Genomic DNA, 47,692 nt, shown 5'->3' on the forward strand with positions numbered 1-47,692 from the left:
CGAAACCGGGCGATGTGCATCAATTGGAGGCAGATTGACCTCAACTGCTCCAACCGCCCGGTGCGGACCCGCATGCCGGGTGGTGTGGCAGGGGTCGGCCAGAACATCTGGTCGCCCCTATGCCGATTTAGTGGGTCTGGGCTTAGTTTTTAAAACGGTTCTCTGCCACCCTATCTGCTACTACGCTTGTAGGTAGATTTTCATGGTCGGCCTGTTTAAATACCTCCATCAGCGTCTCGCCAATTTTACGGACATGGCCGTCTACTTCGCTTTCCGGCTTATTGAGGTATTCGTAGCAGACCTTGATGATGCCCCCAGCGTTGATCACAAAATCGGGCGCGTACAACACCCCCTTATCACGCAGCGCTTGTCCAATTTCGGCAGTGGCCAATTGGTTGTTTGCGGCGCCGGCGATGATTTTGGCTTTCAATCGGCTCAGGGTATTGGGGTTTAACGTGGCGCCGAGGGCGCAAGGTGCATAGATATCGGCTTGTACGTCATAGATGCTATCCACAGGTACAACCTCGGCATTGAATTCTGCCCGAGCCTGTTCCAGCGCAGCTTTGTCGATATCGGCGACCACCAGCTTGGCGCCGGCTGCGTGCAGGCGACGGGCGTAGTCATACCCTACGTGGCCCAGGCCTTGTAAGGCGACGATCAATCCTTCCAGCGAGTCACGTTTCAAATGGTGCTTTACAGCGGCTTGTGCACCTACGAAACACCCTAATGCAGTAAATGGAGATGGATCGCCACTGGTACCTAGGCCTGCAACGTAGCTTGTCTTCTGGGACACGCTCGCCATATCGAGAGGGCTGGTGCCTACATCTTCGGCAGTTACATAGCGACCGCCCAGACGCTCAAGCGCTTCGCCTAACGCCTCAAATAGCGCAGGTGTTTTGTCGGTTTTTGGATTACCGATAATCACACTCTTGCCGCCCCCAATGGGTAAGCCAGCCACGGCATTTTTATAAGTCATGCCGCGCGCGAGGCGTAACACATCAGTAACTGCTTCGGCCTCGTTGGCATAGTTCCACATCCGGCAGCCTCCCATAGCTGGACCAAGATGGGTGTTATGCACAGCGATGATGGCTTTCAAGCCAGATTTTGGCTCGGAGACGAAAACCACTTGTTCGTGGTTATCGAAATTGGGTTCGCTGAAAACGAAGGCAGTCATGGCTGTGTGGCTCCGGGCGGATTTTGCGCCGCATAGGTATGGCTCTGGGGCGGGACGCATTCCGCAAAATCGATTTTACGATTGGGCAGCGCTGCTGGTTAGCAACACTGCGGCTAGGCCAGCAATTGTGTCGCCGGTTGGGGCCGCATCGTAATGCGGGTAAGCCGCCGTGGCTAGCTACTACCTTTGGATTAGAGGCCGAACCGACAATCGGTTGGTAGCTAGCCACAAGTGGAGCCTTGCGACTTTATGTAGGAAGCCTGTATTGCTTTTGGCTCACTCACTATCTCTCGCTATTGGCCGACATCGCTGGGACTGGGGTCAGCGAAATAGCGCTGAAGCATCGCACTTTATTGATATCCAAGATTTGAATACGCCGGCCGTACCGATGTGCGGTGCGGCCCGGTAACATTTCTAATCAGGCGCAACTTATCGCTGTAGCGAGCAGACGGAGCCAATAGTTAAGTCGCCAGTAGCGCTACACACTGTCATAGCTGAGTTGTAGGCAGATAGAGAAGTGGGACGCGATAGTTCCGGGCGCAGGCCGATGCAGCCATTTCAATACTGTGAGAAGGCCCCTGAGATTTTAAGTAGCGGTCAGGCAGGGTGCCATCCATTCGGGTCTGAATAAACACTCCCAGTAGCCGCAAGTTACCGGTCATGCCATGAGGCAATGGCTGGCCGGCAATACCGCAGACAACAATCTCGTTGTGCTGCGTAAGGGCTGTGCCGGCACAGTGTTGCATGGCCCCCATCGTACCTTGATGCATGACGACTTGATCGGGAGTCAGTAATCCGCCCAGCATGAGGTTTTTCTCAGCGATGTGTTTTGCCATCGACTGCCCGGGGGCTTTTGTGCTTTGGCTGGTGCCTGCATAGTTGTCGAACCACTGGTCTGTAGGCGAAGTGGACAGCACATTGTTTTGCGGCACTCCAAGGATTAAACCGTGATTGCTGTAGGCAATAGGCTTTGTGCTGCCGAGTACGCTCATGCTGATGGCTGTCCACCCGGACAGTGTCGAGATAGGCGCGTCTAGCACGGTCGAGGGGTGCTTCAGTGTATGTACAAACAACTTATACGACGGGATTGCTCTTGCCCTCCAATCAGTGGCTCGGCTAAAAGCATTCAGCATTGCTACGTTCGTGAAGTTGTGCGGGCCCCATGCGACACGATTACCGTTATCGATAAAACTCGGAACCAAGTGTGTGAATGCTTGCTTTAGAGATTCTAAGGGTAATGACTTGTATTGCTCGTGTAATCTAACAGCCAGGGTAGTAGGCTGGTTTTTGAGTAGAAAATTGGCGAGTAGCACGGCGCGCAGTGCATGGCGGGTTCGTTTGTTTGCCTCGGTATGCACTACATAATTACCGAGCGCGAGCGCATCATCGATACTTTGCTGGTCTGGCCGGCTATTGAATGCATTGGTTAATAGCGCAGCATATTTATTGCCGATTGATAGCCCAAAAAACCAATCGGCTGAGAGTGCATCGGTAGTTGCATTCAGGTGCTGTATCGGCATTGCATTTCTTCTCTCTGATTATCACATCTATGGCTATATAGGCCGCTCTGAGGCCCAGCGGCAGTGCCTCCATTATCACCAGCAGAATTTAGCGCGGCTAGATTGTATTTCCCCTACAGGTTTGAAGTGGGTGTGGGGTATGGAAGATTAAATAACTTGTATCTCAATATATTTCTATTTTCTACTGTATATGGTAAATGGGATTTTTGGGCCTATATTTAAAGCTTTGTTGATTAATTATTATGCTTATTTGTATGTCGGAATATTTTACGGCTTGCTGTGATTTTCCATATTGATGATGATTTTTTCTTTCTAAATCAGCAGCTTGTTTTTTTGGCATATGCATTGCTTTATTTCCGACCGCATCAAATTGAATATGCTTTGGGAAAATGCCAAGCATTAAATCTAAAAAAATATGTAAGTTCTTAGGAGGAATTAGCGATGCAAATCAAAAAACTCGTCATGGCGCTCGCTTTGGCTGGTGCGGCAGCTATGGGGCCGGCCGCCCATGCCATGGTGGTCCAGGATGCCTGGACTATGAGCGCTGCAGGTACAACTACCAACAATATCGGCCACCTTGGCCTTAATGGCGGTGAAGCTACAACCCATCAGCAAGTGGGCCCTGGTGGGACGCCATTTGTCGGCGCAAAGTTTGAGGAATTTGGCCAGATTTTTAATATCAATTACGTGCTGGAAAACGTCCCAGGGTTTGGTGACTTCGGTTTCCCACAAAACTTTGCTCAGCCACTAGATGGCATGCGCTTTGTGTTTAGTGGGCTATCTGGCGTGGTTACCAATTACGATGCGCTTACCGGAGCGATTAATTACAGCTTCACACCGGGTGTAGGCTCAATTAAGTTGCAAGCTACGGCAGATAGCGCAGCGACATGGGTTGATATGGCCACAATGTCTATGCGTGGCCCTTCGGGTGGAGATTTGGCTGACTTTAATGGCCAAGCTCAAACACTCGGTCAGTCGACGCTGCTGTTGCAATTTGATGCTTTTTTGAATGGCTTCCAATTAGATCTGTTGGGGCCAGGCCTAGGTTATAACTCGATTTCAGATCTCTGGATGCAGGTCCAAACAACCAATAAGATTTCCAACCCATTTGTGTTTTCAGGGGCTTGTCCTTTTGACAATGCCTTAATGTGCGCAACGGGTAAAATCACCAGCGACGGTAGTGCCGACTTGTTGAGCGTGCCGGAGCCTGGTTCTGTGGTACTGATGGCGCTAGGGTTGCTTGGCCTCGGTGCAATCACACGCCGTCGTGCCAAGTAGTTTTCGGTATTATTGGTGGTTATTCGAAGGAGGGGAAAATCCCCTCCTTTTTTATTATTCCTGTGCCTACGGCATAAGAGGCATTAGATGGCGGTATTGGGCGTCGGTAGGTTAATAAGGCAAGTGTCGAAATATTTTACGGTCTGAGCATTGAAAAGGTTATGCCATCAATATTGGCGCACGGCGTGTGAAATGAAAGCCTTCAACCGAGCAATGCCATGGAAAGCTTCCCACGCCATTGTCGCTGCTATCTGAGATGTAGCGGGCCTGGTGTCGAAATATTTTACAAACGTAAGGAATATGAGCTGTCAGAAGTGCTTACAGCTGACGTTGGCACCAAAATACTTCAGTGCGGTAAGGCACCACTATTTCCTGTTTTCCTGCCAGGGCGGCGTGGTGGGCAATAAGCGCACGCAATTCTGTGGCTATGGCCTCACGTTCTGGCTCGGGTAGCGCTGCAATAAAGCTGACGGACATGCATCGGTCAATGATGACCTGCTCGGCCGGCCCGGTATGTTGATGCGGAAAGCTGGTTTGTTGTAGCGGCCCAAAACCTGCGGCAGGAAAGACTTGCTTCCAGCTACCCTTGCGATAACGGGGCGTATTACCTTCATGGCGCACCATAATCTCGGTAAGCTTCGCTACCCAATCCTCTGATTCATCCCGCACGTTCCAGATGAGCCCCAACCAGCCGCCGGATTTGAGCACGCGTGCAATTTCAGCCATGGTGGCATCGGTTGCGAACCAGTGAAATGCGGTTGCAGCTACAACAACATCCAAGCAGGCATCCGGTAGGGGAATGGCGTCTGCAGTACCGTCAAGTATCGCTATTCCCTCGATCGTGGCGAGTTTTCGCGCATTGCCGGAATGGGTTCCAATGCCGTTATTTGCGCAGCTGTCTGTTGCAGGAGGCGTGTGAATTTGCCTGTGCCCGCACCAAGGTCGAGGACGGCCTTCCCTGCTTGTAGGCCTAATACTTCCTGCATCCAGGGCAGGATAGCCAGTGGATAGTCTGGGCGTCCGCGTGCATAGGCGTCCGATTGTTGGGTAAAGCCGATAGCGGCTGCAGGGTGGATTGCAGGCATCGTGTCTTCTTCCTATCTTGGTGCGGGAAGTAAAGTGCTAAGCCATAGGTTCAAGGTCGCTTGCAGCATGCATTGAGTGCAGTAAGAACCTGTCTAAAGTCTCGCGAGCTAAGGCAAGAGAAGGCGGAAACAGCCGAGGAAGCGGAGTTTACAAGTGGTAAATGAGCATTCCGAGGGTGTTTTCAACGCCATATTGCCGACGCGCAGCAGACTTTAGACAGGTTCTAAGGCAGTGCTCCTTATCTAACGGCGGAAGCTGCCCAGTATCATTCCCGCGCCAACGAAGGCGCCCCCGGCTATTCGATTGAACCAGCTCATACGGCAGCCTTGTTGAAGCCATAGCGCTAGCTTGGCCCCCCCGCTGGCGTAGATACACATCCAGCCGGTTTCGATAACAGCGAATGTCAGCAACAAAATGCTGGCTTGACCAGCAATCGGTTGATCATTGTCGAGAAATTGGGGGAAGAAAGCCACGCCAAATAGAATGGCTTTGGGATTGGAAAGTGCGACCAGGAAGCCGCTGCGAAAGCGAGTCCAGTTTCCATAGGTATCGGGCTGATTCTGAGTATGCAGGGTCGTATCGGTACTGCGCCACGTTTTTACGCCGATGTAGATAAGGTAGGCAGCGCCGATGTACTTGATGACATCAAAAGCATGGCTGGAGGCCAGTAATATTGCGCCCAGCCCACCAAGCGATATGGAGAATATCAATACCAGCCCCGCCAAAAGGCCAAGCATGGTGCTGATCGTGTGGCTAAAACCGTGACGGATGCCGTGGGTCATGGCCAGTAACATATTGGGCCCAGGTGTCCCTGAGATGAGAAAGACGGTGGCTACATAAGCGAGCCAGAGTTGCAGGGACATCAGCGTCTCCAAAGACGGGGTTGTTGGTTTTGGTCTGCGTTATTTCTGCTTGGAAAGGAAAATAGCGATAAAGCTTCCCCAATTTGGGCTTTACTGCAAACTACATAATGTCGAAGGCATGGGGTGCCATAAACTTCGAGTAGGTGCTTAGAAACCAAGGTTGTCCATAAGTTTCTTCGAATTTGCAAAGCTTTTCTCTACCTCTTGGAGCATTACCGTGAAACTAAAATTATTGCTGTCTGCTGTTTTGGGTTTAGTTTTGCTTGGTTCCGCATTTGCTGATGACCTTGATGAAATCAAAAAACGCGGTACATTGATTGTGGGTGTGAAGGACGCTACCCCACCGTTTGGCATGCGCAATCCCAAAGCCAAAACCATCTCTGGTTATGACGTTGATTTCGCCATTGCCATCGCCAAGCATCTTGGTGTGAAGGTTGTGGTCAAAGAGGTGGAGTCGGCTCAGCGGATTCCAAGACTGCAAGCCAAGGATGTGGACTTGATCATCGCCACCATGACCAAGACAGCTGAGCGTGAGAAGCAGCTTGATTTCAGTTATGGCTATTTTGTCACCTGGCAAAAATTTGCTGCCCCGAAAGGCAAGATAAAGACCGTTGAAGACTTGGCTAATGCCAATATTGGTACGGTTACGGGCTCTACTTCAGAAAAGCATCTGCGCCAGGAATTGCCCGGCGCCAATCTGGTGCTGTTTGCCGACTATAAGCAGGCATTCGCTGCTTTGAGCAACGGTGAGCTGGATGCTGTCAGTACCGAGGAGCCTATCTTGGCTGGCCGTTTGGGCAAAATGCAGAACAAGGATGAGTTTGAAATTCCGGACGTGAGCATTTCCGTCGAGGTGTACGGTATTGGCGTGCGTAAGGGCGAGAAGCGCCTACTCAAGGAAGTCAATACGACTATCGTGGGAATGGAAGAGTCGGGTGAGGCGGAAAAGATTTTCGACCGCTGGTTTGGCCCAAGCAGCCAAATGCCGTTGTTACGTACATTCAAGATTGGCGCCAAGTAGGCTACTGAGTTAGCGCTGCAGCATTTCGTGGAAGACCAGACCCATAGTTTCCATGGGCCTGGTCTCTCAATCGAAACAGGAAGCTGTGAAAGCGCACGCAAAGAAGCCAGTCGTGTTACGGACTGGCTTTGCTTTGAACTGATGCCATTAGGCTTTAAGACCCTGTAGCAGGGTTTGCAGTTCTCCATTCTGGTACATCTCGCTCATGATATCGGAGCCACCGACGAACTCGCCCTTGATGTAGAGCTGCGGAATCGTGGGCCAGTTGGCGAACTCCTTGATGCCCTGACGGATGTCATCGTCAGCTAGTACGTTGACGGTAGCGAAAGGCACTTCGCAGGCTTTGAGAATGCTGGTGGCTTTGGCAGAGAAACCGCATTGTGGAAAGGTAGGCGTACCCTTCATAAACAGCACGACTGAGTTTTCGCTGACGAGTTGGCGGATTTTTTCTTGGGTATCCATGACATTTCCTTGCTATTGCTGGCCGATGGGAAGGCGGCCGGTTTGGCAGTATTCGAGACGCATGGCTCGAATAGTCGATCAATTCAGTCAGGAATTTTACGGCTTGGTTGGCGAAGAGTCCATGTCGGTAAAATGTAGTACCGGGTTATAAGAATGGCCATTTGCCCGACGAATTCACGGTGTTCTCTGCTTGGTGCTGGAAGGGAAAGCGCATCACAGGCAGCGAACAGGTTCTAGGGTAGGCGCCCTCCACTTACTCGCTCGATACCCGCAAGATCACGCCAACTGCACACGGCCTGAAAGCCTGCTTGGTTTAGCAGGTGCCGGCTGGTTTCGGCTTGGTCATAGCCGTGCTCGAACAGCAGCCAGCCTCCTGGCCGTAAGTGTGTGGCTGCGCCAGCAACAATCTGTCGGATATGCAGCATGCCATCTGCGCCGTCGCTCAGTGCGCCTGCAGGCTCAAAGCGCAGGTCGCCTTCATTTAGGTGTGCGTCGCCAGCGGCAATATAGGGTGGGTTTGAGATGATCAGGTCAAAGCGTTCATCGGCCAGCTCCGTATACCAGTTGCTGCGGGCAAACAGAATGGGCGTACTGTGCCGTTCCGCATTTCTGGCAGCCACCTCCAGGGCATCGTTGGAGATATCGATGGCATACATAGCAAGCTGTGGCCGATGCTTACGTAGCGAAACCGGGATAGCGCCTGACCCCGTCCCAAGGTCAAGGGCTCGCCTGGGTTGATCCAGCGGTAAGCGTTCTAATGCCAACTCAACCAGTAATTCGGTTTCAGGACGGGGAATCAGCACGGCGGGGCTGACTTCCAGTTCCAGGCTGAAGAATTCACGTGTGCCGACCAAGTAGGCAACAGGTTCACCCGCTGCACGCCGATTAGTCAGCACCTGAAACCGCTCTGCGGTGGTGGCGCTGACTTCGGCTTCAGGCCAGGCCGCTTGACGTGTACGGCTGATGGCGCTGACGTGCTCAAGCAGCAATCGCGCTTCCAATGAAGGCAGGCCACATTGGCGAGCTTGGCTGATCAAGCTTGCGACGGTGTGCTTCATGCGGTCCTCATGCGGGGCTGTGTTTTTGCGATCGAGATGAAATGGTCTCGGTAGAGAAAACCTTGTACACAGTCCACTCCAAGGGCACGGGCCAGCGCCAGATCATGCTCATGCTCAACGCCCTCTAAAATGACTTTGCCACCGCATTCGTGCGCAAACGCAATCAGGTGCAGCAAGGCTGCGCGAGCCCTGCTGTTGTGGGCACGTGCCAGCCATGATCGGTCGAATTTGAACCAGTCCACTTTCATCATGACATCAAGCGAAATCACAGAATTGGGTGCGCCAATATCATCCAACGCCAAGCAAATACCGCGTGCAGCAAGGGCACGGACCAGTTGCTGAGAGAGATGTGCATCGGAAACATCGGTATCTTCAATGATCTCGACCACCATACTGTTGTGATGACTAAGCAGTGTCAGTAAGGGTTCGTCCGCCTCATCGGCAGTGACCGCATAGGCGTCCGGATCGAGATTGACGAACAATGTGCCGCTGCCGGGTGCATTTTCCAGCTGTAGGCGTTTGATATCGAATTCGACCTGATACAGCGAGAGTGGGCTGCGATGCAATGCATTGAAGACCATTTTGGGTGCGAGCGGCTGGCAGTCTGCTGAATAGAACCGTGCGAGTGCCTCGTGACCCATGATTTCTTGGGATTTAAGTTCAACGATGGGTTGGTACTCCACCCCATAACGTTGCTGGCGCATCAGATCTAACAGCAAGGTAGATGCAAGGTGTGTTGGGTGCACGTGAATCTGGCGGTCAAAGATGGAGCTGAACATTTTGTAAATATTACCATGCCACTTTAGTGAGGCTGTCGCTGACCCTGTGGCCCAGTTGGCTGCGGGATCGCTGACTTGGGTTTGGGAGGCTGCTTGTAGCGCTTGTTGTGGTAATGCGCTTTTTTCTTCCACCATCTGTACTCAGCTAGATGTGCTGGAGGTGGGGGGTACTTCAGTTTGTTTTGGAAACATATCTAGAGCAGGAACAAGGTCGCCAAACCGAGGAAGATGAAGAATCCCATGCTGTCGGTGGCGGCGGTGAGGAACACGGAGGAACCGTAGGCAGGGTCGCGACCCAATTTATTCATGGTAAGCGGCACCAACAGGCCAACTAAGGCGGCTACCTGTAGATTAAGAATCATCGCTGCAGCCATAACGACGCCCAGATGAACGTCACGGTAGAGCAGAAAGGCGATAAAGCCCAACACGCCTCCCCATACGACGCCATTGAGCAGGGCGATAGCATGCTCCTTGGCGATCAGTCTGCGGGCACTGGAAGCGTTGATCTGGCCCAGCGCCAAACCACGCACTACCAATGTGACAGTCTGGGTACCCGTATTTCCGCCGATGCCAGATACGATGGGCATGAGTGCTGCCAGTGCAACCAGCGCTTCGATAGTATGTTCGAAAGCGCCAATTACGCGGCTTGCCAGGAAGGCCGTGCAGATATTCACTGCCAGCCAGGGCCAGCGATTCTTGGCGGACTCCCAAACTGAGCTGAAAAGGTCTTCCTCCTCCTTCAGACCACCCAAGCTCAACACTTCGGCGTCGGTTTCCTCCCGGATCACATCCACCATCATGTCTACGGTCAGTCGGCCGATGACTTTATTGGTTGAGTCCACGACTGGTGCAGAAACCAGATCGTAGCGCTCGAAAGCCTGGGCCGCGTGGCCGGCATCGTCATCAGGACGGAACATGACCATGTCGCGCGCCATGGCCTCCGATACTTCAAGCTCTGGGTCGCTGACCAACAGCTTCTTGATCGACAGCACACCTTTGAGGCGCTGGTTGTTGTCCACGACAAATAATTTATCGCAATGGTGCGGAAGCTCTTCAAAGCGGCGCAGATAGCGCAGTACGACCTCTAGCGTCACATCGTCGCGGATGGTGACCATGTCGAAATCCATCAGTGAACCGACCTGATCATCGGCATAGGACAATGCAGATTGCAGTTCGGCGCGTTCTTCTTCTTCCAAGCCGCCGATCAGCTCATGCATCACATCCTGGGGCAGGTCGGGCGCGAGGTCGGCCAGTTCGTCGGTATCGAGGTGCTCGGCCGCTGCAATGATTTCCGCCCGATTCATATCGGCCAACAGCGACTCACGCACTGTATCCGACACTTCCAGCAGGATATCGCCCTCGACTTCGGTCTTGATCAGACCCCAGGCCATTAAACGCTCTTCGAGCGGCAGGGATTCGAGAATGAAGGCGATGTCAGCCGGGTGCAGCTGTTCCAGCTTGTGTTCCAGCTCAACTAGGTTCTGCTTGTGCACCAAGGATTCGACAGGGTCGTGCTTGGGCATTTCCTGCTTATGCGCGAGCGATTCCACCAGCTTGTGCCGGTTCAGCAGGCGCTGCACTTGCTGCAGGCTCTCTTGCAGACTTTCCTTGGGCTTGGGGGCGGCTTCGGTCATGCCGGGACCTCGTCGTTGACTGGGGAGGACAAGCGCAGCAAGCCATGAGCAATTGACCGGGCGGCGGCGCGGCGCGAGTTTAGCATGTAGGCTGCTTGAAACCGGGCACGACCACCCCTATCTATTTGCGCAGGCCATCATCGCAACTTTCCCAAAGCGGTTTGAAGTACAGCTTCAAAGTCGTAATCTGAGGGGTATAAAATGCTTACCTTCTCTATACCATTGTATGTAACCGGATGTTGGCGCGATTCGTTGAAACCTGTTTAATGTCTTGCCGCGGCTCGGGATAGATTGAACAGGTTCTTAAGACAGTTGGATTTATCTCTGACTTGGAGTTGTTGATAGACTGGGCAGTAATCGTGCTCTACCGATGTTTTAAACCAAGCCCGTGCCTGTTTCTTATGCCCGTGCTTGGGTGTTTAGTGGCCCAGGCCGGGCTCCAACCGCTGCATACGATAGGTTTCGCTATGAAAGTACCTCATCTCGCCACCGCGCTGACTGGCCCCTTGCTCGATTTGGAGCGCAAGATGCTCACTGCCCAATGTGAGATCGAAGGCTGGTTTCGTAGTCAATGGTTGGAACATGCTGTCCCGTTTTATGGCTCGGTGGATCTACGCAATTCGGGCTTTAAGCTCGCGCCGGTGGATATGAACCTGTTTCCGGGCGGGTTCAATAATTTGAATCCCGACTTTACGCCACTGTGCGTGCAAGCTGTGCAGAGCTCGCTTGAAAAGATTTGTCCCGATGCTCGCCGGTTGCTGCTGATTCCAGAAAACCACACGCGTAACCAGTTTTATCTGCAAAACGTTGCTGCCTTGGCGCGTATTCTCAAGTTGGCGGGTTTGAATGTACGGTTGGGTTCGCTCAATCCGGAAATCGTTGGGCCGACTACTTTTGACTTGCCTAATGGTGCATCCCTTGTGCTGGAGCCGATTCAACGTAATGGCCGGCGGGTGGGTCTGCCGGGTTTTGACCCCTGCGTGGTGCTGCTGAATAACGATCTGTCAGCCGGTATCCCCGACATTCTGCGTAACATCGACCAAAATCTGCTGCCGCCATTGCATGCCGGTTGGTTTACCCGCCGCAAGACCAATCACTTTGCCCTATACGATGGCGTGGCCAAAGAGTTTTCCGACCTGCTGGGTATCGACCCTTGGTATATCAATCCGTATTTTGGCCAGGTCAGCCAGCTCGATTTCCAAACCCGCGAAGGTGAGGAGCGTCTGGCGGCTGAGGTGGAACGTGTGTTGTCCCTGACGGCAGTCAAGTATCGTGATCTTGGCATTGATGCTGCGCCCTTCGCTATTGTGAAGGCAGATGCCGGCACCTATGGCATGGGGGTGATGAGTGTCAAGTCACCAGAAGAGGTAATTGGCCTCAATCGCAAGCAGCGCAACAAAATGGCGGTGGTCAAGGAAGGGTTGGAAGTCAGCGATGTGATCGTGCAGGAAGGGGTGCCGACCTTCGAAACCATTGAGGACGCCGTGGCCGAGCCCGTGGTTTATATGATGGATCGTTTCGTGGTGGGGGGTTTTTACCGAGTCCACACCGAGCGTGGTATTGACGAAAACTTGAACGCCCCCGGTGCTTACTTCCAGCCCTTGGCCTTTAACACACCGCTTTCGACACCCGATTGTGACGGCAGCCCGGATTGTGCGCCGAATCGTTTCTATGCCTATGGCGTGGTGGCCCGGCTGGCGCTGCTGGCGGCCGCGCGGGAAATCGAGGTTACGGAGCCTGCGCTGATGGCGGAACTGACGGCTTAGATGTTTAGTCCCGGCCCTTGCCGCTTTCAGCGTGGTGCTTCACCTCGTTAAAAGTTGCGCACTACAGGCTTTGTACAGATCTCAGAGCCTGTCTAAAGTCTCGCGAGCTAGCGTAAAGACAAGGCGAAAACAGTCGAGGAAGCGGAGTTTATGCGTGGTAAATGAGTATTCCGAGGGTGTTTTCAACGCCGTATTGCTGGCGCACAGCAGATTTTAGACCGGTTCTCAGGATTGTGCCTTTCACCGGTATTGCCACTGAGCGGCCGGTTTGCTGCTATGGCGCGGTCGGTTGGAATAACTTCTATGCTTAAGCGGTGTCCTCATCGGTCGTCGTTTCGGGCCAGGTTTGCGAGGACCCGCCTCCACCTGACATCTTAAATCCGGCCTGCTCTGTCCGGCGGCCGGCTTTACTCCCGAGGAGTCACGCTATGACGCTGGAAGAGATTTTTGACAAGGCTGCTGGTCGTTTACCGATGGTGCCCAAGGTAGTGCAAGAGTTGCTGGCGAGCTTTGAGCGAGCCAATACCGATGTGGATGAAGTGGTAACTCAGGTCTCACATGATCAAGTGTTATCTGCAAAGGTATTACGGCTGGCAAACAGTAATCGCATGAGTGGTGGTAAGGCGGTTGCCAGTATCGAAGATGCAGTGGTGCGGCTGGGTTTTGACCACCTCCGTCTCTTGGTGGTGTCGTCGGGCATGTCTGGTATGCAGATAGCCAGCGAAAGTTTTGATCGTAAAGCCTTCTGGCTGAAAAGTTTCAAGACCGGCAATTTGGCGCGTTGGGCTGCCAAATTGGCTAAGTTGGATGGCAACACAGCCTATACCTGCGGCTTGTTGCATAACATTGGCGAGCTGCTGATTCATATCGCGGCACCCGGTGAAATGGCCAAGATAGATCGCATGGTGGTGGCGGGTACCGACCGTGCCCAGGTGGAGAACATGGTATTGGGCGTGGATTTGGCGATGGTTGGGGGCGAGCTGGCTCGGCGGTGGCAATTTCCAGTCAATATTCAGCGCGCTATCACACAGCATCCCAACCCTGCCGCCCACGAGCAATTTGAACCTTATGCCGGTCTGGTCGCGCTTGCCAGTTTGTTAGCTGCACAATTTGATGCAGAGTTGAGTGATGCCGATATAGCTGAAATGTTGCCCGCCAAGTTGCTCGATAAACTCGCTATCACCCCTACCGAGATGGTGGACGAACTGCCCAAAGCGCGTGCCAGCTGTGAGGGGTTGCAGGAACTACTATAAATGCTCGTCCAGTCGGATCGGGGTGCGATAGTCACTCCATCCGGCTGATTCTTCCCACTTTGCTGACCTCCCGCCCATGCATCTCGCCTTCCTTGCTGATCCCCTCCATAGCTTTAAGACTTACAAAGATTCCACCTTCGCCATGATGCGTGAAGCCGCAGCCCGTGGCCATGTGCTGTATGCCTTCGAGCAGTGCGATATGCGCGGGCTGGCCGGCCGGGTGTCGGCCGATGTACGCAGAATCGAACTGACCGGCGATGCGCATGACTGGTTTGCTGCCAGCCCGGTGCAAGCGCGCGAACTGACAAGTTTTGATGCAGTCATCATGCGTAAAGATCCGCCCTTTGACAGCGAGTACCTCTACGCTACCCATCTTCTTGAACAGGCAGAGCGCCAGGGCGCGCGCGTATTCAACAAACCACGTGCTTTGCGTGACTTCAATGAGAAGCTCGCCATTTTGCGTTTTCCCCAGTTCATTGCACCCACGCTGGTCAGCAGCAGGGCTGATGATATCCGCGCTTTTTTGCAGGAGCATCAGGACATCATCCTGAAGCCGCTGGATGGGATGGGTGGTGCAGGCATCTTTCGCTTACGCCCGGAGGACCCCAATATCGGCGTTATTCTGGAAACCCAGACACTGCATGGCAAGGTCACGCTGATGGCGCAGCGCTATCTGCCAGCGATCAAGGAAGGTGATAAACGCATTTTGGTGATTGCAGGCAAGCCGGTTGAATGGTGCTTGGCCCGTATCCCGATGCAGGGCGAAACACGCGGTAATCTGGCGGCTGGCGGAACCGGTGTAGCCCGCCAGTTGACCGAGCGTGATCGTGAGATTGCCGATACGTTGGGGCCGCAGTTTGTCGCCGAAGGGCTGCTATTGGTAGGGCTGGATGTCATTGGAGACACATTGACTGAAGTGAATGTCACCAGTCCAACGTGTTTTCAGGAAATCAGCGCCCAGTCGGGTATCAATGTGGCGGGTGTGTTTATTGATGCGTTAGAGGTGGCAATTTAGGCAGAAAAGCTAATCCAGTTAAACATTTGCGTTGTGACCAGGACGGGTTGTCTGCCAGTCGCTGTTAGAATCGATGTAACGCTGTTTTTAGAGTTTGATCATGGTTGGAATTCTGCTTCTCACGCACTACGGTCTTGGTGAAAGTTTGGCTGAGTGTGCAGCGCATGTACTTGGCCGCCCTTTGCCGCAACTACGCTACCTTCCGGTGTACCGTCAGGATGATCCGGACGTGGTGCTGGAACGGGCACGGGCGCTATTGCATGAGATTGATACGGGTACGGGTGCCGTGGTGCTGTCCGACATCTACGGCGGCACGCCTTCCAATGTGGCGTATCGTCTGATTGTGCCGGGGCGGTTTGAAGCTGTCGCGGGTGTGAATCTGCCAATGCTGGTTCGTACCCTGAATTACTCGCATGAATCGTTGGAGATTGTGGTTGGTAAGGCGGTAACCGGTGGGCTGGAAGGGGTGATGTATATCTTGCCACCCGTAGCAAACGCGATTGAATAAGGACTACGAATGCAACAGCAAGAAGTCGAGATCATCAATAAGCTGGGCCTGCATGCACGCGCTTCCAGCAAGTTGACCCAGCTTGCCAGCCGCTTTAGCAGTGAGGTATGGCTGACCCGTAATGGTAAGCGCGTCAATGCGAAATCCATCATGGGCGTGATGATGTTGGCTGCTGCCAAGGGTAGCCGGGTGATGATTGAAACCAGTGGCGATGATGAAGCTGCTGCGATGGCGGCGGTCACTGAGTTGATCGCCAATCGTTTCGATGAGTCGGAATAAGCGCTCGGAGGCGCCATGACCATTAGCTTGCATGGCATCGGGATTGGCGGTGGTATTGCCATTGGCCGAGCCCATCTGGTTAGCCACACCGATCTGGAAGTTGCCCACTACGAGATCACTGACGCCGAAGTCGCCGGTGAGATAGCCCGGTTCGATGCGGCGGTGCGCGCTACACGTAAGGAACTGGAATTGCTGTGGGGCAGTATCCCTGAGAACGCCCCCACTGAGCTGGGCGCCTTCCTCAGCCTGCACGTCATGCTGTTGAACGACCATACCATTGCCCGCGAGCCGCGCGACATCATTGCCCAGCAACACTGCAACGCCGAGTGGGCACTCAAGCTGCAGCAGGATCGTCTGCTCGAACAGTTTGATGTCATTGAGGAAGAATACCTGCGCGAGCGACGCACCGATGTCATTCAGGTAGTCGAGCGGGTCTTTAAAGCCTTGGCTGGGCAAGGTGGAGGGCAATATGTCCCGCCTGAAGACAGCCGCGAACGTATCTTGGTGGCAAATGACCTGAGCCCCGCCGACATGGTGCTGTTCAAGGAAGCGCAGTTTGCTGCTTTCCTGACCGATGTAGGTGGGCCAACCTCGCATACCGCTATTCTTGCCCGCAGCTTGAATATCCCCTCAGTACTGGCGTTGCACAATGCGCGTCAGTTGATTCGGGAAGGCGAACGGCTGATTGTCGATGGTACGGCTGGTGTGGCTATCATCGACCCCAGCGAAGCGATCGTGGCGGAATACCGCAAGCGCCAAGCCAGCCATGCTGCGGAACGTAAGCGCTTACAGCGACTGAAGAGTACCGCGGCTACAACGTTGGATGGTACCAGCATTGAGCTGCTGGCCAATATTGAAACCCCGGGTGACATAGAACAGGTACGATCCAACGGTGCTTCTGGCATCGGTCTTTATCGGTCCGAATTCATCTTCCTGGGCCGTGACGACCTGCCGGACGAAGAAGAGCAGTATGAGGCCTATCGGCAAGTACTTGAAGGGATGAAGGGGCAGCCGGTTACGATTCGCACCGTTGACCTCGGCCGTGACAAGATGCCCAAGTGGGCCGATGAAGATGCTCAGTCGGCCCCCAACCCTGCCCTGGGTCTGACGGGTGTACGGCTCTGTTTGGCTGAACCGATTCTGTTCCGTACCCAGCTACGTGCGCTGTTGCGCGCGGGTGTGCATGGCAAGCTTAAAATGCTGGTGCCTATGTTGGCCAGCTTGGCAGAAGTGAGCCAAGTACGGTTCCATGTCGAGCAGGTGAAGGACAGCTTGCGTGAAGATGGCATCCCGTTTGGAGAGGATGTCCAGATTGGCGGCATGATCGAGGTGCCGGGTGCGGCCCTCACTATCAATCACTTTCTGGAACGGCTCGATTTTGTCTCCATCGGCACCAATGACCTGATTCAGTACACGCTGGCGGTTGATCGGGGTGATGATGCGGTCAGCCATTTATATGACCCCTTCCATCCCGCCGTACTGTATTTGATCGCCCATGTGATTCGCTGGGCTGATCGGATGGGTGTGCCTGTGTCGGTCTGCGGTGAAATGGCGGGTGATGTGCGGCTGACGCGGTTGTTGCTGGCGCTGGGTTTGCGTAGCTTTTCCATGCATCCTGCCCAGCTATTGAATGTGAAACAAGTAATTTTAAAGAGTGACCTAAAGCGCTTAAGTCCTCTGGCGAGCGAGATTGAACGTGCGCCAGATGCCGATAGAGTGCGGGAATTGCTGTTAGGGGTAACGTAATGGATAGCAGCACCCAGCGCCGCGCGCTGGTTATGATGATGCAGCATCATGGTGATGTTTTACTGAGCAGTCCTGTCGTAAGTACATTGGCGCTGGCGGGTTATCAAGTAGATGCACTGGTGTTTGAAGATACAAAACCGATGATTGCAGGCCACCCGGACCTCGATCAGCTATATGGAATAGTTCGTCATGGCCGCCGCCAACATGGTGTTTGGGGGTGGCTAAAGGCGGAGTGGCAATTGCTGCGCACACTGCGTTCGCGCAACTACAACCTAGTTGTACACCTCACCAAACGGCGTAGAGGGGCATGGTTATCCCGCTTGTTGCGTCCTGAGGTCTCGGTTGCATCTGATCAATTGCGCGACCGATTCTGGCGCAAGAGCTTCACCCATCTTTACCACGATCTGCCATGGTCTCGGCATATGGTTGAGGTCCATCTCGATGCTTTACGTCGAATTGGCATCCGCCCCAATGATGCTACCCATCGTATGTGTCTGACGGTCGATGAAGCCAGTCGTACCAGTGCCCACGTGATGCTGGCTCAGCATGGTCTGAAGCCTGGCGAGTATATCCAGGTGCACCCCACGTCGCGCTGGATGTACAAGGCATGGCCTGCGGAGAGAATGGCTGTGGTGATCAATGCATTGACCGCGGCAGGAGAAAAAGTACTGCTGACGGCAGCCAAGGAGCCGCAGGAGATGGCGATGATCGAGGCGATCAAGGCACGGCTGGAGCGGCCTGTAGTGGATTTGTCCGGCCAAATCACGCTAAAGCAACTGGGGGCGCTGATTGCTGACGCCAAGCTGTGGTTGGGTCTGGATTCCGCACCAATGCATATGGCCTCTGCGCTCGGTACGCCCTGTGTGGCGTTGTTTGGGCCGTCGGTAGATGGTAAGTGGGCGCCGTGGAAGGTGCCCAGCCGCATGGTTGCTAATACTAATTACCCCTGCCGCCCATGCAACCGGGAAGGATGCGGCGATGGGCAGGTAAGCGATTGTCTGGTCAACTTGCCCGAGAAGGTGGTGTTGGATGCCTTGCGATCGCTTGCGGACGAGGTTGGCAAGCCGCTTGCGTTAGCGTGAAACAAGATGCGGCGCTGACGATGTGTAAGTCAATGCTGCACCCGTAGGTTTGGTAAGTAGGGCAGCTCAGTAGAATTCCAGCTGACCTTTGCCCCATTTCTCATGCAGCGTATGCCCATAGCGGCGTTGCTCGTGCCAGCGCCACCAGCTTTGCTGCATTTCCTGTCGCATCTTCTCGCTGCGCCGTTTCCACCAGCCTAATTGCCATTTCTTGCGGAAGTAGGCGCGGTTTTCGGCTTCATAGGGTCGATTCCGGTTGGTGTCGCTGAGTGCATCCTGCGTGACAGAGCCGAAATGGTGAATAAAGCAGGCGCCGACGATTCCGGCACGAAAACCTGCTATGCGGGCGCGCCGAAAGAAATCCGTGTCTTCAAATTGGCCGATACGGAAGGCTTCGTCAAAGCCACCGATACGATCGAATACTGTGCGCCTTACGGCGAAGCAGACGCCATGTGCCGCATTGAGTCGCAGTACGTCTTGCAGCTCATGCATGAAGCCTTCGGCATAGGTCGTGAAAGGATAGTTCTGGTCCCGTTCCCGCATGGCGGGGCACACAATATCTAGCCGATGCCGTTCACCGGCTTGCAATAGGGCTTGCAGCCAGCCTGGGGGCAGCAGTACATCGTTATTGAGCACGATGACCCAGTCCGCATCGCGGGCCAGATCTACACCTTGGTTCCAGGCTGGTGCACAGCCACGGTTTTCAGGGTTGCTGATAACCTGAATGTTGGGTTGGCTGGCCAGCCATTCGGCAGTGCAATCGGTAGAGCCATTGTTGATGACGATGACCTGTACGCCTGTGGCGATATCGGCTTCCAGGCATGCCAGGCAGCCCTGGGTATAAGCCAGTTGGTTCAGTACTGGGATGACGATCGCGACGCGTGTAGTTGGGTTGCTGGTGGATTGGCTCACAGTACGGCTCCTGCTGAATGAGAACCCAGCATCAGATATCCCCTTCCGCCAGATTGCCGTTTTCTTCCAGCCAAGTGCGGCGCGAACTGGCTTCGCCCTTACCCATCAGCATGGTCATGATGCGGCGGGTATCGTCCTCAAGGGCATCGAAGCTGATCTGCAAAGTGCGGCGAGTGTCTGGGTTCATGGTGGTGTCAAACAGTTGTTCTGCATTCATTTCTCCAAGGCCCTTGAAGCGGCTGATACCCCAGCTGCCTTCACGGACTTTCTCCAGCCGGAGCTTGTCGACAATGGCTTCCAGCTCGCCATCGTCCAATGCGTAGAATTTGCGTGGTGGCTTTTGCTTGCCGCTGCCTGGGACGTCGATGCGGAACAAGGGCGGTTGGGCGATGTGGATATGCCCGTTTTTAACCAGTTGGGGGAAGTGCCGGCAGAACAGCGTCAAGAGCAGCACCTGAATGTGGGAACCATCCACGTCCGCGTCGGACATGATCAGTATCTTGCCGTACCGCAGGCCGCTTAGGTCTGCCAGGCCATCTGGTTTATGTGGGTCGACGCCGATAGCAACGGCAATATCATGGATCTCGTTATTGCCGAACAGTTCACTTTGGTCGACTTCCCAGCTATTCAGTACCTTGCCGCGCAAGGGGAGGATAGCCTGGAAGTCCTTATCCCGACCTTGTTTGGCGCTGCCCCCGGCTGAGTCACCTTCCACTAGAAAAAGCTCGCGGCGGCTTACATCCTCGCTGGTGCAGTCAGTCAGCTTGCCTGGTAATACGGCGACACCGCTAGTTTTTTTCTTCACCACGGTTTTAGCCGCTTTCATGCGGCTTTGAGCTTGGCGAATGGCGAGTTCAGCCAATTTCTTGCCGTAGTCCAGGTGCTCGTTTAGCCACAGCTCAAACGGGTCGCGCACCTGGGTTGAGACAAGTCGCAACGCGTCGCGGCTGGAGAGCCGTTCCTTGGTTTGGCCTTGGAATTGTGGGTCGAGCACTTTGGTGCTCAATACAAAGCTGGCACGTGCGAAAAGGTCTTCCGGCAGCAGTTTGACGCCCTTGGGCAGGAGGTTGTGCAGGTCGATGAAATTCTTGACGGCATTGAACACACCATCACGCAGGCCGGTTTCATGCGTACCGCCAGAAGGTGTAGGAATCAGGTTTACGTAGGATTCGCGGGCAATACCGCCCTCCTCTGTCCACGTAATCACCCAGGCTGCACCTTCGCCTTTGGAGAAACTGTCGTTTTCTTCGTTGATATAACGCTCGCCCCGGAACAAGGGGACAATCAATTCCGCATCGGCCAACTGTTCGCTCAGATAGCCTGCCAAGCCATCCGGATAGCTCCAGGTTTGGGTATCGCGGCTGCTATCTTTCTTTTCGACCATGAGCGTTACCGTAATACCGGGTAACAGTACTGCCTTTGATCGAAGGATATGCGCCAGTTCACCCATGGGGATATTGGGCGAATCAAAGTATTTCGGGTCGGGCCAGCAGCGTACGAAAGTACCGGTGTTCTTCTTGCCAACTTCCTTGAGCAGCGCGATGGGTTCAATAACGAAGCCGTCGCTAAAGGCCAGGGCGTACTCGGCTCCTTCACGCTTCACCCTTACTTCCAGGCGGGTCGACAATGCATTGGTGACGCTGACGCCCACGCCATGCAAGCCGCCCGAGAAGCTATAAGCGCCGCCGTCCTTTTTGTTGAACTTGCCCCCGGCGTGCAGCTGGGTGAAGACGACTTCTACCGTCGGTACCCCCATTTCTGGGTGAATGCCGACTGGAATACCCCGGCCATCGTCAGCAATGCTGATCGATCCATCCTGATAAACCACTACTTCAATATTTTTGGCGTAACCGCCAAGGGCCTCATCGGCAGCGTTGTCGATGACTTCCTGGATGATATGGAGTGGATTTTCCGTGCGAGTGTACATGCCTGGTCGGTGCTTTACCGGTTCCAGACCTTTCAGTACTTTGACGGAAGATTCGTCGTATTGCGGGGCGGCGGCCATCTTGATTATTTCCTTGCAGCAGATGGCGCGGAGTCTAGTGGGCTCATGGGTGACGAGCAAGCAGACTTATGGCTATTGGTTAGCGCGCTGGGTCCCAAATGCCGACCTTAGCAGCGCCAGGCTGATGGCAGCCCTGGCTTGCCGAGGCGACTCTGTTAGCTTATTTGTATCGATGTGGACGCTAACTAGTGTGCAGATGAGCGAACCAAATTGGCAGATACCAGCCAATTAATATGACTCCCTAATAGTTTAGGCTTGCTCGGCTGTTGTAACCTGCTCCCGATGGCAAGTCTTTTGATTGGTATAAGACGTCGATGGATCTGAAAGCGCTTTCCGCAAGCCTCAACCTTTCAATGACTACGGTAAGCCGTGCGCTGAATGGCTATTCCGATGTAAGCGAAAAAACGCGTTTGCGTGTTATCGAGGCTGCTCGCGCTTTGGGTTATCAACCTAATGTTGTGGCGCGTAACTTGGCGTTGGGCCGGGCTGACGCCATTGGTGTTGTTTACCCCTTGGAAATGGGTGACGTGGCTGATCCACGTTTTCTGGAGGTGGTCTCCGGTATTACTGAGGGGCTGGCTCCCTTCAACATGGACTTGTTGATTGCATCCGCCAGCCAAAAGGGGGAGTTGGACACGTACGACCAGATGATTCGCAGCCGGCGGGTTGATGGCTTTATCGTGTCCCGTACCTGTGTGCAAGACCAACGGATTGATTATCTACGCCAAGTCAACGTGCCTTTCCTTGCCTATGGACGTACTGCAGATTGCAGTGTTCATCCCTGGTTTGATTATGACAATGAGGCTGGCAGCGTGTTGGCAGTAGAGCGGTTGGTGGGATTGGGGCATCGGCATATCGCATATATTCATGCGTCGCTGCATTACAACTTTGCCCACCAGCGCTACACCGGCTATTTAAAAGGGATGTTGAGTGCGGGTATCGCACCTTCTACAAATTGGATATTACGGGCGGGCTTGGCGCGCTGCAGTGGTTATAACGCGATGGTGCGTTTGTTGGAACAGCCCAGGCTGCCTACGGCGGTGATCATCGATAACAACCTTGCGGGGGTTGGCGCTATACGCGTGCTGATAGACCGGGGCATTGTGATGGGGAAGGATTTGTCGGTGATTGTTTACGACGGCATTCCGCCCGACACGCTCTTGGTCGATAGGCAGATTACCTCGGTGGTCCAGCCTACTCCACACCGAGCAGGTAAGCGTATGGCGCAGCTTATTCAGCAAGTCATTACCAATGCGCGGCCTTTGAAGGAACTTCAAGTACTTTGCCAGCCGGAGATCTTGGTGGGTAACTCGGATGGACCGTTAACAGGTTCTTAGCGACACAGCCACGTTGAGTATCTAGCTTGTGTATTTGCATGGCCAATTAGGAAGAGAGTTCTCCCCACTGATGAAATCGCCTATGTGTTGCTTGAGGCGCTGCCCTGTGCTGAAAAACGAAAAGGCCTTAGATGCTTTCGCGTCTAAGGCCTTGATGTTCTTGGTTGCGGGAACAGGACTCGAACCTGTGACCTTCGGGTTATGAGCCCGACGAGCTGCCAACTGCTCCATCCCGCGACAGAGAAACCGAAGTATGGAGATGTTCCGGCAGTCCGTCAAGTACTTTGACAGAAATCTTGTTACTGCCCACTTCGGTAGAAGCGCCAAACCAAGGCAATACCCCCGCTAAGTGTGGTTTTGCGCTGCAGTAACGGGCTGTCGGCAAAGCGGCTACCGTTCAGATTATCTGCGCGCAAGAACAAGCCAACCCAATAATCACCTAGATTACGACTGGCACTGAGTGTGGACTGCAATCCTGCGTAACCAGAATGGGCTTGGTAGGCGGGTCGATTGCTAGTAGCGAATTCGGGTGCTACGCCATAGAAGTATTCATGTTGCTTACGGCTGCCAATCAATGCACCGCCCGACCACCCCATTCGCCATGTTGATTCCCCTTGACCCAGGCTCCAGTCCGCAGCCAACTTTGGATTGAGAACGGCGCCGATATAGCGGGTACGCCAGTCATCTACAACCAGTGCAGCGCGTACCGGTAATACGGCCTCCCAGCGTACCTTAGCGTTGGCGTCATTAAGGCGATATTTGATTGAGGGTCCGATTTCCAGGGTGGGTGAAAGCCTGGGCATACCGGCTCGGGCAACATTGCCTTCGCTGTGGCTGGGTGGGGTCAGGTTAATGCTCAGGTCAATTTCGGCCCGCTCGCTATCAAATAGTCTGCGCCGTAACCCAGCGCGCGAGATTTCCAATTTTTCACTGCGATAGCTGAGGTAGGGGATAGGCAGCAGATAGCTGTGTTGTGCATCGCTGCCACGGTAATCGGGCAGGCTGATGGCGGAAACGCCTATGCCAAGTTCCAGGCTGGGTTCCTGGGCATAGGCAAAGTTGGTCAGTAACAATGTGATAAGAGGTGCGATGCGTTTCATCTGAAGGGGCGGCAAGGTGAATAGATAGGCTAGTGGGTGTCGAGTGCACCAGCTAAACCTGTTGGTACGTCTAGTACGCGTACTAGAGGAGTGCCATGCCAATCGCCGCAGCGTTGCAACGCGGCTTGCAAGTCGGCGGTCAATTTCTGGGTGACCCGAACTCCTGGCTCCAAGTACAGTGCTTTGACTTCGAAAATTCCTTGTTGGCGATGTGCCTTGGCATCAAGCCGGCCCACCAGCTTGCCGCGCGACAGGATAGGCAATACGAAATAGCCATATTTGCGTTTCGGTGCGGGGGTGTAGCACTCGATTCGATAGTCGAAATCGAAAAGCTCACTGGCACGTTTGCGATCCCACACTACCGGGTCGAACGGAGATAGCAAGGTGGTAACTGTCGATTGCAGTGTGCCGGCAATGGCTTCGTCCAGCAGCGGCGCCAAGTCTTTATGGACAAAAGCATCGTGTTGCCAGGCTTCGATTCGAACGGGGATTAGCTCGCCCGCTTCGGCAAGGCTATGCAGCATGGCGTCGTATTTGCCACGTTTCAATCGATAGTAGTCTTCTACCCAGCCAGTTTTGACCACACCTAACGCCTGGCAGCTGCGTCGCACCATCTCCGCTTGCGCTGCTTCTGGGCTGATCAGGTCGCGGGCATCATCCCAGCCGCTTTGATAATGCTTGGTCAGTACATTGTCTGTTAGGTCATACACACGTTGGAAGTTACGCCGCTCGGTTACCATTATTTGGCCAACGGTAAATAACACCTCCAGATGGCGCTTTTCCGGCTTCCAATCCCACCAGCCATTGCCTTTGCCTCCTTTGCGCTCAAAGTCGGCTGAGCGTACTGGGCCATGTGTTTTGATGTGGTGCTTGATGGCGGCGATCTCAGTAGCATGCTGCTCCAACCACCGTCCAGCGTACTTCCAACCCATGCTTGATGGGTCAAGCATGCGATAACGCAGCAGGCCGTAGTCTTCGGTTGGTACGAAACAGGCTTCATGCGCCCAGTATTCATAGAGTTTGCCTTCAGCCAACAGTTGCTCCAGCCAAGCTGGCTCGAAAGCGCCCATTCGACTGAATAACACAAAGTAAGGGCTGCGGTTAACCACGGAGATGGTGTCGATCTGCAAAAGCGCCATACGTCGAATGGCTGCAAGGACATCGGCCTTATTGGCTTTCCGACGTTGGGGTTTCAACAGACCTTGTGCGGCCAAGTGAAGTTGACGCGCAGCCGAGATCGACAAGTGCTGTGTCATGGATGCCAAGTGAATAAACAGGAAACCGGGAGTGTAAGCGAACTATCGACCCCAGGTAGAATCGCGCCTTGTCTTCGCATGCCTTTGGCAGAAAGTACGCCCCATGGCCTTGAGCGCCACCATCTATAAAGCCGACCTGAGCGTTTCCAATATGGACCGCGGTTACTATGGCCAGCATAACCTCACGATTGCTTGCCACCCTTCGGAAACCACTGAACGCATGATGTTGCGAGTGCTGGCTTTTGCGTTATACGCCAGCGAAAGTCTCAAGTTTTCGCGCGGCATCAGCAGTGAGGATGAGCCGGATATCTGGGAGCACCATGACCATGGTGATGTAAAACTCTGGATAGAACTGGGGTTGCCCGATGAACGCCGTCTACGCCAAGCCTGTGGGAAAGCCGATCAAGTCGTATTATTTGCCTATGGTGGCCGTGCTCTACCTGTATGGTGGAAAACCAATGCAGGCGTACTGCGTAAGTTGGAAAAGCTGACGGTACTGAGCATCCCGGAAACCACGCTTGCAGAACTGGACGCTATGGCGGCGCGTAGCATGCAACTCAGTTGCACGATTCAGGATGGCATGGTTTGGTTGGCTGATGGCAACCACAATTTGGAGATCCTGGTCGAAACGTTGCAGCGCAATGGGTTGCAGAACGTATAGGAAATGGGGCTATAGCAATTGCGTGGGCGTGGAAAAGGCCGGGTATAAACAAGCACTGACTCGGGGCGGGCTTGTTAGAACCTGCTGACGGTCTTACTGCGCAGCCGTGATCAGGGTTAATGTGCTATTCGTAAACAAGTTCTTGGGGCCAATACAGTGCTTTTGCCTCGAGAAGGCTGGGTAAATAAAAGTGCGAACAGGCTCATAGAGCCTGTAGCGAGCAACGGTGGACTTGAATTCTTCCCCGGGTATCAGAGCGAGTTCTAGTCGACTTCGACGCAGCCGGCCCTCACACAGACGGCCACAAACTGCTTCTCGGTCGGGCAAAACACTTGGTAAGTCTCTTCCATGTTGTCTTTGCCGATCAACCAGGCGCCGTCTCCGTCACAGCCCGAAGCGCGGGCGATCTTCATGACTTCATAAGACCAGGAGCCCTGCTTCATTTCGTCCAGCTTTGGGGGGCGGGGAATGCCACGTGTCAGCACGGCGGGTGCGGCTTCCTGCATAGCGGGCTCGTCAGGTTGGTTCAAGGGAGCCACGACAACATTGGAATTGTCGAGATTTTCTTGGGCCATGACAGATAGGCTTTGACAGGCCAGCAGTAAGGTCAAGCAGCAGGTATGCAGGGTCATTGAGCGAGTCATGATGGTTGGACCTGTAGTCGTAACCAACTAAATATGACAGAAGGATATGCTATTTCCAAGTTCATAAATAAAAAAGCCCGCTCAAATTATGTTGGCGGGCAGTTAGGTTGTTGAATTTTCTGGCTAAATGGCGGCAGTGCGTGCGTACAGCCAATTTTTAGCCGGGCCTTCCACGAGCGATTCGAGACGTGTCTTGACCATGGCGTGGTAGTCATTCAGCCATGCGACTTCGTCGGCGCGTAGCAAGGTTTTGTCGATGCAGCGAGTGTCAATCGGGCACAGCGTCAACGTTTCGAACTTGATGAATTCGCCGAACTCATTGGTTTCGGCTGGTACATTCAGCACCAGATTTTCGATTCGCACTCCCCATCTGCCTGGACGGTAGATACCGGGTTCGTTGGAGGTGATCATGCCCAGCTCCATGGCGGTATGCGGCTCGGGCATTGTGCCAGGGGAGATCGACTGAGGGCCCTCGTGCACATTCAGGAAATAGCCGACACCGTGGCCGGTGCCATGGCCATAGTCGACGCCACCAGCCCAGATTGGCGCACGGGCGATGGCATCGAGCCGCGGCGACGCTGTACCACGAGGGAACTGCACCATGCTGAGCGCGATCATGCCCTTCAATACCAAGGTGAAGTCACGTTTCTCGGCGGCGGTGATGGACCCGACTGGAACAACGCGGGTGATGTCAGTTGTGCCACCCAGGTACTGGCCACCTGAGTCGATGAGCAATAGGCCATTGCCTTCGATGACGGCATGTGATTCTTCTGTGGCACGGTAGTGCGGCATGGCACCGTTGCCCTTGAAGCCTGCGATAGTGGCGAAGCTGGGCGAGACAAAACCTGGGCGGCGCGCGCGGGCTGCACAAATTTGCTCGTCGATAGTGACCTCGGTAACCCGTTCTTTGCCCAGCGCCCCTTCCAGCCAGCTGAAAAACTCGCACAATGCAGCACCGTCCTGTTCCATTGCAGCGCGTACATATTGGGCTTCTGCGCTGCTTTTCCTGGACTTGGCGAAAGTAGAGGGGTTGATGGCTTCCACGACCTTGACCCCTGGTGCCACAGCTTGGCGCAGGCCAAGGGTAATGCGGCGTGGGTCGAGCAACAGCGTGCTGTGGGCAGGTAATGCAGCCAGGGCTGGCGATGCCTCGGCATAGGCGGCGATGGTTACCCTGTCCTTGGCCAGGGCAGCAGCGACGTCCGCCGGGACCTTGCCTTCCGCCAGAAACAGCGTTGCGCTACCCATACCGATAAGCGCATGGGCGATAAAGACGGGGTTGTAGCTAACGTCATCACCGCGCAAATTGAATAACCAAGCCAGGTCATCGACAGTGGAAACGAAATGGTACTGGGCACCCTTTGCCATCATTTCTTTGCGAACCAACGCCAAACGCTCGGCCCGGCTTTGGGTGGCATACGGTGGCAGGTGTTCGTAGATAGCGGAAATTGGCAGGCTGGGGCGGTCGGGCCACACGCTGTCCAGTAAGTCTATATCGGTACGGATGGCGATATTGTTGGCTTGCAGCGCAGCATCCAGCGTACGGCCCATAGCCAGCCCAAGCACCGCCCCATCAACCCCCACCGTTTTGCCGGCAGGCACATTGGCAGCAAGCCAATCGATATGCTGAGACCCGCCTACCGCCGGAATCTTCATGAGTTCGATACCCGTACCGGCCAGCTCGGCCTCTGCCTGCACCCAATACCGGCTGTCTGCCCATAAGCCGGCAAAATCCTGCGTTACCACCAGCGTGCCGACCGAGCCATTAAAGCCAGAGAGCCAGCGCCTACCTTGCCAGCGGCCCGGCAGGTATTCAGACAGGTGTGGGTCGGCCGATGGGACCAGATAAGCCGCAAGGCGTTGTGCTGTCATGGCTTGGCGAAGTTGGGCAATACGGGCGGGTATAGGCGAGGACATGCGATCCATGGCGATTTTCCTGGCTGTCGGTGCGCAATCGGATAGATCGGCACGCATTTGTAATTGGCTAGGTATGAACAGAAAACACTATAAGGCAACTGACGCCGATTTTACCGTTTCGTCATCAACTTGATGGGCTATCTCGATGAAAAACAAGCATTTTTTGGCTGATTGATGCTTTTCTGCGAAAATGGTCGATTCGCCAAGCAGGTAATCGTCGTATGAGCAGCGCCGCACCCCCCATTTCTCAATTGCCCGAGGGCGTTTTCGCCCGTAAACCCGTGCCATTTCTGCCGATGAGTCGCGCGGAGATGGACCAATTGGGGTGGGACGAATGTGATGTGATTCTGGTGACTGGCGATTGTTATATCGACCATCCCAGTTTTGGCATGGCCTTGATTGGCCGGGTGCTGGAAGCACAAGGTCTGCGAGTTGGTATCATCGCTCAGCCCGATTGGCAGTCGGCAGATGCCTTTAGAGAGTTGGGCAAGCCACGGCTGTTTTTTGGCGTGACAGCCGGCAATATGGATTCGATGATCAACCGTTATACGGCCGACAAAAAGCCGCGTTCGGATGATGCTTATACCCCGCACGGGGTGTCCGGCAAACGGCCAGACAGGGCGGTAACCATTTATTCTCAGCGTTGTCGTGAAGCCTACCCCGGTGTGCAGATCATGATTGGCGGCATCGAGGCCAGCCTGCGCCGCATCGCCCAGTATGACTATTGGAGCGACACCGTGCGGCAGTCGGCGTTGGTTTACGCCAAAGCTGACATCCTGTTGTTTGGTAACGCCGAGCGGGCATTGGTGGAAGTGGCCCAGCGCGCTGCGGCAGGTGAGAAGTTGCGCGATATGCGTGACATTCGCGGCACCGCCTTTATCGCTAACAAAGGTTGGCGGCCTGATGTTGATTGGGTGGAAGAAGATTCAAGCACAGTCGATACGCCTGGCCGCGTCGATGCCCATATCGACCCTTATGCCATGGAGCCAGAAGTACCTAAGCAGATCAATGGCCCAGCTATTCCCGAAGGTACCCAGCCGATCCGCCTGATCAGCAAGGCCGAGCGGGTGCGTGCCAAGCTCGAAGCACGGGGCAAGACGGTGGTGCGGATTCCTTCCTACGAGATGGTGGCACATGACCCAGTGCTGTATGCCCACGCCAGCCGGGTGTTGCATCTGGAATCCAACCCTGGCAATGCCCGCGCGCTGGTGCAGCAACATGGTGAGCGTGATATCTGGATCAATCCACCGCCGATTCCATTGACCACGCCTGAGATGGACTATGTGTTCGGCCAGTACTACGCGCGCAATCCGCATCCAAGCTATGCCAGTGCGCATATCCCCGCCTGGGAAATGATCCGTTTTTCGATCAATATCATGCGCGGTTGTTTCGGTGGTTGTACTTTCTGCTCAATCACCGAGCACGAGGGTCGCATCATCCAAAGTCGTTCGGAGGAGTCCATCCTCAACGAGATCGAGGAAATACGCGACAAGACCAAGGGCTTTAAGGGCCATATCACCGATCTGGGTGGCCCAACGGCCAATATGTACCGGCTGGCTTGCAAAGACACCAAGATCGAATCGGCCTGCCGCAGGCTTAGCTGCGTCTACCCAGGTATTTGCGAAAACCTGAATACCGACCACAGCTCGTTGGTGCAGCTATACCGTAAAGCCCGTGCCGTGCCGGGGGTGAAGAAGATCACCATCGGGTCGGGCTTGCGCTATGACATCGCTGTGCGTTCACCCGAGTACATCAAGGAACTGGTGACGCATCATGTCAGTGGGTACTTGAAGATTGCCCCGGAGCACACCGAAGAGAATGTGCTCAGCAAGATGATGAAGCCCGGTGTGGATACCTTCGAGGCTTTCCGCAAGCTGTTCGACCGTTTCAGCAAACAAGCCGGCAAACAGCAATACCTCATCCCCTACTTTATCGCTGCTCACCCTGGCACGACGGACGAGGACATGCTCAACCTCGCCATCTGGCTGAAGAAGAACAACTTCCGCCCCGACCAAGTGCAGGCCTTCACGCCCACGCCCATGGCCATGGCAACCACCATGTGGCACACGCGGCGTAATCCCCTGAAAAAGGTGGGGCGTAATAGCGAGATTGTGGACAATGTACGTGATGCTTATCGGCGCAAGCTGCATAAAGCCTTTTTGCGCTATCACGATCCGAAGCACTGGACCATTTTGCGTGAAGCACTGGTAAATATGGGCCGGCCCGATCTGATTGGTGGTGCGGCCCATTGCCTTGTACCGCACCCGACGGCTGAAGAGCGCGCCCAGCAAGCCCCACGTGGCAATGCACGTGGAGGCGGCGGACCAGGCTCGGTGGGGCGTATTGCGGCACCAGCTCCACCGCGTAAACCGAATCTACGCGGTGGCAAAGGTGGCCCGATTAAAGGCAGCCCCAGTAAACCGCGTGGTCGTTGAGTAATAAGGATAAAGCGATGGAAGACCGCATCACCGAATTGGAAATCCGCCTCGCCTTGCAGGATGACCTGCTGGACGAATTGAACAAGGTGGTAGCCCGCCAGCAGCAACAGTTGGAGTGGTTAGCGCAGGAAATGCGGGGTGTAACCGAGCGGATGCAGGATGGTTTCAAGCCAGCCGGTATGCAGCATGAGATTCCGCCGCATTATTGAGCACTGCATAAAGAAAAGCCGCATCACACGATGTGGCTTTTTTTTGTTACGGTTAATCAGGCCGTAGGTACAAACCTATCCGTTACTCTCGCTAGATAAAACCACTCTTGCCCCGCTTGTGCTTTGCTGTTTGGAAACAGGATATAGCCATCGCACTCGGCTATCACTTTCTCGCCAGTAGCGCGGTGGCCAATGACATCACCGGTTTTCAGCAGGTCGAAGCTGGCCCAAGTCCGGCTGAAGCTGTCGTCGGCGTTGAATTTGTCGATAACTTGGTAGATATGCAGCGCTTCGATTGATTCGGCTGGTGCAGGGTTGGCCTCGACGCTGATGCCAAGGTGCGCAAGGGTGTTATGAATAGCGCGATAGGCGACTTCGGGGCCTTGAGGATCGTCGTGCTGGCCGCACTCGAGCGTAATGCTGTAGCCGCCGACAGAACGCATGTATTCCGTTGTACCGACGCCATAGCGTGAATCGGCATTGAGCATGTCCGCGCGTGAGGCATCCGCCGGCATGCGGGCTATCCGCGCTTCCACACCGTGGGCGTAGGTCGATAGCCAACCATCTACCAGTCGGCCCACCCCCAGGCGCATTGCCAAGGTTTCTTCCTCATGGGCGAATTTGAATGGTTCCAGCGCTCCGTCGTTGTTTTCCGGCCCCACCATAGCGAAGGCTTGGCCGGGTGATTGGAAGGAGTGCAGATCAAGCAAGACATCGTGCTGGGCCAGCAATGGGCAAAGCCAGTTGGCGATCCGGTCTTCGAATTCATGCGGCTCATCAGTCGGGCTGAGATTACGGTTCAGGTTCCGGTCGCCGGCGCGTTGCTGTTTTTCATAGGCAAGCGGATTGGTGATGGGTACAAAGGTCACACTGCCGCTGACCAGCTTCAAGCTACCAGTCTCCAACTCTTCCATCACCCGCAAAATACCGCGTGTACCAGCCAACTCATTGCCATGCACAGCACCCAATACAATCAGGCGTGGACCGGGCTGCGGACTCGAATAGGAAACGGACTTAAAGTGGGTCATGATGAGTGGCCGTCGGGGTGGAAACGGGCAGCATGATACTGCGCTTTGTGCACTGCAGCGAAACCTTGCTGCGATAAAAATCATGTAATGCTCGTCTAACTTGGCCAGACGCCTTTGCCCATGCTTTTCCACCTGTTGCAAAAACGGGCGGGACTCTCTCACCCATTGGATTTCTACCAGTTCTATGTATTTGCCAAGCTACCTTTTTCGCCCCGCCAAACTGGCGCTTCTTGCTGTGGCGTTAATCAGCCAAAGCACACTGGCCAAGCCCCTTATCTACTGCGCTGATGCGAGCCCAGAGGGGTTTGATCCAGGCCTGTGGGATTCCTCCAGCACCAGTAATATCACCCGTCAGCTTTTCCAGGGGTTGCTTAGTTTTAAGCGCGGTGGCACGGGTTTACAGCCTAAATTGGCCGAGCAATGGACGGTATCGCCCGACGCCAAAACCTTCACCTTCAAGTTGCGCAGGGATGTGCGTTTTCACCACACTACCTACTTCAAACCCACCCGCCTGATGAATGCGGACGATGTGTTGTTTACCTTCCAGCGCTTTATCGACCCTCAGCAGCCTTTTAACGTGGCGTTTCCTGCCACCTTTATCTACCCGCAAAACCTCGGTTTGACGCAAATGCTGGCTGGGGTGGACAAGCTGGACAATTACACGGTGCGCTTCCGGCTCAAGGCACCCAATGTCACGTTTCTCGATTATTTTGCGATGAGTTTTGCCGGCATCCAGTCGGCTGAATACGCTGCTCAACTGCTTGGCAGGGGCCTGGCGGCCAATATCAACAATTACCCGATAGGCACGGGCTCTTATCGGTTCAAGTCCTACCGCAAGGATGATGTGCTACGCCTTGATGCCAACCCGGATTATTGGGGTGGCAAGCAAAAGACTGAGATGTTGATTATGTCGATTGCCCGCGAGCCCAACGTACGGGTGCAGAAGCTTCTGGCGGGGGAATGCCACATCACCGCACCTATCCGGGATGTGGATATCGCTGCCGTGGAGGGCAAGCCCAAGATTCAGCTTCAGCATATTCAGGCGCTGAATATTTCCTACCTGGCATTCAATCTCGCCAAGCCACCGACCGATAACCGCGATGTGCGCGAAGCGCTGGATATCGCCATCGATCGTAATGCGCTTTTCAAGGCGCTGTTTCCGCGCGGTGATGCCATGCAGGCGGTAAGCGCATTTCCACCGGCTATTCCCGGTTATAACCACCAACTCAAGAATGAGTACGACCCAAAGCGCGCCAAGGAACTGCTGGCCAAAGCGGGATACAAAAACGGCTTGGCAGTGGATCTATGGGCCTTGCCCGTAGCTCGGCCGACCAACCCGAATGGCCAAATGATGGCCCAGATGATCCAGCAGGATTGGGCCAAGATTGGCGTTACCGCCCATATCAAGACCTATGAATGGGGCGAATATCTCAAGCGCGCCAGCAAGGGGGAACACAGCGTCTATATGAGCGGATGGTCTGGCGAAACAGGCGATGCCGATGACTTCCTGTCGCCCAACCTCACCTGTGCCGCCAACCCGGGTGGTTACAAGTTCTGTAATGCCGAATTCGACCACTTGGTGGACGAAGCCCGGGCCACGACCGACCAGAAAAAACGCATTGCCCTTTATGAGCAGGCACAGGTCATTTTCAAGCGCGAGCGTCCCTGGATCACCATGGCGCATTCCACTGTCTACATCCCGATGCTGCGTGACGTTAAGGGCTTTATGATGGCACCCAATGGCAGCCTGGATTTTGAAAACGTCTACCGCGACTAGGCTGGCTCAACCTAATGGGTTGTCTGCCAAATGGCCACTTCGCTCAACTGGCCCAGGCGGTCCTGCACCTGTACTGCAACTGCACGTACTGCGCCCCATTCCGGGTGTGCTGCCAGTTCTACGGTTGTTTGGCTGGCCGCTTGAATGTCGAGTTGCCAGCCACTGGCGTATTGCTTCCAAACTGCCAACCGGGCTGGTGAACTTCGAGGTGTATCGATTTGCAGGCGTGCAGTATCAGCCTGGAAAGTCAGACTGGGTGTAGCCAGTCGTTGGCTGCCCAACCACGGGTAACTGGGTAGCAGCGCGGGTGTGGGATAGCTTTGCTGCAATAGAGCAGCACCGATTGCTTGTTGGTCTTGCAGCAGCGTGCGCATGCTGAAGTGCAGTTGGCCGCTCTGTCCAGCCGGCTGGCGGCTGGCTTCGATCTGTTTGGTGATTTCATTGGTGGACCAACCGCTTGAGGAGCCATCCAGCCGGCTGATGTTCAGCCCAGGCCAGATATGCCGCCCAAGCGGGTTGGTGCGCTGCCAGCTGGCCAGCAATATCGGGAAGGCTTGTCGGGGTTGGTCTACCGGCCAATAAAGCTGCGGTGCCAGGTAGTCCACCCAGCCGCGTTCCAGCCAAAGCTCTGCATCGGCATAGAGTTGATCGTACTGGCTGAAGCCCACGATGCCAGGGGGGCGTAAGTCTGGTCGCCCAATGCCAAAGGGGCTGATGCCGAACTTTACCCAGGGTTTTTCTGTGTGAACCAGCTTGTAGGTGGCTTCAACCAAGCGATTCACATTGTCACGCCGCCAATCTGCCCGGTTCAGCTTACCGCCGCCTGCCTGATAGCGACGCCAAGTGGCTTGATCGGGAAAGTCCTGTACCGCACCTCGCGCCCCTGCCCTGCCCGCGGCGGGAATGGGATAAGGGTAGAAGTAATCGTCAATCTGTATGCCGTCGATATCATAGCGGCGTAGCACATCGCCCATCACAGCCAGCGCGCGTTCGGCGGCGGCTGGCTCGCCGGGGTCCAGCCATAGATAGTCGCCATACGGCCTTACCCACTCTGGCTGCTTGCGTGCTACATGGCTATCGGCAAGCGGCATGCTGATGCGGCGGTGCCATGCCCGGAATGGGTTGAACCATGCATGCAATTCCAGGCCGCGCGCATGGGCTTCGTTGATCCATAGCGCCAGTGGGTCGTATTCGGGCTGTGGCGGCTGGCCTTGCTTGCCGGTCAGGTACGCTGACCAGGGCTCCAGTGCGGAAGGGTAGATGGCGTCCGCGGTGGGCCTGACTTGCAACACGATGGCGTTCAAGTTCAATGCCACTACCCGGTCCAGAATGGCGCGTATCTCGGCCTGTTGCTGCGCGCTTGGCAGGCCCGGTTGGCTGGGCCAGTCGATGTTCGCCACGGTGGCTACCCAAACGCCGCGAAATTCCTGAAGGGCTTGCGGTAACGACGCTGCTGTGGGTGCCGGGGTAGGGTCGAGACGGCGTTTTTCGGTAGCCCCTGGCTGCAAGCCGGGCTCGACAGGCTTGCGAGGGGGGGTATTGCTACAGCCTGAGGGCAAGGCCAGCAATAGGCCAGTAAGGATGGTCGCTAAGCTTCGGCGAAGAGAAAGCATTGATACTCATATGGAGAATAGCAGCCAGCGCGGAGCATAACGTAAGCAGGCCAGCCTCGCTTGCTGGGGTCGATAAGCCCGTATTTGGGATGATTATCGATGCGAAGGCTGAAAGCGTGCGGTATGTACGCCTGGCGCTGTGATGATCAGGATTCTGGCTAGGGTGTTGTGGGTTGCAGTACCTGCGGTAGCTTGGTGGGATAGTATTTTTCAACCAGTGCCAACGCCGTGGCGGTGGTGGTGGCCGTTGCTTGGCCATTGATTTCCCAAGGGCGGAAATGCATCTGGAAGGCGCGAATGTAGCTGGCCATGTCCGCATCGGACGCACCGTCGTCTTTGATATCGTAACCGTAGGCTCGCAGTGCCCGTTGCAATAGGGCGATATTATCGGTATTGCCTTGCACGGCGCGGTAATGCTTGAGTACCGTGTCATCTTCATACCAAGCGCCTACCCCATGCTGCGCCAGCCACTGCCAGGGGAAGCGCGGGCCGGGGTCTGTTTTTCGGGTGGGGGCGATATCGCTATGGCCAACCACAGAGGTCGGCGTAATGTCTGGGTTTCGCACCAGGATATCCTGGCTTAGTTTGAGCAGCAGCTGTAACTGGGTGGTAGAGAAATCGGGAAAGAAACAAAGTGGTTCGGTGCCTTCAACTGCATGGCAGCGGGCCCGATTCACGATCTCAATACCAATTGATTGGTCATTCAGGTTCTGGCGGTTTTCCCAACGTGACAGGCCGGCATGCCAGGCGCGGCGGTTTTCAGGTACGAGCTGGTAGACCTTGAGCGCACGTTCACCATAACTGGGGTCGCCTTCTTCGGGCAGCAGATAGTGGGCGCTGACATCATCGCCATCGTCGCTGGGTTCGCTCAGGGTTTGGAGCGAGCTGGCAAAATTGCTTGATGTGTAATGCATGACGAGAAAGCGCACACGCCCGTTGGCATTGGTCGAAGGATGTTCCACCAATGGATAGGTGGTCAGATAGCCGGGTGTAGTGGCGCAGGCCGCTAACAAAAGCGTTGCAGGCAGCAGAGCATAAAGTTTCATTGATTTGCATTCCCTGGGTTTGCACTGAGTGATAGAGATATTGGCGCGGATAACAAGCATTTCAGAGAGGTCGCATCATGAAAGTATTGCTGCCCCCTCCTACCCTGAGCCCAATGACCCAACGCATTGCCTATACGCGTTTTTTGATCATCCTTGCGGGCCAGTTGCCGCCAGAGCGCATCATCACCGACTCGATGCTTCGCTTGGCGCTGGGTACCGATGCCAGCTTTTACCGGCTTGTGCCGCAGGTGGTGATACGGGTGGAAAGTGAACGGGAAGTGATTGCCGTCATGGCCGCAGCCAGAGTTGAAAAACTGGGCCTTACTTTCCGCGCCGCGGGTACCAGCCTTTCGGGCCAAGCGGTGACAGACAGTATTCTGGTGGTGCTGGGTGATGGATGGGGAGGTCATGAAATTCTCGATGGTGGTGCGGTCATTCGTTTACAGCCCGGTGTGATCGGCCAGCATGCCAACGATTGCTTACGCCCCTATGGCCGTAAGATCGGCCCCGACCCGGCTTCGATTGGCACATGCAAAATTGGAGGTATCGCAGCCAATAACGCCAGCGGAATGTGTTGCGGCACCCGGGACAATAGCTATCACACCATGCTGGCCATGCGCTTGGTACTGGCCGACGGCAGTGTGCTGGATACGGCTGATCCGGCATCAGTAAGCCGTTTTCGCAGCAACAACGCCGACCTACTGCTGGGTCTGACCGAGTTGGCAGAGAAGGTTCACAACGATGTAATCTTGAGCGAACGTATCCGGCATAAATTTCGGCTGAAGAACACCACGGGTTATGGCCTGAACGCCCTGCTGGATTTTACCGACCCCGTCGATATGTTGATCCATCTCATGATTGGATCGGAAGGCACACTGGGGTTTATTGCCCGCGTCGATTACCGCACGGTGGTTGAACACCCGCATAAGGCATCTGCTTTGTTGTTGTTCGACAGGCTGGATACGTGTTGCCATGCCGTCAGCGCTTTGGCGGCTACATCGGTGAGTGCGGTGGAGTTGATGGATGGAAGGAGTCTATCGGCGGTTGCCGCCAAACTGCCCGACTTGCTGCTGAGTAGTTCTTACGCCGCCGGGCTTTTGATTGAGGTTCGAGCACCGGACGCCAATGCGTTGGCAGTGCAGATTGCCGCGGTGGATGCAGTGCTGGCTGGCTTTGATATTGCCCGTCGCGCTGGCTTCAGCGCCAAGTCGGCAGATTTCGAACCCTGGTGGGCGGTGCGAAAGGGGCTATTTCCTGCGGTTGGTGCGGCACGAACGCCCGGCAGCACGGTAGTGATTGAGGATGTGACTTTTCCTGTCGCAAGGTTGGCTGCAGGTGTCGCGGGGATGCAGGGGCTATTCGACCGATTTGGTTATACCGAAGCCCTCCTGTTTGGCCATGCCCTAGAAGGTAATCTGCACATTGTTTTTGCGCCGCGCTTTGATGAGCCCGCTGAGGTGGAACGTTATCGAGGCTTGATGGCGGCGTTGGCGCAATTGGTGGCGGTGGACTTTGATGGTGCTCTCAAGGGTGAGCATGGCACCGGGCGCAATATGGCGCCTTTTGTGGCATTGGAATGGGGGATGGATGGCTACGCGGTTATGCAACGTATCAAAGCGTTGTTTGACCCAGAGGGCATACTCAACCCCGGGGTGATCTTGAATGCTGACCCTGATATACACCTGAAGAACCTCAAGCCGATGCCGGTAGCCGATCCTCTGGTGGATAAATGCATCGAGTGCGGATTTTGCGAGCCGGTCTGTCCATCACATGGTCTAACGCTGAGTCCACGCCAACGCATTGTCGTGTGGCGTCAGTTGCAAGCATGGCGACAGCAGCCTGCCAAGCTGGCGAGACGGCAGCATTGGTTGGCCCAGTACCGTCAGCGGGGCATCGAGACCTGCGCAACCACCGGCATGTGCGCCACCCGTTGCCCGGTGGGCATCGACACCGGTAAGTTAATGCATCAGCTGAGTGACCGGACAAATTTTCCATTTGTGGCACAGCAGATTGCCCGCCACTATCGACTGGCGACAGCCATGGCACGTAGTGGGTTGAGAGCCTGGCGGTGGATGGGCCGGATGTTTGGTCCCAGGCGATTGCAGCGATTAAACGAGCATGCTCATCAGCGTTGGCCTCGTATCCCCCTGGTACCGGCGGGCTTAGTTGCTGCCGCACCGTTACCGGTTGTTTCCCATGTGGCAGGAGAGGCGGTGGTTGTGTTCCCTAGCTGCCCAAACCGTGTGCTGGCTGGCACGCAGGGCGCTGACAGTGAATTGGCTGCCACGCTATCGGTATTGCGAAAGGCGGGCTTTGCTCCACGCTTACCATTGGACTATGCCGGCATATGCTGTGGCCAGCCCTTTGCTTCCGGTAATGCTTTGGCAGCCGCTGTCGATGCACTTATGCATACCAACCTGGCGCTATTGGCTGTGAGTAACAACGGTGACTTGCCCGTCTACCTTGATAACGGACCCTGTGGCTTAAGGTTGATCGAGGCACAGCAGAATGGCCAACTCGATGCACGTTTACGGTTGTTTGCCGCGCCTCATTTTTTGAATCAATGGGTATTGCCACGCCTAGCGGTGAAACGTATCGCCAAGCTGGCCCTGCATGTGCCTTGCAGTATCGCCAAGCAACCCGCTGCTGCTGATTTGCGTGCATTGGCGGCCGCTTTGGCCAATGAGGTGGTTGAAACCGGCGTAGCTTGCTGTGGTTTTGCTGGCGATAAAGGGATGACTGTATCCGCATTGAATGCCCACGCGCTGCGCCATGTGGCAGACCGCCAACAAGGCTGCGACTGTGGTGTTTCTGCTAGTCGAACGTGTCAGATTGGCCTCAATACCCACAGCGGATTGGCTTACGACGGTATCGAAGTGGTACTGGATAGGCAGAGCAATGATAAAAGCATTCGCTGACACTATTTCTATAGGTCATGGTCATTCTGTGTGGCCCCTTGGTCATGGTCCAGCTTGAGTCGGCAACTTTTCTGTAATGCGCCAGTTCTATTGTTATGAGCCCGTTTCCCGTTGAATAATTCCTGGATACCTAGCATGTTGCGAACACCTTTGCTGGCTTTATCGGCACTTACTATGTCCTTGCTGCTGGCAGGGTGCGCTGGTGATGGCAGTTCAGTCACTACTGCACCTTCTGCCGGCCGGGTGGACGTCAAGATGCTGGCGATCAATGACTTTCACGGCAATCTCAAGCCCGGTGGCTCGCTTATGCTGCCCGACCCGGCAGACCACAGCAAAACCGTGAAGGTGAATGCTGGTGGTGCTGAATACCTGGCGACCTGGTTGAAAACGCTCAAAGCCAAGAACCCAAATAACGTGGTGGTGGCAGCGGGGGATTTGATTGGCGCAAGCCCTTTGCTGTCGGCGCTGTTCCATGATGAGCCCACCATTGAGGCGATGAACGAGATGGGGCTCGAATTCAATGCGGTGGGTAACCATGAATTCGACGAGGGGGCCGAAGAGCTGGTGCGGATGCAGAACGGTGGCTGTCACCCTGTTGATGGTTGCGTGGGTAAGGCCAACTTCGGTGGTGCCAAGTTCAAGTATCTTGCCGCGAATGTCGTTAATGAGAAAACGGGCAAGACCTTATTCCCTGCTTATCTGGTCAAGGAATTCCAGGGTATCAAGGTGGCATTCATCGGTATGACATTGAAAGGAACGCCGTCGGTAGTGTCGCCTGCTGGTGTGGCGGGGCTCAAGTTTCGGGATGAGGCAGAAACCGTGAATCAGCTGGTACCAGAGCTGAAGGCGCAGGGCATCAACGCCATCGTGGTATTGGTGCATGAAGGTGGAGCCCAGACTGGTGGGTTGAGTGAGTGCAAGGGAATGTCGGGTGCGATTGTTGATATCACCAAGAATTTGAACCCGGCGGTGGACATTGTCGTCAGCGGTCATACGCATCAGGCCTATAACTGTGAGATCAATGGCAAGTTGGTTACCAGTGCCAACCAGTATGGCAGGGTGGTTTCGGAAATCGATTTCACGCTTGATCCCATCACCCATGATGTGGTGAAGCGCACTGCCACCAATATTCCCGTGACTAATAATGTTGCCATGGACAGTGTGCTGACTTCGTTGATTGAACGGTACGACGCGCTGGTAAAACCCTTGGAGAGCCGTGTAGCGGGACAGCTTGCTGGCGGATTATTCAAGGCCGTCAATGCAAGCGGTGAGGCAATATTGGGGAATGTGATTGCCGATGCGCAATTGGCCGCTACCAGTGGTGCAACATTTGGCAATGCCACGATCGCATTCCTGAACCCGGGCGGAGCACGTACCGACCTCGTCCCGGACGCGTCGGGCAACGTCACCTATGGTCAGCTCTTCACTGTTCAGCCCTTTGGCAACAGTTTGGTGACGATGACGCTGACTGGCGCACAGATCAAAGAGTTACTCGAGCAGCAGTTTGTTGGCTACACCAATAACCAGCCAATCGATCGTGTACTGCATCCTTCACAAGGGTTCACTTACCGCTGGGACAGCACCAAGCCTGCTGGGCAACGTGTTGATACGGCCGGCATCAAATTGAATGACGTGGTGCTGGATCTGCAAGCAAATTACCGGGTGACGGTGAACAACTTCATGGCAAATGGGGGGGATGGATTTACCGTGTTGAATCTGGGTATCGACCGTTTAGGCGGTGCGCAGGATATCGATGCGCTGGAGAAGTACATCAAAGCCAATTCGCCACTGGCAGTGCCTGCATTGGGTCGGGTTGTAAAAACCCAGTAAGCCAAGGGTACTTTACAGCTAACGATATTCTTCCGGACTTTGGCAAAATCATCAGGCCCCGCTTTGTATACGATACAAAGCGGGGCCTGATGTATAGGGGGTTGGCTATTTGAAGCTACTTACCGTCTTTTTATATTCCGGAGAATCTCTTACAGAGACAACGGCATCCCAGATTTCGTTGGAAAACTCGGTGTATTTGCCATAAAACTGCTTGGACAGCATCAGGAAGTAAGGTTTTTCAACCAATGGCGGGCTTATCTTCTCCACTTTACCGTTGAACTCAGATTGGGCTATGGAGTTATCGCCTTCCTGTGTTTGCAAGGCAACGACTTGCAATCGACCCGCCACCAACTTACGTAGATTGTCATCGGCACCACGTGTACCGTCATCCACCCGCACACCCATCGTTTTGAGCTGCTCAATGATGGAATAGCCTTGCTGTGCGCCAACTGCGGTGGTCAGGTTGCTGATGGTCTTGCCGTCGTAGCTGACATTGTTGCCCTTGAGCCGATACAACGAATAGCCACTCATCATTAAATATTTGGCTGTGTCGGGTTTATCGCTGGCTCCTGGATAAAAGCCCATTGCTAGCCTGTCTTGCTTGAAGCTGGATGCGAAAGCCCCATCCACTGTGCCTTGGCGCATATCATCTAGACAACGCACCCAGGGCACTGGGCTGATTTCGACCTTTATGCCGAGTTTTTGTCCGACCTGCTTCAGGTGGATAATATTCAAGCCATCTCTGCCATTGACCAGCCACGGAAAAGACTCGAGATTGTCGGTACATAGCTTGATGCTGGCAGGTTTTTCGGCAGCTTGTGCGGATAGCCCTGTCAAGGCAAGACAAGCAAGTAACAAGGTGATCTTTCGCATTGCAAGGTCCTCAAGGATTGAGTTGAACACTAACTCTGTAAAGAAATTCGATTATCAGCTGGCTTAGCCACCCAGTTGCTTTTTCATCAAGGCATTGACATCGATTTTCTTCAGGCCTTCGTTAAAGATCTTGGCAGCCCGTTGCCCCTCGGCGTCCTTTTTAAAGCAGATGAACAGCTTCTTGTCTTCTAAGATCTTGGCATTCATGCTCAATTTGCCGACATAGGACTTGAGTGCTGCATCGGTTTTCATCAGGTAATTGAATACATTACTATCTACGACGGCGAGGTCCAGCCGGCCCCCGCCCAGCTTGAGCAGGTTTTTGCCGTCATCTATGGCGACATCCACTTTCTGCTGCTTGGCGGCAACCCTGGCGTCGAACTCGGTGGTGTTGACATAGTCCTGCACTACACCGACTTTCTTGCTGGACAAGTCGGCAATGCTGTTCCAAGTGAAAGGTGCATCTACACGCTGCGCCAAGCCCAATGGGCCCGTCCCCATGGGTTCGGACAGGTGAAAGTCCTTGCGTACATCGGCCGAGTCGTATTCAGGGAAATAACCGGCGTGGGTGGGGCTCGATTTGCCCAGTTGCACTGCTCGGCTCCATGGGTAGAACTCGACCTTCAGTTCATAACCCATGGCCTTGAATGCTGCTTTGGCCACAGCCACACTTGCGCCTTGCTCTGGTAATTTTGTACCGGTGTAAGGGGGCCACTCCAGGGAAGCAAGCGTGATGGTCTTGCTATCCGCCGACGCCGCATTGATCAGCGTGCTGCCCAGAATGGCAAACAGCGCCAAGTGGAATTTGCGACGATTCATGGGCTTGTGTTCCTTGAGGTTCAGACCTTGAACTGTTCAACTGAGATTTGTAGCCGTACTGCCAGCCGTGCGACTTCTTCACTGGCGACAGAGGTTTCAAGTGCGCCGCTGGCGGCCTCGGTAACCACTTTCTGGATTTGACGAATACTGTCTGTCACGTTCGTTACCACTTCGTCTTGTTGCGAGGATGCTGTGGCTATTTCTTCGTTCAGCTCAGCAATCTTGCGGGCTGATTCGGCCAAGTGCTGGATATTCAGGCCAGCTTCGCGTGCACGCTGTAGCCCCAAGGCGGCTTTCTCTTTGCTGGTGTTCATAACTGTCACTGCTTGGCGGCTGCCCTCCTGCAGTTCGGCGATTACCCGCTGGATTTCGGTAGTGGAGTCATGTGTACGGTTGGCCAGGGTACGGACTTCATCGGCAACTACCGCAAAGCCTCGGCCTGCCTCACCAGCGCGGGCAGCCTCGATGGCTGCGTTCAGAGCGAGCAGATTGGTCTGTTTGGCGATTTCATTGATTACCATCAGCACCGAGCCGATTTTTTGGCTGTTGGTTGCCAGATGGGCAATGACTTTCGAAGCATTGTCTACTTCAACAGTCGCTTCACCGATGGTTCTGATGGCATCGTTTACAACGCTTTGGCCTTTTTCTGCTTCGATGTCGGCATAGTTGGCAGCTTCGGAGGCGGCACTGGTATTGACTGTAATTTCGTGGACTTGGCGGCCTAGTTCACCGACTGCAATGACAACCGAGGCGCTTTCCTGCTGCTGTAACTGTATGCCCGCACTGCTTTGTTCCATGATGCGACTGGTTTGCTCGGCTGCCGCGGCCAGTTGTGGCGCTGTATCAGAAACTTGGCGCATGATGCCTTGTAGTCGTTCAACAAAAACATTAAACGACTGGGACACATCGGCAAACTCATCCTTACCCACAATCCGAAGCCTACGGGTTAAGTCAGCAGAGCCAGAAGCTATTTCTTTCAATGCATCATTAAGTCGCTTAAGCGGCTTCAGGACGACGGCGGAGATACTGACGGATAAGGCCGCCGTCAAGATCAGGTCGACAATGATGATCTGTATCAGCAATACCCAAACACTTTTCGTTAACGCAGCAGCAACCGAATCATGCAGGACATAGATATAGGCCTTGGCAACAACCTTCTTCTGGCCATTGTCATCAAACTGCAGCTCTATCTCACGCATCACCCCCGGAATTTCGGCCTTGGCATCGGCAGGTATGGCCTTACCATCTGGGCCACGCATCAACCCAAGCAAGTGCTCCTTGCCATTATTCAGACGTATGCCGCCAAAGACCTTGGCGGCCATCTCGGCCTCTAATACCTGCCCTATCTGTGTTTTATCAAAGTTCCAAATGGCCGCAGGCAGGCTCAACTGTAGTCGCACAGCCAGGGCGTCTGCCTGGTCCTCCAGGCTGGTCTCCAATTGAGACTTGGTTGCAAAATAGTTATATGACCCGAGCCCAGCCAAAACCAGCGATACGATAAGGACAAAGAGAATATTCAGTCGCCCGCTGATGCTTTGGGTAAATGACATTGCCAGCTCCCATTGGTGTCCTACTTGTGACGTCGACAGCAACCCCACACTGGAACATGAGTGACTTGGAAAAAATTAATTAGTCATACGGTTGTTTTTGAGCTTAGCTGGCAAAGCGGAAAAACCAAGGTTGACGGTGAACAAGAGCGGACTTTATGCGCCCTTATTCTGCTGTTTTATTTTCCTCGGACGCGCACAACTAGGCTTTAACGATAAGCCCAGTTGTTGTACACACTGTGACGTAGTGAAGCTCATGTCTTGTAGTAGACCTCTGCACCACGCTTTACAAATTCAATCGACTTTACCTCCATCCCTTTTTGTAGCGCCTCCTCTGCGGCAATACCTTGTTTTTCAGCAAAGTCACGTACGTCCTGGGTGATTTTCATCGAGCAGAAGTGCGGTCCGCACATGGAGCAAAAGTGGGCTACCTTGGCACCTTGCTGTGGCAGGGTCTCGTCGTGGTATTCACGTGCCCGGTCTGGGTCCAGGCCCAGGTTGAACTGGTCTTCCCAACGGAATTCAAAACGTGCTTTCGATAACGCATTGTCGCGAATCTGTGCACCGGGGTGGCCCTTGGCAAGGTCGGCAGCGTGGGCAGCGATCTTGTAAGCCATGATGCCTTCTTTCACGTCATCCTTGTTCGGTAAGCCCAGGTGTTCCTTGGGGGTGACGTAACAGAGCATGGCCGTGCCATACCAGCCAATCTGGGCGGCACCGATAGCGCTGGTGATATGGTCGTAACCAGGGGCAATGTCGGTGGTGAGTGGTCCCAGGGTGTAGAACGGGGCTTCATCACACCAGTCCAGCTGTAGCTCCATGTTTTCTTTGATCAGCTGCATCGGTACGTGGCCGGGGCCTTCAATCATGGTTTGCACGTCGTGCTTCCAGGCCAACTGCGTCAGTTCGCCCAGGGTCTGTAATTCTCCCAGTTGGGCCTCATCGTTCGCATCCCATCCGCTACCAGGGCGCAAGCCATCGCCAAGCGAAAAGCTGACGTCGTAGGCCTTCATGATTTCGCAGATATCCTCAAAGTGGGTGTAGAGGAAGTTCTCTTTATGGTGGGCCAGGCACCACTTGGCCATGATGGAGCCACCACGCGACACGATGCCAGTCATGCGCCTGGCCGTCATCGGCACATAGCGCAGCAGCACGCCGGCGTGGATGGTGAAGTAATCCACGCCCTGTTCGGCTTGTTCGATCAGCGTGTCGCGGAACATATCCCAGGTCAGTTCTTCTGCTTTGCCATCCACTTTTTCCAACGCTTGGTAGATAGGTACGGTGCCAATAGGCACCGGAGAGTTGCGCAGTATCCACTCGCGTGTCTCGTGGATATGCTTGCCAGTGCTGAGGTCCATGATGGTGTCGGCACCCCAGCGCGTGCCCCAGGTCATCTTCTCGACTTCTTCTTCAATGCTGGAGGTAACGGCCGAATTACCGATATTGCCGTTGATCTTCACCATAAAATTACGACCGATGATCATCGGCTCGGATTCAGGATGGTTGATATTGGCCGGGATGATGGCGCGGCCGCGGGCAACTTCCTGGCGAACGAAATCGGGCGTGATTTCCTGCGGAATAGCCGCACCAAAGCTCTGGCCAGGATGTTGGCGAGTCAATAACGCCACCATGCGGTCGGCCAACTTGCCGCCAGCGAGGCGTACAGATTCGATGTACTCTTTGCGTTGCAGGCTCTCGCGGATGGCGATGAATTCCATTTCCGGCGTAATGATGCCACGGCGCGCATAGTGCATCTGGCTGACATTTGCGCCAGCTTTGGCGCGCAGGGGTTTGCGTGTCAGTTCGAAGCGAAGGTTGTCGAGTGACTTGTCGGCTTCGCGTGTGCGGCCGTAGTCGCTGCTCATTACCGTCAGTTGCTCGGAGTCGCCTCGTCCTGTAATCCATTGCGCGCGCAAGGGTGTTAGTCCCTTACGTACATCGATTTTCACATTCGGGTCGGTATAGGGGCCCGAAGTGTCGTAAACATAGATAGGTGGATTCTTTTCGCCGCCAAAGCTGGTAGGCGTATCGGTTTGGCTGATTTCACGCATCGGCACGCGGATGTCTGGCCGGCTGCCTTCGACGTAGATTTTTTGCGAAGCGGGAAAAGGCTGGACCGAAGCGGTGTCTACCTGGGCAGTCTGGGAGAGCATTTTTTGCGGCGCGTTCATCGTAATTTCCTTTGAACGGCGCAGGGGGCGGAGAACGGCATGCGAATGCAACAGCCGTATGACGCTTCCCTACGCCGGTGTTAACCGGGTCAGGTGCAGAGGGTATTTCTCATCCAGGCGGCTATGCCGCTTAGAACCCCTAGCGTCTTTAGCAAGCGGAGTACTTGCCGAAGTGCTGTCAAGCTAAGGCAAGTATGAAATAATTACAAGAATTTGATTTGATTGCCAACGCCGCCTGCCAGAGCGGCTATTTCGTCTGGAAAGGAAGCCCCATGGATTGGGAACAAGCCCGTTTCAATATGGTTGAGCAGCAGATTCGTCCTTGGGAAGTACTGGACATGACCGTACTCGCGCTGCTGTCGGAAGTGAAGCGTGAGAATTTCGTCCCTGCTGCGCGCCGCGACATGGCGTTGGTCGATATGGAAATTCCGTTGATTGCCGGGGCGAAGATGTGGCATCCCAAGCTGGAAGCCCGCGCTGTACAGGAAGTGGCCCTGACTGGGACGGAACGGGTACTGGAGATCGGTACGGGGTCGGGTTATCTGGCTGCACTGATGAGCAAATTAGCCAAACAGGTCTACTCGGTGGAAATCGATGCGGCCTTGGCCGACCAGGCGCGCAGCAACCTCGCGGCGGCTGGTATCCAGAACGTGACCGTGGAAGTGGGCGATGCCGCCAAAGGATGGAGCAAGTACGCACCCTACGATGTGATTGTCGCCACGGGTTCTTACCCAACGATACCGGCTTTTCTGTATGAACAATTGGCGGAAGGTGGCCGTTTGTTTGCCGTAGTGGGTGACGAGCCGGCGATGACTGCCAGTGTTTTCACCAAGGTGGCGGGTTCGATTAAACAAGAAAAACTGTTTGAGACCGTGATTACACCGCTGGTCAATGCACCGCAGCCAGCCCGATTCGAGTTCTGATCTGCGCACGGTATTGCTCAATAACTGATGTTACGCAGTGCATACGATAACCTGTCGCCATGAAGAACAAAGAACTCGATTTGTACACCGACTATTTGCTGAGCACGTTTGGTGCGGCGACAGCAACGGGCTTGTCGGCGATGG

General features: G+C 54.6%; 37 protein-coding genes, 1 tRNA gene, 1 pseudogene and 1 riboswitch. Of the genes and pseudogenes, 17 read left to right on the plus strand and 22 right to left on the minus strand.

Going from position 1 to position 47,692, the window contains the following annotated elements; translation table 11 throughout:
- Positions 1-142 precede the first annotated feature (142 nt).
- On the minus strand, positions 143-1,174 hold the full coding sequence (locus CSQ89_RS05190; RefSeq protein WP_099405124.1) for a Glu/Leu/Phe/Val family dehydrogenase: 1,032 nt from the start codon (positions 1,172-1,174) through the stop codon (positions 143-145).
- Between the two features lie 488 nt (positions 1,175-1,662).
- The gene (locus CSQ89_RS21980) at positions 1,663-2,166 is read right to left on the minus strand and encodes a hypothetical protein (protein ID WP_143747050.1); all 504 of its coding nucleotides are present in this window, start codon (positions 2,164-2,166) and stop codon (positions 1,663-1,665) included.
- A 969-nt stretch (positions 2,167-3,135) separates the two neighbouring features.
- On the opposite strand from CSQ89_RS21980, the gene CSQ89_RS05200 reads away from it, so the two are divergent.
- Positions 3,136-3,972, plus strand: coding sequence for a PEP-CTERM sorting domain-containing protein (locus tag CSQ89_RS05200; RefSeq protein ID WP_099405126.1), 837 nt, complete (start codon positions 3,136-3,138; stop codon positions 3,970-3,972).
- A 318-nt stretch (positions 3,973-4,290) separates the two neighbouring features.
- On the opposite strand, the pseudogene CSQ89_RS05205 reads toward CSQ89_RS05200, so the two are convergent.
- Positions 4,291-5,057 (minus strand): annotated as a pseudogene (locus CSQ89_RS05205) (class I SAM-dependent methyltransferase).
- A gap of 243 nt (positions 5,058-5,300) precedes the next feature.
- Complete coding sequence (locus CSQ89_RS05210; protein WP_099405127.1) at positions 5,301-5,921, minus strand: LysE family translocator; 621 nt, start codon at positions 5,919-5,921, stop codon at positions 5,301-5,303.
- 217 nt (positions 5,922-6,138) lie between these two features.
- Here CSQ89_RS05210 and CSQ89_RS05215 point away from each other — a divergent pair, with 217 nt between their 5' ends.
- On the plus strand, positions 6,139-6,942 hold the full coding sequence (locus tag CSQ89_RS05215; protein ID WP_099405128.1) for a transporter substrate-binding domain-containing protein: 804 nt from the start codon (positions 6,139-6,141) through the stop codon (positions 6,940-6,942).
- A gap of 147 nt (positions 6,943-7,089) precedes the next feature.
- Here the strand turns inward: CSQ89_RS05215 and grxD are convergent, their stop codons facing one another.
- The 4 genes from grxD to mgtE form a co-directional block, all read right to left on the minus strand.
- Complete coding sequence (grxD, locus tag CSQ89_RS05220; protein WP_099405129.1) at positions 7,090-7,404, minus strand: Grx4 family monothiol glutaredoxin; 315 nt, start codon at positions 7,402-7,404, stop codon at positions 7,090-7,092.
- Between the two features lie 233 nt (positions 7,405-7,637).
- Positions 7,638-8,462: a peptide chain release factor N(5)-glutamine methyltransferase gene (prmC, locus tag CSQ89_RS05225; protein ID WP_099405130.1), complete on the minus strand. Its 825-nt coding sequence runs from the start codon at positions 8,460-8,462 to the stop codon at positions 7,638-7,640.
- A complete protein-coding gene (locus CSQ89_RS05230; protein WP_199065227.1) occupies positions 8,459-9,241 on the minus strand; it encodes an EAL domain-containing protein in 783 nt (260 codons plus the stop codon). Before CSQ89_RS05230 ends, prmC begins: the two co-directional genes overlap by 4 nt.
- 194 nt (positions 9,242-9,435) lie before the next feature.
- On the minus strand, positions 9,436-10,875 hold the full coding sequence (gene mgtE, locus CSQ89_RS05235) for a magnesium transporter (protein WP_099405131.1): 1,440 nt from the start codon (positions 10,873-10,875) through the stop codon (positions 9,436-9,438).
- A 467-nt stretch (positions 10,876-11,342) separates the two neighbouring features.
- Here mgtE and gshA point away from each other — a divergent pair, with 467 nt between their 5' ends.
- The 7 genes from gshA to rfaQ all read left to right on the plus strand — a co-directional run bounded on the left by gshA (position 11,343) and on the right by rfaQ (position 18,524).
- The gene (gshA, locus tag CSQ89_RS05240) at positions 11,343-12,641 is read left to right on the plus strand and encodes a glutamate--cysteine ligase (protein WP_099405132.1); all 1,299 of its coding nucleotides are present in this window, start codon (positions 11,343-11,345) and stop codon (positions 12,639-12,641) included.
- A gap of 428 nt (positions 12,642-13,069) precedes the next feature.
- Positions 13,070-13,894 carry an HDOD domain-containing protein gene (locus tag CSQ89_RS05245; protein WP_099405133.1) on the plus strand — a complete coding sequence of 275 codons (825 nt, stop codon included), beginning with the start codon at positions 13,070-13,072 and terminating at the stop codon, positions 13,892-13,894.
- A gap of 76 nt (positions 13,895-13,970) precedes the next feature.
- Positions 13,971-14,909, plus strand: coding sequence for a glutathione synthase (gene gshB, locus CSQ89_RS05250; RefSeq protein ID WP_099405134.1), 939 nt, complete (start codon positions 13,971-13,973; stop codon positions 14,907-14,909).
- A gap of 100 nt (positions 14,910-15,009) precedes the next feature.
- Entirely contained in the window at positions 15,010-15,417 is a 408-nt protein-coding gene (locus CSQ89_RS05255) for a PTS sugar transporter subunit IIA (RefSeq protein ID WP_099405135.1), read from the plus strand.
- 9 nt (positions 15,418-15,426) lie between these two features.
- On the plus strand, positions 15,427-15,696 hold the full coding sequence (locus tag CSQ89_RS05260) for an HPr family phosphocarrier protein (protein WP_099405136.1): 270 nt from the start codon (positions 15,427-15,429) through the stop codon (positions 15,694-15,696).
- Between the two features lie 15 nt (positions 15,697-15,711).
- Entirely contained in the window at positions 15,712-17,442 is a 1,731-nt protein-coding gene (gene ptsP / locus CSQ89_RS05265; protein ID WP_099405137.1) for a phosphoenolpyruvate--protein phosphotransferase, read from the plus strand.
- Positions 17,442-18,524 carry a putative lipopolysaccharide heptosyltransferase III gene (gene rfaQ, locus CSQ89_RS05270; protein WP_099405138.1) on the plus strand — a complete coding sequence of 361 codons (1,083 nt, stop codon included), beginning with the start codon at positions 17,442-17,444 and terminating at the stop codon, positions 18,522-18,524. The genes ptsP and rfaQ overlap by 1 nt, the downstream gene beginning before the upstream one ends.
- Positions 18,525-18,590: 66 nt before the next feature.
- Here rfaQ and CSQ89_RS05275 read toward each other — a convergent pair whose 3' ends face one another.
- Together CSQ89_RS05275 and parE are read right to left on the minus strand one after the other, a co-directional pair.
- Positions 18,591-19,436, minus strand: a complete 846-nt coding sequence (locus CSQ89_RS05275) for a glycosyltransferase family 2 protein (protein ID WP_099405139.1) — start codon at positions 19,434-19,436, stop codon at positions 18,591-18,593.
- A 31-nt stretch (positions 19,437-19,467) separates the two neighbouring features.
- Positions 19,468-21,441 (minus strand): DNA topoisomerase IV subunit B, encoded by a 1,974-nt coding sequence (gene parE, locus CSQ89_RS05280; RefSeq protein WP_099405140.1) that lies wholly within the window; start codon positions 21,439-21,441, stop codon positions 19,468-19,470.
- 314 nt (positions 21,442-21,755) lie between these two features.
- Between parE and CSQ89_RS05285 the strand changes: the two genes are divergently transcribed.
- Positions 21,756-22,778: a substrate-binding domain-containing protein gene (locus CSQ89_RS05285; RefSeq protein WP_099405141.1), complete on the plus strand. Its 1,023-nt coding sequence runs from the start codon at positions 21,756-21,758 to the stop codon at positions 22,776-22,778.
- Between the two features lie 161 nt (positions 22,779-22,939).
- On the opposite strand, the gene CSQ89_RS05290 is transcribed toward CSQ89_RS05285, so the two are convergent.
- The 3 genes from CSQ89_RS05290 to CSQ89_RS05300 form a co-directional block, all read right to left on the minus strand.
- A tRNA-Met gene (locus CSQ89_RS05290) sits at positions 22,940-23,015 on the minus strand.
- A 62-nt stretch (positions 23,016-23,077) separates the two neighbouring features.
- On the minus strand, positions 23,078-23,878 hold the full coding sequence (locus tag CSQ89_RS05295) for a MipA/OmpV family protein (protein WP_099405142.1): 801 nt from the start codon (positions 23,876-23,878) through the stop codon (positions 23,078-23,080).
- A 29-nt stretch (positions 23,879-23,907) separates the two neighbouring features.
- Positions 23,908-25,134, minus strand: a complete 1,227-nt coding sequence (locus CSQ89_RS05300) for a winged helix-turn-helix domain-containing protein (RefSeq protein ID WP_099405143.1) — start codon at positions 25,132-25,134, stop codon at positions 23,908-23,910.
- A gap of 103 nt (positions 25,135-25,237) precedes the next feature.
- Here CSQ89_RS05300 and CSQ89_RS05305 point away from each other — a divergent pair, with 103 nt between their 5' ends.
- Positions 25,238-25,795, plus strand: a complete 558-nt coding sequence (locus CSQ89_RS05305; RefSeq protein WP_099405144.1) for a YaeQ family protein — start codon at positions 25,238-25,240, stop codon at positions 25,793-25,795.
- A 263-nt stretch (positions 25,796-26,058) separates the two neighbouring features.
- On the opposite strand, the gene CSQ89_RS05310 is transcribed toward CSQ89_RS05305, so the two are convergent.
- Complete coding sequence (locus CSQ89_RS05310) at positions 26,059-26,370, minus strand: hypothetical protein (protein ID WP_139022973.1); 312 nt, start codon at positions 26,368-26,370, stop codon at positions 26,059-26,061.
- A gap of 192 nt (positions 26,371-26,562) precedes the next feature.
- Positions 26,563-28,356, minus strand: a complete 1,794-nt coding sequence (locus CSQ89_RS05315) for an aminopeptidase P family protein (RefSeq protein ID WP_099405160.1) — start codon at positions 28,354-28,356, stop codon at positions 26,563-26,565.
- A 221-nt stretch (positions 28,357-28,577) separates the two neighbouring features.
- On the opposite strand from CSQ89_RS05315, the gene CSQ89_RS05320 reads away from it, so the two are divergent.
- Positions 28,578-30,791 carry a YgiQ family radical SAM protein gene (locus CSQ89_RS05320; protein WP_099405146.1) on the plus strand — a complete coding sequence of 738 codons (2,214 nt, stop codon included), beginning with the start codon at positions 28,578-28,580 and terminating at the stop codon, positions 30,789-30,791.
- A gap of 17 nt (positions 30,792-30,808) precedes the next feature.
- Positions 30,809-31,003 carry a SlyX family protein gene (locus CSQ89_RS05325; RefSeq protein WP_099405147.1) on the plus strand — a complete coding sequence of 65 codons (195 nt, stop codon included), beginning with the start codon at positions 30,809-30,811 and terminating at the stop codon, positions 31,001-31,003.
- Between the two features lie 56 nt (positions 31,004-31,059).
- On the opposite strand, the gene CSQ89_RS05330 is transcribed toward CSQ89_RS05325, so the two are convergent.
- The gene (locus tag CSQ89_RS05330) at positions 31,060-32,031 is read right to left on the minus strand and encodes a succinylglutamate desuccinylase/aspartoacylase domain-containing protein (protein WP_099405148.1); all 972 of its coding nucleotides are present in this window, start codon (positions 32,029-32,031) and stop codon (positions 31,060-31,062) included.
- Between the two features lie 235 nt (positions 32,032-32,266).
- On the opposite strand from CSQ89_RS05330, the gene CSQ89_RS05335 reads away from it, so the two are divergent.
- Positions 32,267-33,808, plus strand: a complete 1,542-nt coding sequence (locus tag CSQ89_RS05335; protein WP_158228908.1) for an ABC transporter substrate-binding protein — start codon at positions 32,267-32,269, stop codon at positions 33,806-33,808.
- 11 nt (positions 33,809-33,819) lie between these two features.
- Here the strand turns inward: CSQ89_RS05335 and CSQ89_RS05340 are convergent, their stop codons facing one another.
- Complete coding sequence (locus CSQ89_RS05340; RefSeq protein ID WP_099405150.1) at positions 33,820-35,421, minus strand: glycoside hydrolase family 10 protein; 1,602 nt, start codon at positions 35,419-35,421, stop codon at positions 33,820-33,822.
- Between the two features lie 158 nt (positions 35,422-35,579).
- Entirely contained in the window at positions 35,580-36,467 is an 888-nt protein-coding gene (locus tag CSQ89_RS05345) for an N-acetylmuramoyl-L-alanine amidase (RefSeq protein ID WP_099405151.1), read from the minus strand.
- Positions 36,468-36,544: 77 nt separating this feature from the next.
- Between CSQ89_RS05345 and CSQ89_RS05350 the strand changes: the two genes are divergently transcribed.
- On the plus strand, positions 36,545-39,385 hold the full coding sequence (locus tag CSQ89_RS05350) for an FAD-binding and (Fe-S)-binding domain-containing protein (protein ID WP_199065230.1): 2,841 nt from the start codon (positions 36,545-36,547) through the stop codon (positions 39,383-39,385).
- A gap of 135 nt (positions 39,386-39,520) precedes the next feature.
- The gene (locus CSQ89_RS05355; RefSeq protein WP_099405153.1) at positions 39,521-41,215 is read left to right on the plus strand and encodes a bifunctional metallophosphatase/5'-nucleotidase; all 1,695 of its coding nucleotides are present in this window, start codon (positions 39,521-39,523) and stop codon (positions 41,213-41,215) included.
- Between the two features lie 105 nt (positions 41,216-41,320).
- Here the strand turns inward: CSQ89_RS05355 and CSQ89_RS05360 are convergent, their stop codons facing one another.
- The 4 genes from CSQ89_RS05360 to thiC form a co-directional block, all read right to left on the minus strand.
- The gene (locus CSQ89_RS05360) at positions 41,321-42,088 is read right to left on the minus strand and encodes a substrate-binding periplasmic protein (protein ID WP_099405154.1); all 768 of its coding nucleotides are present in this window, start codon (positions 42,086-42,088) and stop codon (positions 41,321-41,323) included.
- A gap of 63 nt (positions 42,089-42,151) precedes the next feature.
- Entirely contained in the window at positions 42,152-42,907 is a 756-nt protein-coding gene (locus tag CSQ89_RS05365; RefSeq protein WP_099405155.1) for a substrate-binding periplasmic protein, read from the minus strand.
- Positions 42,908-42,927: 20 nt separating this feature from the next.
- A complete protein-coding gene (locus CSQ89_RS05370) occupies positions 42,928-44,457 on the minus strand; it encodes a methyl-accepting chemotaxis protein (RefSeq protein ID WP_099405156.1) in 1,530 nt (509 codons plus the stop codon).
- 251 nt (positions 44,458-44,708) lie between these two features.
- A complete protein-coding gene (thiC, locus tag CSQ89_RS05375) occupies positions 44,709-46,625 on the minus strand; it encodes a phosphomethylpyrimidine synthase ThiC (protein ID WP_099405157.1) in 1,917 nt (638 codons plus the stop codon).
- Between the two features lie 49 nt (positions 46,626-46,674).
- Positions 46,675-46,776, minus strand: a riboswitch (TPP riboswitch).
- A gap of 121 nt (positions 46,777-46,897) precedes the next feature.
- Here thiC and CSQ89_RS05380 point away from each other — a divergent pair.
- Entirely contained in the window at positions 46,898-47,548 is a 651-nt protein-coding gene (locus CSQ89_RS05380) for a protein-L-isoaspartate O-methyltransferase family protein (protein ID WP_099405158.1), read from the plus strand.
- Positions 47,549-47,692 lie beyond the last annotated feature (144 nt).

This window comes from Chitinimonas sp. BJB300 (assembly GCF_002735695.1).
Classification (GTDB): Bacteria; Pseudomonadota; Gammaproteobacteria; order Burkholderiales; family Chitinimonadaceae; genus Chitinimonas.

Excerpts from the sequence above, each read along its gene's own strand:
- CSQ89_RS05190 (WP_099405124.1), bottom strand. The coding sequence starts at position 1,174 with ATGACTGCCTTCGTTTTCAGCGAACCCAATTTCGATAACCACGAACAA.
- CSQ89_RS21980 (WP_143747050.1), bottom strand. The coding sequence starts at position 2,166 with ATGAGCGTACTCGGCAGCACAAAGCCTATTGCCTACAGCAATCACGGT.
- CSQ89_RS05200 (WP_099405126.1), top strand. The coding sequence starts at position 3,136 with ATGCAAATCAAAAAACTCGTCATGGCGCTCGCTTTGGCTGGTGCGGCA.
- CSQ89_RS05210 (WP_099405127.1), bottom strand. The coding sequence starts at position 5,921 with ATGTCCCTGCAACTCTGGCTCGCTTATGTAGCCACCGTCTTTCTCATC.
- grxD (WP_099405129.1), bottom strand. The coding sequence starts at position 7,404 with ATGGATACCCAAGAAAAAATCCGCCAACTCGTCAGCGAAAACTCAGTC.
- prmC (WP_099405130.1), bottom strand. The coding sequence starts at position 8,462 with ATGAAGCACACCGTCGCAAGCTTGATCAGCCAAGCTCGCCAATGTGGC.
- CSQ89_RS05230 (WP_199065227.1), bottom strand. The coding sequence starts at position 9,241 with ATGTTCAGCTCCATCTTTGACCGCCAGATTCACGTGCACCCAACACAC.
- mgtE (WP_099405131.1), bottom strand. The coding sequence starts at position 10,875 with ATGACCGAAGCCGCCCCCAAGCCCAAGGAAAGTCTGCAAGAGAGCCTG.
- gshA (WP_099405132.1), top strand. The coding sequence starts at position 11,343 with ATGAAAGTACCTCATCTCGCCACCGCGCTGACTGGCCCCTTGCTCGAT.
- CSQ89_RS05245 (WP_099405133.1), top strand. The coding sequence starts at position 13,070 with ATGACGCTGGAAGAGATTTTTGACAAGGCTGCTGGTCGTTTACCGATG.
- gshB (WP_099405134.1), top strand. The coding sequence starts at position 13,971 with ATGCATCTCGCCTTCCTTGCTGATCCCCTCCATAGCTTTAAGACTTAC.
- CSQ89_RS05255 (WP_099405135.1), top strand. The coding sequence starts at position 15,010 with ATGGTTGGAATTCTGCTTCTCACGCACTACGGTCTTGGTGAAAGTTTG.
- CSQ89_RS05260 (WP_099405136.1), top strand. The coding sequence starts at position 15,427 with ATGCAACAGCAAGAAGTCGAGATCATCAATAAGCTGGGCCTGCATGCA.
- ptsP (WP_099405137.1), top strand. The coding sequence starts at position 15,712 with ATGACCATTAGCTTGCATGGCATCGGGATTGGCGGTGGTATTGCCATT.
- rfaQ (WP_099405138.1), top strand. The coding sequence starts at position 17,442 with ATGGATAGCAGCACCCAGCGCCGCGCGCTGGTTATGATGATGCAGCAT.
- parE (WP_099405140.1), bottom strand. The coding sequence starts at position 21,441 with ATGGCCGCCGCCCCGCAATACGACGAATCTTCCGTCAAAGTACTGAAA.
- CSQ89_RS05285 (WP_099405141.1), top strand. The coding sequence starts at position 21,756 with ATGGATCTGAAAGCGCTTTCCGCAAGCCTCAACCTTTCAATGACTACG.
- CSQ89_RS05295 (WP_099405142.1), bottom strand. The coding sequence starts at position 23,878 with ATGAAACGCATCGCACCTCTTATCACATTGTTACTGACCAACTTTGCC.
- CSQ89_RS05300 (WP_099405143.1), bottom strand. The coding sequence starts at position 25,134 with ATGACACAGCACTTGTCGATCTCGGCTGCGCGTCAACTTCACTTGGCC.
- CSQ89_RS05305 (WP_099405144.1), top strand. The coding sequence starts at position 25,238 with ATGGCCTTGAGCGCCACCATCTATAAAGCCGACCTGAGCGTTTCCAAT.
- CSQ89_RS05310 (WP_139022973.1), bottom strand. The coding sequence starts at position 26,370 with ATGGCCCAAGAAAATCTCGACAATTCCAATGTTGTCGTGGCTCCCTTG.
- CSQ89_RS05315 (WP_099405160.1), bottom strand. The coding sequence starts at position 28,356 with ATGTCCTCGCCTATACCCGCCCGTATTGCCCAACTTCGCCAAGCCATG.
- CSQ89_RS05320 (WP_099405146.1), top strand. The coding sequence starts at position 28,578 with ATGAGCAGCGCCGCACCCCCCATTTCTCAATTGCCCGAGGGCGTTTTC.
- CSQ89_RS05325 (WP_099405147.1), top strand. The coding sequence starts at position 30,809 with ATGGAAGACCGCATCACCGAATTGGAAATCCGCCTCGCCTTGCAGGAT.
- CSQ89_RS05330 (WP_099405148.1), bottom strand. The coding sequence starts at position 32,031 with ATGACCCACTTTAAGTCCGTTTCCTATTCGAGTCCGCAGCCCGGTCCA.
- CSQ89_RS05340 (WP_099405150.1), bottom strand. The coding sequence starts at position 35,421 with ATGCTTTCTCTTCGCCGAAGCTTAGCGACCATCCTTACTGGCCTATTG.
- CSQ89_RS05345 (WP_099405151.1), bottom strand. The coding sequence starts at position 36,467 with ATGAAACTTTATGCTCTGCTGCCTGCAACGCTTTTGTTAGCGGCCTGC.
- CSQ89_RS05350 (WP_199065230.1), top strand. The coding sequence starts at position 36,545 with ATGAAAGTATTGCTGCCCCCTCCTACCCTGAGCCCAATGACCCAACGC.
- CSQ89_RS05355 (WP_099405153.1), top strand. The coding sequence starts at position 39,521 with ATGTTGCGAACACCTTTGCTGGCTTTATCGGCACTTACTATGTCCTTG.
- CSQ89_RS05360 (WP_099405154.1), bottom strand. The coding sequence starts at position 42,088 with ATGCGAAAGATCACCTTGTTACTTGCTTGTCTTGCCTTGACAGGGCTA.
- CSQ89_RS05365 (WP_099405155.1), bottom strand. The coding sequence starts at position 42,907 with ATGAATCGTCGCAAATTCCACTTGGCGCTGTTTGCCATTCTGGGCAGC.
- CSQ89_RS05370 (WP_099405156.1), bottom strand. The coding sequence starts at position 44,457 with ATGTCATTTACCCAAAGCATCAGCGGGCGACTGAATATTCTCTTTGTC.
- thiC (WP_099405157.1), bottom strand. The coding sequence starts at position 46,625 with ATGAACGCGCCGCAAAAAATGCTCTCCCAGACTGCCCAGGTAGACACC.
- CSQ89_RS05380 (WP_099405158.1), top strand. The coding sequence starts at position 46,898 with ATGGATTGGGAACAAGCCCGTTTCAATATGGTTGAGCAGCAGATTCGT.